Source organism: Catellatospora chokoriensis (assembly GCF_011297315.1).
In the GTDB taxonomy this organism is placed as follows: Bacteria; Actinomycetota; Actinomycetes; order Mycobacteriales; family Micromonosporaceae; genus Catellatospora; species Catellatospora citrea.
On the sequence record NZ_JAAOTI010000022.1, the window covers coordinates 1 to 56,987 of the forward strand.

The following is a 56,987-nucleotide window of genomic DNA, read 5'->3' on the forward strand; positions in this document are numbered from 1 at the left end:
ACCCCACCCCCACCCACCCCACCCCTCAAGATCGCGACGATCTTGCGCGGGCTGTGGGGATGACACGCCCATATCGGGCATATCCCTGACAGTTCACGCAAGATCGTCGAGATCTTGGGGGTTAGTGGCAGGTGTCGGTGCCTTGGTCCTGGAAGGTGGTGCCGGCGGGGGAGACGAATTTCCAGGTGTAGGAGTCTGGGTAGAGGGAGAGTTTCAGGACGCCGAAGGTGTCGGCGTTGCGGGCGCGGGAGTTGGCGGCGATGTTGTCCTTGCTGAAGCCGTTGAGGCCGCCGCCGCCGGTGCCGACGGTGAACTGGCGTACGCCTTTGTCCTTGTCGAGTTCGCCGTCGGGGGTCTGCGGGGCGAAGCGCTCGTAGTGGTGGTTGTGGCCGTTGAGGACGAGTTCGACGCCGTGGTCGTAGAGGAGCTGGAAGAAGGGCTTCACGCGGGGGTCGGCGCCGTGCTTCCAGCCGGAGGTGAACAGCGGGTGGTGCCACATCGCCACGGTGCACTTGGCGTCGGATGACTCCAGCTCCTCGCGCAGCCATTCGGCCTGCTCGGAGTCGTCCTCGCAGTCGACCAGGTCGCAGGTGGAGTTGAGGACCAGGACCTGCCAGCCGTTCAGCTCGTACGAGTACCAGCCCTTGCCCTTCTCGCCCGCGGCCTCGCCGAAGTAGTCGTAGTACGGCCCGCCGTTGTCGGTGCGCATGTCGTGGTTGCCGATGGCCGGGCGGGTGCGGTCCTTGTGGCGGCCCCAGTAGGGCTCGTAGCACTTCTGGAACTGCTCGGCGGTGCCGGCCACGTACGCGTTGTCGCCCAGGGTGAACACGGTGCCGGGAATCCGGTCGAGCAGCTTCGCTGTGGCCTCGTCGCCGTCGCTGAGGCAGCTGCCGATGTCGCCCGCGCCGACCAGCACCGCGGGTTCCTCCGCGGCGGCGGGCGCGGCCAGCGCGGCGGGCTGCTGCGGCGCGAGCGCGGCCAGCAGGCCCAGACCCGCGGCGGCGAGCAGAGGACGACGGGCGCGGGGGGACCGGTGAGCCATGACGCAGATTATGGGTAAATCTGGATAAATCGTCCATCTTGCAAGGTGGTGTGGCGTGTCCGATCACCGATCCGGGTGGTCGCCCCTGGCACCTCTGGGTAATGCTGTGCAGCGTGAGCACCTCTCATGATCTCGACGAACGGTTCCGGAGCGCGCTCGCGGCGTGGCCCGCCAGCACCCCGCCGAACGGCGATCCGCATGCGACGGTGCGCCCCGACAGCGGCCTCACCGGGACCATGGCCAGGGAACTCTTCGACGCGCAGGTCACCAGCCGGCACCTGGACCTGGCCGCGCGGCGGCTGCGTGCCGACGGCGCCGGGTACTACACCATCGGCTCGGCCGGGCACGAGGGCAACGCGGGCGTCGCCGCCGCGCTGCGCCCCACCGACCCGGCGCTGCTGCACTACCGCTCCGGCGCGTTCTACGCCGCGCGCGCCGCCCAGCTGGCCGAGGGCAAGGTCGATGCCATCCGCGACGTGCTGCGCGGCGTCGTGGCCAGCGCCGCCGAGCCCATCGCGGGCGGGCGGCACAAGGTCTTCGGCAGCACCGACCTCAACGTCATCCCGACCACCTCGACCATCGCCTCGCACCTGCCCCGCGCGGTCGGCCTGGCGTTCGCCGTCGAGCGCTCCCGGCAGGGCCTGGACGCCCGCGGCTCCAGCGGCCGGCACGCCGCCGACTCCGGGCAGCCCGTGCTCGTGCCGCCCGCCTGGCCCCGCGACGCCGTCGTGCTCTGCTCGTTCGGCGACGCCTCGGTCAACCACGCCAGCGCCGTCGCCGCCTTCAACACCGCGGGCTGGTCCGACTTCACCGGGCTGCGGCTGCCGCTGCTGTTCGTGTGCGAGGACAACGGGCTGGGCATCAGCGTGCGCTCACCCGCCGGCTGGGTCGGCGAGACCCTGCGCTCGCGCCCCGGCATCCGCTACTTCCACGCCGACGGCTGCGACCTCGCCGACACGTACGCGGTGGCCCGCTCCGCGGTGTCCTGGGTGCGCCGCCACCGCCGCCCCGCCGTGCTGCACCTGCGCACCGTACGGCTGATGGGCCACGCCGGGGCCGACGCCGAGCTCGCCTACCGCACCCCCGCCGAGATCGAGCACGACCTGACCCTGGACCCGCTGCTGCGCACCGCCCGGCTGCTCGTCGACGCCGGGCAGGCCAGCCCGATGGAACTGCTCAGCCGGTACGACGAGATCGGCTGGCGGGTGCAGCAGACCGCCGCCGGAGTCCGTGACGAGCCGAAGCTCGCCTCCGCCGCAGAGGTCGTCGCCCCGCTGGCCCCGCGCCGCCCGCTGCGCGTCGCCAAGACCATCGCGCGGGCCGCGGAACGGGCCGCGGGCGCGGCGCTGGCCGAACGCCACCGCGTCTTCGGCGGCAGGCTGCCCGAGCAGACCGGCCCGCAGACCCTCGCCCAGGCCGTCAACGCCACCCTGACCGACCTCATGATCAGCCATCCGCAGGCGCTGGTCTTCGGCGAGGACGTGGCCCGCAAGGGCGGCGTCTACGGGGTCACCAAGGGCCTGCGCGACCGCTTCGGCCCCGCCCGCGTCTTCGACACCCTGCTCGACGAGACGTCCATCCTCGGCCTGGGGCTCGGCGCCGGGCTCGGCGGGCTGCTGCCCATCCCCGAGATCCAGTACCTGGCCTACCTGCACAACGCCGAGGACCAGCTGCGCGGCGAGGCCGCCAGCATGCGGTTCTTCTCCCAGGGCGCCTACCGCAACCCCATGGTCGTACGCATCGCCGGGCTCGCCTACCAGAAGGGCTTCGGCGGCCACTTCCACAACGACCACTCCGTCGCCGTGCTGCGCGACATCCCCGGCCTCGTCGTCGCCGTGCCCTCGCGCGCCGACGACGCCGCGGCCATGCTGCGCACCTGCGTCGCCGCCGCCGAGGTCGACGGCACGGTCAGCGTCTTCCTGGAGCCCATCGCGCTCTACCACACCCGCGACCTGCACACCGACGGCGACGGCGGCTGGCTGAGCCCGTACGCCGCACCCGACCGCTGGGCCGACACGCACGTGCCCGTCGGCCGCGCCCGCAGCCACTCCTACGGCACCGGGGACCGGCTCACCGTGCTCACCTTCGGCAACGGGGTGCGCATGTCCCTGCGCGTCGCCGCCCGCCTGGCCGAGGAGGGCCACGGCTGCCGCGTCGTCGATCTGCGCTGGCTCGCCCCGCTGCCGCTCGCCGACATCGTGCGCGAGGCCGGCGCCACCGGTCGCGTGCTGGTGGTCGACGAGACCCGTCGCTCCGGCGGGGTCGGCGAGGGAGTGCTCGCCGCGCTGGTCGACGCCGGATACGTCGGCCTGGCCCGGCGCGTCGCGGCCGTGGACACCTTCCTGCCGCTCGGCCCCGCCGCCGACCACGTGCTGGTCGGCGAGGACGCCATCGAACGCGCCGCCCGTGCCCTCCTGGCCGCCTGAACCCCGCCGACCACCCGCACCCCGGCGCGCGTCGCGGGCGCGGGCGGCCAAGATCGCTCGACTTGCCAGGCAGGTGGGCGAAAGGCCGACCAAGATACGCACAGGTGCGCGGCAAGTCGGATGACCTTGAGCGGACGGGGTCCCGCACCGCTCACGGAGGCGCCTGAACCGCGTTTTTGGCGACCCGCCGAGGCCGCCACTTGCGCTGGGCGCTAGAACTGTGTGGACTACCCGCAGTCGGCTGTGACGCCGACGACAATAATCGAGTGATCCCGCAGCGAACTGCGGGTGTCCGGAAAACGAAGAGGAGGCACAAGACAGTGAGCGCGACCGCTGGTCAGGCCGCCGAGGGCGTACGCAGCCTGGCGGACCGGTTCGGCATCGAGCCGGACATGGTGGTCATGGAGATGGGGTACGACGACGACGTCGACTTCGAGCTCCGTGACGCCCTGGCCGACGCATGCGGATCAGATCTGGTGGACGAGGACACCGACGAGGTCGTCGACGCGGTCCTGGTGTGGTACCGCGAGGACGATGGTGACCTGGTCGACCTGCTCGTCGACTCCATCGCCCCGCTCGCCGAGAGCGGCGTGGTGTGGCTGCTGACCCCCAAGTCGGGTCGGCCCGGGCACGTCGAGCCCAGCGAGATCAGCGAGGCGGCACCCACCGCCGGACTTACCCAGACTTCCACCCTCAGCGCCGGCAAGGACTGGAGCGCGGCGCGGCTGGTGGCCCCGAAGGCGGCGCGCGCGCCCAAGCGCTGAGCTCCCGCCGCGGACGACGAGCGGCCTGCCCCGACCGGCAGGCCGCCAGGCACCCCTGCGATCATGGAACCTTCACCGAGCGTGGGGGCGGATCATCATGCCGATCGAGGCCGGCGCACAGGCGCCCGATTTCCTGCTGAAGGACCAGAACAACCAGGAAGTCAGGCTGTCCGACTTCCGCGGTGACAAGAACGTGCTGCTGGTCTTCTATCCGCTCGCCTTCACCCGCACCTGCGAGGGCGAGCTGTGCGAGATCCGCGACAACCTCAACGACTTCGTCAACGAGGACACCCAGGTGCTGTCGATCAGCGTCGACTCGGTGTTCGCGCACAAGGTGTGGGCCACCGAGCAGGGCTACGAGTTCCCGCTGCTGGCCGACTTCTGGCCGCACGGCGGCGTGGCCCAGGCGTACGGCGTCTTCAACGACGACCGGGGGTTCGCCAACCGGGGGACGTTCGTCATCGACAGGGCAGGCGTCGTCCGATACGCCGAGATGAACCTGCCCGGCGAGGCCCGCGACCAGGACGCCTGGCGCAAGGCGCTCGGGGCGCTCTGAGCCCGATTCATGATCGCGTTCCCGGTCCGTCGGGTCGGGACGCGGTCACGGCGGGTGGATAAGTCCCGCGAGGGCGGGGTCGCCGGTCAGGTAGGATGTGCCGGTTCGTGTCGGCGCAGGCCGCGCGGGCGTGTAGCTCAGCGGGAGAGCATCCGCCTTACAAGCGGAGGGTCGCAGGTTCGAACCCTGCCACGCCCACCAGCAGGGAAAACCCGGTCGAGAGGCCGGGTTTTTTCATGCCGCGCCGCTCGTACGGCATCCGCCTGCGCGTTTCAGCCGCGGTGAGCGCCCGCCGCCGTCCGGACGGCGGGCGCCCTGTGCCGAGCCCGGTCAGGGGTGCATGAGGCACTTCGGGGTCGCCATGAGCTGGTCGAGCATCGACGCGACCGAGTGGTAGCCGATCGCGTACGCGCCCAGCGACGGGGACCAGGCCCCGTAGGACCGCACCGCGGCGCGGACCCGGGCGGCGATCGCGGCGTCGGTCGGGTTGTCCCATGACTCGGTGACCTGGGAGAGGCGTGCGTCGGTCCAGTACATGGGCAGGATGTAGTGCCTGCGGTCGGCGAACCGGGTCGGGTTCGCGGTGGCCAGCGCGACTATCGCCTGCCCTGCCGCGAGGTGATCGGGGTGGTTGTCGACGAGCGGCGAGTGGCCCTTGACCCGTACGGTCCCGCCGGGAGCGATCTGGTCTGCCACGGCGACGATCGCGGCCTGCGCCGCCGCCGATGTGACCTGGCCGTCGGGCAGGCCTGCCCGGTGCACGGTCAGGGTGCCCGGCAGGCCTGCGGACAGGCTCCGCAGCGCGGTCTCCGCCTCGATGACCCGCGCGGCCCCGAGCGTCGCCGGGGTGAACGGGGCGTAGCCCTCGGCGGCCGGCACGTGCCGGTTGCCCCACCACGGGCTGACCGTCGTGCCGTTGAGGATTTTGACGGTTCCGGAGCCCTCGCCGTCGGTGAGGAGCAGGACGTGCACCGCCTGGCCCGCGGCGACATGCTCCGCGATCGCGGTCGACATCGCCAGGGTCTCGTCATCGGGGTGAGCGGCCACGAACAGTGCGGGGGCGGTCGCCGCGTCGGCTCGGGCAGCCGGATAGGTGACTGCGGCCACCCCGATGGCGGCGCCGGCAAGGAGTGTGCGACGTCTCACGTCGGCCCTTTCTTCGGTTCTGACGGGAACCGGTCCCGCCTCGGCAGTGGCGAGGCGGGACCGGAAGATCCTTCGGGTATGGACGGGTTGGGTGTGGCAGGTGGTTGCCTCGGGGTCAGCAGAAGTCGGTGCCGCCCTCGTAGCTGGACTTCAGGTAGGCGGCGTCGCCGGCGATCATGGCGAAGACCTTCTTGTTCTGGTCGAGGTCGAACAGGATGCCGCGCCCGGACGTGGTGGTGACCAGGTACGCCGCGCCGCCGTTCAGCTCCTTGCCGAGGTTGCCGTAGATCGAGGAGACGGCGGCGAGGGTCATGCCGAGGCGGGCGCCGGACGGCGTCGGGATCGTCTTGGACCGGTTGACCACCAGGTAGAGCACGCCGTCCGGGCGGAACTGCAGCTGGATGTCCTTCCAGACGTCCGTGCCGCTGGCGGTGGTGTTCGCCGGGCAGGTCTCCGCGCCGGTGGCGATCTTGTCGAGCACCCCGCCGGACTTCAGGGCCTCCAGGTTCGCGCCGATCGTGTACGGGCCGGCGCCGTCGACGGTGAAGTTGATCGCGGGCGACGGCGACGCTGCCGGGCTCACCCCTGCGCTGGGGGAGGCTTCCGCCGACACGCTCGGCTGCGCGCTCGGCACGGGGGTGGCCGGGGTGGGTTCGTCGTCGCCGCAACCGGCGAGGACGGTGACGGCGAGCAGAGCGAGGCAGGCACGACGCAGCATGATCTGTAGTGGAGCGGATCGGCGTTCAGTGCGCTATCAGCAAACCGACTCACGTTGCGCGCCGTGTCGACATCCGTCCGAACGGTCGGCTGAGCCCGCCTCACCGGATGCGGTTCCGTCGATTGCGCGATTTCCCGAAACCGCAGGCAGGGCGGCAGATCAGCGGGCGTACGCGGTGAGGAAGCGGTCGCGGAAGGCGTCCATGCGCCAGACGGGGGCGCCGGGGCCGGGGTTGAGGCCGTCCTGCCAGTTCCAGGACGTGATCCGGTCGAGGACCGCGGGGTCGCGGGCGATCACGGTGATCGGCGAGTCGCGGCTGGCGCGCTGGCCGGAGACCGACGGCGAGGGCTGGTGATCGCCGAGGAACACCAGCACGAGGTCGTCGCCGCCGTACGTCTCCACGTAGGAGACCAGCGTGTTCACCGAGTACGTGATCGCGTTGCGGTAGGCGTGGCGGACCCGGTCGCGGTCGCGCTTCTCGACGATCTCGGCGGGGTCGTCGGAGCCGGCGGCGGTGTCGTACACGGAGCCGTCGCCGACGGCGTCCCAGGGCAGCATCTTCGGCACCGGCTCCCAGGGCGAGTGGCTGGAGATCAGCGGGATGACCGCCATCAGCGGCAGGTGGCCGGGTGCGCGCTCGCGCTGCTGGAAGGTGTGCAGGGTGTACTGGTCGGGCATGGTCGCGAAGCTGTAGCGCGGTCCCTGGTAGTCGAGGTCGGGCGCGGTGTAGAGCTGGTCGTAGCCGTAGACCGCGCCTTCGGGCCACGGGGTGGTGGTGGCGGGCATGACGGCGACGGTGCGCCAGCCGGCCCGGCCGAACGCGGCGGGCAGGGTGAACCGGTCGCTGGACATCATGGTCTGGTAGCGCTGCTGGTTGTCGATCCACAGGCCGGACAGCAGTGTGGACTGGGCCAGCCAGCTGCCGCCGCCGGTGGTCGGCGAGGTGAGCCAGGCGCTGCGCGCGGTGTACCCGGCGGCGCGCAGCCGTGCGTTGCCGGCCTCGAGGGCGGGCCCGACCTGTGCGGACAGTTCGGGGTCGGTGAGCGCGACCTTGCCGTAGCTCTCCACGAAGGCGACGATGACGTCCTTGCCGCGCAGCGCGGTCAGCAGGTCCCCGGTGGGGGTGTCGCGGTACGCGTCGGCGGACAGCAGGGCGCCGAACACCCGCTCGTCCTGGGTGCCCGCGCGTACCTGGATCACCTGGTCGTAGGAGTCGCGCGCGGCCACGGGAACGCCGGGCACCAGCTGGACGCCGGCCAGAGCGCACGCGGTCCAGGCGGCGGCGAGCACGGCGACGGTGCGGGTGGTGCCGGTGCGGTGGCGCAGCGCGAGCCGGGTGGCGTGCCGGTAGGCGGCCACGACCAGCAGCAGCAGGCCGAGGGCGAGCAGCAGCGCGCCCGCGACGGCGGCCCACATGGCGGCGGAGCCGCTGGACTGGCGCAGGTAGTCCGCTCCGGCGACGAGGAACGGCCAGTCGAGCACGGGGTGGAAGGGGCGGTCGAGCACCGCGGAGAAGCCGAGACTGATGATCTTCAGGATGGTCAGCAGGCCGAGCAGGACGCCGGCCACCGGGATCGCGACGCGCCGGAACCGGGTCGGCAGCAGGACCGCCAGCGCGACGGCGACCAGGCCGTCCACCGGGATGCGCAGGAACGCCGCGGGGGCGAGCCGGCCGAGCTCGTTCGGCACGACGAGCAGCACCGCCAGCAGCAGGACCGCCAGCCCGAGCAGCGCCCGGCGCACCCTGCTCGGCGGCGGGGAAGGCGCGACGTGCGCGGACTCCGAGTCCTGCGCCGGGTCAGGGTCCTGCTCCGGGCTTGAGTCCGGTGGGCCGGAGTCCGGCGCCTGGCTCAGTGATCGCAGCCCGTTCCCGGTGGGCGTGGCGGTGGCAGGGTCGGCGGCCTCTCCGGCCGGGCGGCTCGCGTCGAGCATGTCAGCGGGCCGGGCGGAGCTGGAGGGTGTGCGCGGCGTGGCGGGCCTTGGTGGCCAGGTAGCCGGCGTTGGCGGGGGACAGGTGCACCGCCGTGGGCACGCGCTCGGTCACCGCGACGCCGAGCCGGGCCAGCTGCTCGGCCTTGTCGGGGTTGTTGGACAGCAGCGCGACCCGGGACACGTCGAGGGCGCGCAGCATCTGCGCGGCGACCGTGTAGTCGCGCGCGTCCTCGTCGTGGCCGAGGGCGACGTTCGCCTCGTAGGTGTCCAGGCCGGTGTCCTGCAGCGCATACGCCTCCATCTTGGCGTACAGGCCGATGCCGCGCCCCTCCTGGCGCAGGTAGAGCAGGTATCCACCGGCGACGGTGATGCGTTCGGCGGCCTCGCGCAGCTGCGGGCCGCAGTCGCAGCGCTGGCTGCCGAACACGTCGCCGGTCAGGCACTCGCTGTGCGGGCGCACCAGCGGGACGGGCAGGTCGTCGGCGTCGCGGCGCAGGGTCGTGGCGTGGTCGCCGAGCCCGAGCGCCAGGTGCTCGCGGCCGTCGGCCAGCCCGGTGAAGGTGACGACCCGGGCCGTGGTGGTGTAGCCGTCGGGGAACCGCAAGGGCACCTGGACCTGGGTGCGCACCGTCGCCAGGGGCAGCATGCCGGTCACCGTTCCTCCTGGTCGGCGCTGTCGAACCGGGGCGACAGTGCGTAGCGCAGCAGCACCACGTCCCCGATCTGCCGGACGTCGGCCAGTTTCGCGCGCCGTCCAGGGTTCCACGGGAAGTCCCCGTCGTTGACGAAGCGGCTCGCCCGCGAGTCGCCGACGAAGAACGGGGCCACCACCAGATGCAGCTCGTCGGCGAGGTCGGCGGTCAGGAACTGGGTGTGGATGGTGCCGCCGCCCTCGACCATCAGCCGGCCCACGCCCCGGTCGTACAGGTCCTCGGTCACCTGGCGCAGGTCCACCGGCATGCCGCCGTCGACGACGGTGGCCACGCCGCCGAGCTGGGCGCGGGCGTGCTCGACCCGCGGGCTGGCACAGTAGACGATCTTCTCCGCGTCGCCGGCGGTGAAGAACGCGGCGCCGGGGTCCAGCTTGGCCTTCTCGGTGACGGTCACCTTGATCGGGCACTCGGGCACGCCGCGGGCCGTCCGGGCGTCGCGGCGGGACTGCGTGCGCACCATCAGGCGCGGGTTGTCCCGGCGCACCGTGCGCGCGCCGACCAGGATCGCGTCGCACGAGGCGCGGACCGCGTCGACCCGGTCGAAGTCGGCCGCGTTCGACAGCAGCAGCCGCTCGTCGGTCGCACCGTCGAGGTAGCCGTCGATCGACATGCTGCAACTGAGCAGGACGTACGGGCGCTCACGCATGCTGTCCACTCCGAGCTCTGGTGCGTGCCAGCAGGACGGCGGCGCCGGGCAGCGCGGCGACCAGGCCCAGCACGCCGTACGTGACGGCGGCGGCGACGCCCTGCGTGGAGGTCATGCCGGCGGCGGCGAACGCCCAGGCCGCAACGCCTTCGCGGGGGCCCCAGCCGGCGATGTTCAGGGGCAGCGCCATGGCCAGCAGGGCCAGCTGCGTCAGCGGCACCAGCAGGGTCACCGGCGCGTCCGAGCCCGCGGTGCGGGCGGCGATCACGAACATGACGAGCTGTCCGGTCACGACGACCGCCGAGGCCAGCCCGATGCCGATCCACCGCCGCCGGGTGAGCAGCACGTCACGGACATCGGCGTACGCCGAACGCAGCGCCGCCGCCCAGCGGGCGGACCGGCCGCGGGCCACCGCCCGCACGCCCAGCGCGACGGTCAGCCCGGTCGCGGCGACGGCCGCGACGATCACCGGCATGCGGTCCCGGACCGGGGACGGCAGCACGAGCAGCAGCAGCAGCGAGGCGGTGATCTGCACGGTCAGCCCGATGGTGCGTTCCAGCACCACGGCCCGCACGGCGAGCCGGACGTCGCTGATGTCCAGCCCGTGCCGCACGGCGCGGTGCACGTCGCCGACCACTCCGCCGGGCAGCGTCGTGTTGAGGAACAGGGAGCGGTAGTAAGCCTTGACCGCCCGGCCCAGCGGCAGCCGCACGCCGAGGCCCTCGGCGACCAGGCTCCACCGCCAGGCGCAGCACACCGTGCTGAGCGCGCCGAGGCCGAGCGCGGCCAGCAGCGCGGGCCGGTCGACCAGGCGTACGCCGTCGAGGAACGGCCCGGTGCCCACCTGCCACACCAGCAGCGCGAGGATGAGCAGCCCGGCGGCGGCGCGCGCCCAGGCCCCGAGGCGACCCGCGGCGCGGCCCGAAGGCGGCAGGCGGACCCCTGTCACGGCACGGTGCAACGCGACCTCCTGTCCAGACACTTCATCCTTCCTAGAGGCACCGTCCCCGCGTGTCTGTGGATTTATACACACAGCGCCGTCATCGGGCCAGTGGACCGGGCTTTGCCACCCGGGAGAGCACCGCGCCGACCTCGTCCGCGGTGCGGGTCCAGCCGGTGAGGTGAGCGCGCCGCGCGCGGGCCGCGGCCCGGAGCCGGTCGCGCAGGTCCGGTTGGGTGAGCCAGCGGCGCAGCGCGCCGGCGAGCGCCGCGCTGTCGGGCGCGACGAGCAGGCCGGGCAGGCTGCCGTCCGGGGCCGCGCCCAGTGCCTCGGGCAGCCCCTGCACGTCGCAGGCCAGCACCGGGATGCCCCGGGCCAGCGCTTCGGTGACGACCATGCCATAGCTCTCCCCGCGTGAGGGCAGCACGAGCAGGTCCGCGACGCCGTACGCGGCGGCCAACCCCGCACCCGTGCGCACACCGGCGAAGGTGATCCGGTCGGCGACCGCGTGTTCCCGAAGCCGTGCCGCGTACGCCGGGTCGCGGTCGGGCGAGCCGACGAAGGTGCAGCTCCAGGGTAACCCGGTGAGCGTGTCCAGGGCGTCGAGAAGCAGGTGGTGGCCCTTGTGCGGGGCGAGCGCGGCCACGCAGAGCAGCCGGGTCCCGGCGGGTGATCCCGGGGCGAGGAGCGCGGGGTCGACGCCGGGCGGGGCGGCGTGGACGCGGGCGGGCGGCAGGGCGTACGCCTCTATGGCGCGCTCGCGGCACCACCGGCTGGTGGTGACGACGGCGGCCGCCGCCCGCAGCACCAGGGCCTCGCCGGGCCGCAGGCCCGGGTCGTCGTCGCCGAACAGCATGTGCGCGAGCACGACCGGCCGCAGCCGGGGTGTGCACGCGGCGATGACGTCCGGCGCGCCGACGGTGACGAGTCCGTCGAGCAGCACGACCGTGTCGTCGGGCAGCGCCGCCAGGAGCCCGGCCAGCCGGGCGAGGTCGGCCGGGCCGGGTGCGGGCCACGCGCCGGGCACCGGGTGCTCGTGCACCGTCCACCCGGACGCGGCCAGGCCGTCGCAGACGCGCCGGTCGTAGACGTTGCCGCCGCTGGGCGCGGCCGGGTCGTCGATCCCGCCCGGCAGGACGACGTGGACGGTGCTCACCCGCCGGCCGGGCGCCGGTCGCGCGGTCCGGCGACGTGGGCGGTGCTCACAGGGGCCGCTCGTAGCTGGCCCAGGCGATGTGCGACTCGTGCAGCGTCACCGCGATCCCGGCCAGCCCGCGCGCGTTCTCGCCGAACGCGCCCGCGTGCACCCGGGCGGCCAGCCGGTCCGCGATGACCTGGGCCAGCTTCTCCGTCGTGGTGTTCACGCCCGCGAACGCGGGGTCGTCGTCGAGGTTGCGCAGGTTCAGCGCGCCGACGACGGCGTTGAGCTCCTGCGACGCGGCGGCGATGTCGACCACGATGTCGTCGGGGTCGAGCTCGGCACGCCGGAACGTCGCGTCGACCACGAACGTCGCGCCGTGCAGGCGCTGCGCCGGGCCGAAGACCTCGCCCCGGAAACTGTGGGCGATCATCATGTGGTCGCGGACCGTCACGCTGAACATAGGGGTCACTCTCCGTCGTAGCTGATGGTGTGGCACAGGGCGGGCAGGCTGCCGTCGGCGAGGCCGGCCAGCACCTCGGGCAGCCGGTCGAAGCTCGACTCGCCGGACAGCAGCGCGTCGAAGGCCGGGTCGCGCAGCAGGTCCAGGGCGATCGCGAGCCGGTCGGCGTAGGAGCGGCGCGCGGCGCGGGCCGGGGAGACCGTGCCGACCTGGCTGCCGCGGACGGTCAGCCGTCCGGAGTGGAAGGCCCCGCCCAGGGACAGGTTCACCCCGCGGTCGCCGTACCAGCTCAGCTCGACGACGGTGCCCTCCGGGGCGAGCAGGTCCAGGGCCCGTTGCAGGCCCGGGCCGCTGGCGGAGGCGTGGAAGACCAGGTCGCGGTCACCGTCGGCGGCCTCGGGCGAGGCGAACGGCACGCCGAGCGCCGCCGCGACCGCCGCCCGCTCCGGGTTCGTGTCCACCAGCTGCACCGACACCCCGGGGAAGCGGGCCAGCAGCGCCGCGACGCAGCAGCCGACCATGCCCGCGCCGAGCACCGCGATCCGGTCGCCGACCAGCGGCGGGCCGTCCCACAGCGCGTTGACCGCGGTCTCCACCGTGCCCGCGAGCACGGCGCGCCGCGCGGGCACGCCGTCGGGCACCGGCACTACCGCGCCCGCCGGGACGACGAAGCGGGTCTGGTGCGGGTACAGGCAGAACACGGTGCGTCCGAGCAGCTCCGGCGGGCCCTGCTCGACGACGCCGACGTTGAGGTAGCCGTACTTGACCGGGCCCGGGAAGTCGCCCTCCTGGAAGGGGGCGCGCATCACGGCGTACTGGCCGGGCGGCACCTCACCGCGGAAGACCAGCGTCTCGGTGCCCCGGCTCACGCCGGAGTGGACGGTGCGCACCAGCACCTCACCGGGGCCCGGATCGGGCAGCGCCACGGGGCGGATCTCGCCCGCGCCGGGCGCGGCCGTCCAGAACGCACGCGCGTAGGATGCCATCGGCTTCCTCTCCTCGGATCAAGGTCGAACCTAACGGAGGTACGGTGCCGCCGGTGAGACCGGGCCCGGTGATCGGGCTGTTGCTCCAGTTCGCCATGCTCGCGCTGCTGTCGGCGGCGGTCGGCCTCGGCCGTGCCGGATGGGCCGCGGGGGCCGCGTACGCGCTCGGCTCGGGCGTGCTGCTGACCCGGGCGATGCACACCGCCGGGCTGGTCGCGTTCGGACCCGCCGACCTGGTCACCCAGACCCGGGCCGCGCTCGTCGGCTGCGTCACGGCGCTGACCGCGGCCTCCTTCGCGGGCGACGCGCCGGTGCCGGCGCTGGTCGGGATCACGGTCGTGGCGCTGGTGCTCGACGCGGTCGACGGCAAGGTCGCGCGGCGCACGGCCACCGCGTCGGCGTTCGGCGCGCGGTTCGACATGGAGGTCGACGCGTTCCTCATCCTCGTGCTGAGCTGCTACGTCGCCCCGTCGGCCGGGCTGTGGGTGCTGGCGATCGGCGCGATGCGCTACGTCTACGTCGTCGCGACCTGGGTGCTGCCGTGGCTGCGCGGGCAGCTGTTCCCGCGGTACTGGCGCAAGGTGGTGGCCGCGATCCAGGGCATCGTGCTGGTGACGGCCGCCGCGGACGTGCTGCCCCGGCCGGTGGCCGTCGTCGCGCTGGCGGGTGCGCTCGCCCTGCTCACGGAGTCCTTCGGCCGCGACGTGGTCTTCCTCTGGCGGCACCGCGCCGCCACGATCGGCGCGATCCGAAGGGCCGCCGCCCAGGCCCCGGCCATGGCAGGCGCACCCGGGGCCGGGGGCGTTCGCGGCGAGCGGGCGTAGCGCTCCCGTGCGCGGCTTCGCCGGCGAGGTGGCGCGCTACCGCAGGCGGGCGTAGACGTCGCCCGAGCGGCCCAGCGCGCGGAAGCGCCGCTCCAGCAGTTGCACCAAGCCCGCCGCGTCGAGCCACTGCTCGCTCGCGAAACGCATGGTCTCCACGGGCGCGTAGTTGTACTCGTAGCCGGCCGCGCGCTCACCGAGCTGCTCCACCAGGTCCAGTGTGGTGAGGGCGGCGTCGTGGGCGAACGGCAGGTACTCGAAGGACAGGGCGCGCAGCGGCCGGGACAGCCCGCGCAGCACGTCCGCCTCGAAGCCCTCGACGTCGATCTTGCAGAAGGCCGGTTCGCCGTGCGTCGCGATGAGATCGTCCAGGGTGACCACCTCGACCTCGACCGAGCGGTCCCAGCGGACCTCGGCGAAGCGCTCGTCGGCCGCGGTCACCGACTCGATCCACTCGTGCGACAGCGAGGAGACCGTCGGCGTGGCCGAGGACAGCGCGAGCGAGGCCGTGCCCGGCCGCGCGCCGACGGCGGTGGGCAGGATGGTCACGTCCGGGTCGCGTCCGAAGAACAGGCGCAGCACGCGCAGGCAGTCGGGCTGCGGCTCGATCGCCAGCACCCGCGCCCCGAGCCGCCGCCACGGGCGCACCCGGCTGCCGACGTGTGCGCCGACGTCGAAGGCCAGGTCGCCCGGACCGAGGAACTGCCCGTAGAAGCGGCGCATCCGCCGGTGGCGGCCGGGAATGCCGTGATACATCACGAGGGATCTGGCCATTCCCCAGGCGCGCGCGAGCATGGCTGAGCCTAACCGCCGCCGACGCTCTGCACCGCTGATCACGGCCAGGTGATCTCAAGGGAGTCCATGACGATGTCGCAGCCGGTGGCGACGATCTCCGGGTCGCCCCCGCACCTGACCATGGCCATGCTCCCGGCCTCGTCCAGCTGCACCGTCAGCAGGTCCGCGGCGACGGTCCCGCCACGCTCGATGCGGGTGGCCTGCCGGCCGTCCACCGTGAGCGACTCGATCCCCGGCGCGTCGACGTGTCGCGTCTCGGTGGAGACGGGCAGGCCGGCAGCGTCCTTGGCCACGACGACCACGAAGACGCCGGTGTGGACCGGGGTTCCGGGCGGGGCCACGCGCACGCAGCCGGGCTGCGGCGTGGCGCAGCCTTCGGCGACCCAGTCCGCCGGCATGTCGAACGCGACGTGGCCGTCATAGGTGCCCGCGGAGACGGTGGCCGGTCCCTGCAGCAGGACACCGGCCACGACGGAGGCGGCGACGGCGGTGGCGAAGAAGCCGAGGACGAGGGTTCTGACACGGGCGACCGGGCCGAGCGAGATCATGGCGGGACGGTAGCCAGCGAAGGCCACGTGCCGCGTACCGCACGATGCTTTCGTAACGGATCCGATACCGGCCGGGATGCGCGGCCCACGGCGGAGCCCCTCGCCACTCGGGTGCCGCGCCGGTGGCCGCAGCGGGCAGGCGCACCGGGCAGCGCAGGGAAATCCGCTGGTGGAGCCGATTGGCGGATGGGATCGTGGGGCCGTGACCGAGTTTCCCGACCGGATGCGGCGCACCGCGCTGAGCAAGGGCGCGGCGGGCCGCGACTGGCTGGCGGAGCTGCCGGAGCGGCTGGCGCAGGTGTGCGCCGGCTGGTCGCTGACGCCCGGTGCGGCGCTGGACGGCGGGTCGGCGGCGCTGGTGCTGCGAGTGGCCAGGGCCGACGGCACGGAAGCGGTGCTGCGGCTCGCGCCGCCCGGGGACGGGTTCGCGGGGCAGGTGCGCACTATCGCCGCCGCGGACGGGCACGGCTACGTCCGGCTGTACGCCCACGATCCGGAACGTGACGCCGCGCTGCTGGAACCCCTCGGCCCGGCACTGGCGAGCACCGCGCCGTCGCCCGAGCACGTGCTGGACGTGCTCGCCGCGACACTGCGGCAGGCCTGGCTCGTGCCCCGGCCGGCGGACGCGGCGGTGCCGCCCGGCACGGACAAGGCCAGCACGCTCGCCGAGCTGATCGTCGAGCTGTGGCCGGAGACCGGGGAGCCCTGCCCGGCCGAGGTCGTCGAGCGGGCCGTCGGCTACGCCCGCCGCCGCGCGGCCGCGTTCGACCTGGACCGCAGCGTGGTCTGCCACGGCGACCCGCACCCGAACAACGCGCTCGCCGTGCTGTCGCCCCGGCCCGGCGCGGAGTCGGGCCACGTCTTCGTCGACCCGGACGGCTTCCTCTGCGACCCGGCCTACGACCTGGGCGTGGCGGTGCGCGGCTGGACGGACGAGGTGCTGGCGGCGGCGGACCCGGTCGGTCTCGTGCGCGGCTACTGCGCGCGCCTGGCCGCGGCGACCGGCGTGGACGAGCAGGCGATCTGGGAGTGGGGCTTCACCGAGCGCGTGTCATCGGGCCTGTACATGATCCGGCATGGCGCCCCCGACGAGGGCCGCGAGTATCTGGCTTCCGCCGCCCGCCTGCTCGGCTGAGGCATCGCTCCTGGTTGGAAGATCTTGCGTGGCCGGTCTCGTGCCGATCCTCCTCGGATTCGTTGACTTCGTTGAAACTTCTTGTGAATATTGCCGCAAGGTTTCAATGCGGTTTCATCCGCCTGCTCCACGCACCGCTGCGCGACGATCCGTCCCCTCGTACGTCCGGAGTGTCCTCATGCAACGACGCAGACTTCTCCCCCTGGCGCTGGCGGCGGTTCTCGCCGCCACGCTGCCGATCCCGGCCGCCGCCCCCGCGGCCGCAGCCCCCTCGGGCAGCAAGGACGTCATCGTCCAGCTCTTCGAGTGGAACTGGCCCTCGGTCGCGGCCGAGTGCACCAACTTCCTCGGCCCGCGCGGCTACGGCTACGTGCAGGTGTCCCCGCCCCAGGAGCACGTGCGCGGCCAGCAGTGGTGGGTCGCGTACCAGCCGGTCAGCTACCGGGTCGAGTCCCGCAAGGGCACCCGCGCCCAGTTCCAGTCGATGGTCACCACCTGCCACAACGCGGGCGTGAAGGTCATCGTCGACGCGGTGGTCAACCACATGACCGGCGTCGGCTCGGGCACCGGCTGGGCCGGCTCGACCTACACCTCGTACACCTATCCGGGCATCTACCAGACGCAGGACTTCCACCACTGCGGCCGCAACGGCAACGACGACATCGTCAACTACGGCGACCGGTACGAGGTGCAGAACTGCGAGCTGGTCAACCTCGCCGACCTCAAGACCGAGAGCGACTACGTCCGCACGAAGCTCGCCGGATACCTCAACGACCTGCTGACCCTGGGCGTGGACGGGTTCCGGCTGGACGCGAGCAAGCACATGCCCGCCGCGGACATCGCCGCGATCAAGGGCAAGCTGTCGCGCTCGGTGTATCTCGTGCAGGAGGTCATCTACGGCGCGGGCGAGCCGATCCTGCCCACGGAGTACACCGGCAACGGCGACGTGCACGAGTTCCGCTACGGCAAGGACCTGGGGCGGGTGTTCCGGCACGAGAAGCTGGCCTACCTGAAGAACTTCGGCGAGCCGTGGGGGCACATCGCCACCGGCAAGGCCGTGGTGTTCACCGACAACCACGACACCCAGCGCGACGGCGGCGACATCCTGACCTACAAGGACAACGGCATCTACGCGCTCGCCAACGCGTTCATGCTGGCCTGGCCGTACGGGACGCCCGCGGTGATGAGCAGCTACGAGTTCAGCAACAAGGACCAGGGCCCGCCGTCGGACGCCAACGGCAAGACGAACAACGCGACGTGCTTCTCGGGCGGCTGGCGGTGCGAGCACCGCTGGCAGGTCATCGCGAACATGGTCGGCTTCCACAACGCGGTCAAGGGGACCACCGTCGTCAACTGGTACGACAACGGCAGCAACCACATCGCGTTCGGGCGCAGCGGCAAGGGGTACCTCACGATCAACGACGAGGACGGGGCGGTCAACGGACGGTCGTACCAGACCAACCTGCCCGCGGGCCGGTACTGCGACGTGATCCACGGGGAGAAGAGCGGCACCGCCTGCACCGGTCCCGTGATCACGGTGGACGCCGCGGGCTGGTTCGCGGCCAACGTCGCGGCCCACGACGCCATCGCCATCCACGTCGACGCGAAGATCAGCTAGCCCCCGGGGCACGGCTCGCGCCTCGGGCCCGCCCTTGGCCCGCCCTTGATCGCTCGACTTGCCCGGTACAGGTGCGTATCTTGAAGCGCCTTTCGCCCAGGTGCCGGGCAAGTCGAGCGATCTTCCGAGGGAAGGGCGGCCGGGTCGGGTCGGCCGACTCGGGCATACCGGATGATCAGGGTTGAATTGCGCTCGGGTCGCGACGGGTGGTCGCGACGGCGTTCCGGGGCGTCGGCGGGCATGGCACGCTGGAACGCATGGACGATGCCAGCGACCTCGGACTGTTCGGGCCAGGGTCGGCGACCTGGCGGGTGCACGCCGAGCCGGTGCTCTGGGTCGCCGGGGTGCGCTCGCTGTTCCTGCAGGCGCTGCACCCCCGGGCGATCGCCGGGGTGGTGCAGAACTCCAGCTACAAGGTCGAGCCGTGGGGCCGCCTGATGCGCACCGCGGACTACGTCGGCACCGTCATGTTCGGCACCACCGCGCAGGCCCGCGCCGCGGGGCGGCGTATCCGGGGCGTGCACGCCCGCATGCGCGCGGTGGACCGGCACACCGGCCAGACGTACCGCATCGACGAACCCGAGCTGCTGCGCTGGGTCCACGTCACCGAGGTGGAGTCGTTCGTGAGCACGGCCCGCCGGGCGGGTCTGGAGCTGAGCGACGCCGACGTCGACGGGTACTACACCGAGCAGCGCCGGGCCGCCGAGCTGGTCGGGCTGGACCCGGCGTCGGTGCCGGGCACGGCGGCCGAGGTCGCCGCCTACTACCGGCGGATGCGCCCGGAGCTGTCGCTGACCCGCGAGGCCCTGGACACGCTGTTCTTCCTGATGGCGCCGCCGCTGCCGTGGCACCTCGGGCTGACCCCGGCCCGGCTGGTCTACACCGGGCTGGCCGCGACCGCGTTCTCGCTGCAACCGGGCTGGGCCCGCCGCATCTACGGCATGCTGGGCCTGCCCACCACCGACCTGTCCGCGTCGGTCTCGGTCCGCGCGCTGCGCCTGACCATGCGCGCCCTGCCGGACCGCTTCCTGCACGGCCCGATCTACCGCGACGCCATGGCCCGCGCCGCCGCCGCGACGGTCTGACGCCCTACGTCCAGGCGGGGGAGGGGGGTCGGGTTTGCTGGGCGGTGGGGCAGACGCGGGGGTCGCCGGAGTGGAAGGCGTCCCACCAGCGGCGGCCGTCGGCGGCGAAGGAGGTCAGGGGCACCGGGGAGCCGTCGGCGCGCTCGACCTCCAGGCGCTCGAAGTGGATGTCGCCCTCGATGCAGTAGGCCGAGTCGCCGCCAGGCTCCTGGCGGCCGCACTCGCTGAACCAGTACATGGAGTGCGTGGCCGGGCCGGTCTCGGCCAGGACCAGGCTCACCGTGGCGGGCCAGTCCCGGGTGAGTTCGGGGTCGTCGAGGAAACTCCACCCGTACATCGGGTTCGACCAGCCGACCGAGGCGAGGAAAGCGTCCGCGGCGTCGGCGTCGGCCAGCTCGATCGCGTGGCCGTAGTCGCGGCTCAGGGAGCGGTCCGCGCGCAGCAGCACCCGCATCAGGCAGACGCCGGTGAACACCAGGGCCCGGCGGGTGTCCGGGTCGGCCGGCCCGTGTTCGGGCAGCGCCAGCACGTGCAGCAGCAGGCGCACCGTGCGGCCGGGCCAGTTCACCCGCAGACCCACCACGTCGGACTCGTTGAGTGCCGTGTTGCACCCCGCGAGCAGGGAACGATCCTGGAGCATGGCGCCATCATCGCGCGCGATCGGTCCGTGCGCACCGACCCGGCTGCCCGGATCGCCTGTCCGGCCAGCCGAACGGAGCGGGTCGGACGGCACGCGCAGAGGTCGCCGTGAACCACGGATGGCCCTAAGGTGGCGGGCATGCGAGTGAGGGGATACGCGCCCGCCACCCCGTGCTGGGCGGAGTACGTGACCGCGGACCCGGCCGGTGCGGCGGCGTTCTACAGCGGGCTGTTCGGATGGACGCCGGGCGAGGTGTTCGCGCTCGACGGCCGCGCGGTCGCGGGCCTGCTCCCGGCCGAGCCGGGCCGGCCGTCGACCTGGTTGTGCTACGTGTCCGCGGTGGCCGCCGAGGACGGCGTGGCGGCGGTGCTCGACGCCGGTGGAAAGGTGGTCGTCCCGGCGCACGACCGCGGCCCGCGCGGCCGGGCCGCCCTGGTCGCCGACTCCGCCGGGGCGGTCTTCGGGCTGTGGCAGCGCGGCACGTCCGGCGGCGCCGAGGTGGCGGCCGAGCCCGCCTCGATGTGCTGGACCGAGGTGGTGACCTGGGACGAGGCCACCGCGGTGGCGTTCTACGGCAAGGCCTTCAACTGGTCCGAGCGCAAGAGCGAGATCGCCGAGGGCGTCGACCACATCGAGTGGTTCGTCGACAGCCGCACGGTCGGCGGGCTGTCCGTGATGGACGAGCGCTACCCGGCCGGCACCCCCGCGCACTGGCGGGTCACCTTCGAGATCGAGGACTGCGCCGCCACGATCGCGCGCTGCCTGGAACTCGGCGGCACGGTGCTGAGCGGGCCGCTGGACCTGCCGGTGGGGCACTACGCGCTGCTGGCCGACCCGCTGGGCGGCACGTTCGGGGTGATCGCGCTGTCCGACGCGATCCTGGACACCCGGCTGTGACCGGACGGCGGTCCGGCATCAGGCGGTGACCCGGGTGCGCCCCACGGCGGGGGCGCACCCGGGTCGTCAGGTCACCAGTTCGTGGAGCCCGCGACCACCGGCCACGGCTTCCACCACGGCTTGATCAGGTAGGCGATGCCGCCCGAGCCCGAGGCCACCGTGCCGTTCGCGCGGTAGCGCTTGGTACGCAGCCAGATCTGCTCGAACTGCGCACGCGGGTAGACGTTGCGCACCGCGTCGTTGCTCGACGACGCCGGGTCGTTGATGATCACGTCGCCCTCGGCGGTGAAGCCGACGATGACGAACAGGTGCCCGGACGTGCCGTAGCCCGCGCCGTCCAGCTCCGTGGAGAGGAAGGACTGGCTGGTGATCACCGGGATGCCGGCCTTGATGAACCGCTCCGCCTCGTCGAGCGAGTGCAGCCGGGTCACCTTGGCGTCCAGGCCCGGGAACGACGCGGCGTACGCGGTGTTGAACGGCCAGTTGCCCGCGCCCTCGTAGGCGTAGTCGTACGTCATCCGGGCCGCGTGGTCGACCTGCGGGTCGGCGTAGGACGGGTCGACCCACGCGGTGTCCTGCGCCGACGGGCCGCGGCCGTAGTACTGCACGACCATCGCGGTGGACGTGGGCGAGCACCAGGCCTCGCCGCCGCCGTCGTACTCCGGGTACTCCCCCGTGTGGATGTTCTGGGAGAACCGCGGCACGGCCAGCTCGGTGCCCCAGGCGATGCCGCCCGCGCTCGGCGTGACGGTGAACCGGTCGGGCACGAAGGAGCTCATCGCGCCGAGCATCCAGACCCGCGGCGAGCGCCACTGGCCCGGCGCCCGGTACAGGGTCAGGCGCAGCTGGTAGGCGTGCAGCAGCACGCCGTTGGCGGCGTCGTCGATGGAGAAGGTGTCGGTCCAGATCGTGGACCACGGGTCGCCCTGTCGGTTGACCGTGGTGCGCTTGATGTCGGTGTCGCCGGAGGCCCAGCGGCCCATCGTGTACCAGGGGGTCTGCCCCCCGGTGTTGTAGGTGCCCTGCATCTCGATCTGGATCCAGGTGCCCGCCGGGGTCTCGGCGTTCCAGGAGGCGACCAGCTCCGTGGCGTCGAAGCCGACCTCGGTCACCGGCGAGGTCCAGGTGGAGTAGTCGTAGCTCTTGGTGACGCCGGTGTACGGGTCGGCGTAGTCCGTCTTGCCGGCCGGCAGCAGCATGGTGATCCCGGTGCGCACGCCGGGGATGGCCAGGGTGCCCTGGTGGGTGCCCTGCCGCCAGTCGGGGTAACGGGACCACTCCTGGAACGTGACCTGCTCGTCGTGCGTGGGCGGCGCGGCCGCGGCGGGCGCGCCGGCGGCGGCGGACAGCGCCGCGAGGCTGAGCGCGGTGAGGCCGGCGACGACGGCCGCCCGCAGGCGTGATCTGGCCATGGGTACTCCGCGGAAGTGGGGGATGGACATTCACCCGCCACTATCGCCGTTGAAGTTAACTTTCGCCAGACCCTAGTTGTCCGAAGATTTCTTCATCCGCGCGCCGGATCGGGCGGCGGGCCGTCAGGCGGCCACATTGGCCACCGAGGGCTCCGGTGCCTCCTCCTGCTGCGCGCCGCCCTGCTTCTTCCTGCGGCGGCGCAGCAGCCAGCTCACCACGCCGACGATGCTGGTGACCACGGCCGACCAGGTGCCCCAGTGGGTGACGACCTGCCACACGGTGTACGCCATCGTGCGGCGGACCTGCACCGACAGCGCGACCTCGTGCGTGATGACGTGCCCGTTGCTCAGCGGCACCTCCAGGTAGGCGGTGAGCAGCAGGTCGTCGGTCGGATGCTTGGGGTGCACCAGCCAGGTCCACAGCATCTGCACGTCGCTGCCAGTGGTGGCGTTGACCGACTCCGACGGCGTGATCTCCACGTCCTCGGTGTTGCCGCGCAGCGTCGCCTTGACCGTGGGCCCGACCTCCAACCGCCCGAGGGCCGTGGGCTTGGTGCCCGCCAACATCGCGTTGATCTTCTGGGTGAGCTTCTCGCCCTCGCCGACCGCCAGCCCGATCCGCTGCGTCCGCTCGACGTCGAGCACGGCGGGCGCCTGCCAGTACGCCTGGCGGGTGACCAGCTCCCGGGCCGCCGTGTCGATGTCCTTGAAGGTCCCTGTGCCGGGCGCCACCTGGCCGGGGTTCGGCTGCTGCATGGAGTCGCCGCCGGTGTCGCCTCCGCAGCCGGCCAGGGTGGCCACGGCGACGGCGGTGGCCACGGCCAGCAACGCTCGCGTTCCGATGTGCATAATGGACGGCTCCTCCCCGATGAAATTCCGTCACATCATGGCACTCGTCGATAACGCAGCGGTCACCTCATGGCCGCTACTCGCGCAACCTCGACCGCAGTGCGTCGATGGTTTCGTCGTCCAGGCCTGCTCCCGTCAGGTAGGCGCGCACCGAGCCGTGCCGATCGCGCAGCTGGGCCAGGAAGGTACGCATCACCTCGGCCGGCGTGCTCGCCAGGTAGGGCTGCAGCGGGCCCTTGTCCGGGCGGTGCTGTCGCTGCCAGTCCAGGTAACGCGCCATGCCCCGCTCGGTCAGCTCGTAGTCGGCGGCGATGTCGGCATCGGACACCCCGGCGAGTTCCAGCACCAGCGCGATCACCACGCCGGTGCGGTCGCGCCCGCCCCAGCAGTGCACCACGGTCGGCCCCTCGGCGGTAGCGATCAGCTCGACCGCCCGGGCGATGTCGGCCGCCGCGTGCTCGGCGGTCTCGTGGTAGCGGGCCAGCAGGAACGCCACCACGCCCGCCTCGGGCGAGTAGTCCTCGGCCCGCCACACCGGGTTGTTCAGCGGCACGTTGTGCCAGTCCTCGCAGCACCAGGCCGGGGCGCGGCCGTGGCGCTCCAGCTCCACCGGGTGCCGCAGGTCGATCACGGTGTGTACGCCGAGCTGCGCGAACCGCTCGCGGTCGGCCTCGCCCAGCGCGGTCAGCGTGTCGGAGCGGAACAGCACGCCCCGGCGCACCTCGCCCCCGTCCGTGGTGGCCAGGCCGCCCACGTCCCGGAAGTTGAACAGCGGACTCGCGAAGTCGACCAGCCGGGACGAGTCCACCCGCCCGCCACGCTCGGCGGCGGGGGGCGCCGACGACGGCTCGCTCCGGCCGCTCACGCTTCCAGCAGCCGTTCGCGCAGCCGGGCCACCCGGTCGCGGTGCAGGCCCGCGCCGACCAGGTATTCGGTCACCGAGCCGTGCCGGTGACGCAGCCCGTGCAGGGTCATCAGCATGGCCTCGGCCGGGGTGTGCGTGTAGAACGGCGGCGGGGTCAGCTGGTTCTCGTCCGGGAATGCGGTGCGCACCCACTGGGTGAACAGCGGCGCGCTGCGCTCGGTCAGCGCGTAGTCGGCCGCGATCTGGTCGTCGGGCACGCCCAGCAGGTCCAGGGTCAGCGCCACGATCAGGCCGGTGCGGTCCTTGCCGGCCACGCAGTGCACCACGGTCGGGCCGTGGTCGTCGTCGGTGAGCATGCCGACCACCCGGGCGATGTCGGCCTTGCCGTGGTGGGCCAGCTCCAGGTAGCGCTCGGCCAGCCAGCGCGGGACGCCGATCTCCGCGGTGTAGGTGGAGTGGTCCCAGTTCGGGTGATCGAGGTGGTTGTGCCGCCACACCACCTGCGTCCACTCCGGCACCCGGCCCATCGAGGCGACCTCGGCGGGCCGGCGCAGGTCGATCACGGTGCGGATGCCGAGCGCCGTGAACGCGTCGCGGTCCTCGGCGCCGAGCCGGCTGAGCGTGTCGGACCGGTACACCGTGCGCCGGCGTACGGCGCGGCCGTCGGTGGTGGTCAGGCCACCGAGGTCGCGGAAGTTGAAGACGGCGGCGAAGGCGATGCTGCGCTCGATCGGCGTGGTGGTCACCCCGATACCGTAATCAAGGTCACGTCACTCGGTGTAGAGCGACCGCGTCACATCAGCAAGTAGGTCAGCCGAGTTGGACGGAACGTTTGGCCAGGCCCATCCAGAAGCCGTCGATGACGGTGCGCTGCGAGGCCAGGTCGTCCTCGCCCGCGCCCAGGGTGACGAACAGCGGCGCGAAGTGCTCGGTGCGCGGGTGCGCCATCGCGCCCGACGGGGCCTTGCGCAGGAAGTCGAGCAGCCCGTCGACGTCGCCGGCGTCCAGCGCCTGCCGGCCCCAGTCGTCGAACTCCGCCGACCAGCCCTGCACCGGCGCATCGAAGCCCAGGTGCATGTACGGCATCGCGGCGCGCAGGTTGTGGGTGAAGAAACCCGAGCCGACGATGAGCACGCCCTCGTCGCGCAGCGGCGCGAGCCGGCGGCCGAGCTCCAGCAGGCGCTGCGGGTCGAGCGTGGGCATGGAGATCTGCAGCACCGGCACGTCGGCCTCGGGGAACATCTCCACCAGCGGCACGTAAGCGCCGTGGTCCAGGCCGCGGTCGGGCACGTCGGTCACGGGCGTCTCGGGGCTGCGCAGCAGCGCGCGCACCTTCGCGGCCAGCTCGGGCGCGCCGGGGGCCGGGTACGTCACCTCGTAGTAGTGCTGGGCGAAGCCGCCGAAGTCGTAGTAGAGCGGCACCGTCGTGGTCGCGCCGATCGCCAGCGGGGCGTTCTCCCAGTGCGCGGAGACGACCAGGATCGCGGTGGGCCGGGGCAGGGCGCTCGACCAGTCCGCCAGCTGCCGGGTCCACAGCGGGTCGTCGGCCAGCGGCGGAGCGCCGTGGCTGAGGTAGAGCGCGGGCATACGGGTGCTCATGACACCGAGAATACTTGACCATTCAACTAACGTCGAGTGGCGGTCCTCACCCTGACATACGGAAAGCCCGGCGGGACGTCTCCCGCCGGGCTCCTTCCGGGGTAATGCCTTCTTGTCGCAACTCGTGAAGAGTCGCGGTCTCGGTGCCGCCCGGATGGCGCGACTCTTCAAGAGTTGCGCCAGGTGGGGTGGGTCGGGCCGGCAGGGTGTCAGGCCGTCAGGGCGGACTCGGCGTCGAGGGTGACGGCGGCCGCGTGGACGACGGCGGCGATGCGCAGGGCCTCGTGGACGGCCTCGCGGCCGATGCCGGTGCCGATCAGGGTCTTCTCGTGCGACTCCAGGCAGACCCCGCAGCCGGTGATGGCCGAGACGGCCAGGCACCACAGCTCGAAGTCGGCCTTGTCGACGCCCGGGTTGCCGATGATCTGCATGCGCAGCCGGGCCGGCAGCGACTGGTAGGCGTCGTCGCCGATCAGGTGCTTGGACCGGTAGTAGACGGTGTTCATCGCCATGATCGACGCCGCGCCCTTGGCCGCCTCGATCGCCTCCGGCTTGAGGTGGTCGCCCGCCTCGGCCGCGATCTCCCGCAGCACGAACGCGTTGCGGGCGGCGAACGCGCAGGCCAGGGCGGTGCCCCAGAGCTGCTGCGCGGTCAGCGGCGAGGTGCCGAGCACGGTGCCGAGGTTGAGCTTGGTGTCGCGGGCGTACGCCGGCAGCGCCGCCTTGATCGCGTCGAGGCCCATCAGGCGGCGGCCAGCAGCTTGCCGGCGTCGAGGGTCTCGCCGCCCTTGTTCCAGTTGCACGGGCACAGCTCGTCGGTCTGCAGGGCGTCGAGCACGCGCAGCACCTCGGCGACGTTGCGGCCGACCGAACCGGCGGTGACCATCACGAACTGGATCTCGTTGTTCGGGTCGACGATGAACGTCGCGCGCTGCGGCACGCCGTCCTCGCCGAGCACGCCGGCGGCCTCGGTGAGCTCGCGCTTGACGTCGGCCAGCATCGGGAAGGGCAGCTCGCGCAGGTCGGGGTGGTTCTTGCGCCACGCGTGGTGCACGAACTCGTTGTCGACCGACCAGCCCAGCACCTGCGCGTCACGGTCGGCGAACTCGCCGTTCAGCCGGCCGAACTCGGCGATCTCGGTGGGACATACGAAGGTGAAGTCCTTGGGCCAGGAGAAGAGCACCCGCCACTTGCCCTCATAGGTCTTGTTGGTGATCGTCTCGAACGCCTTGTCGGCGTCCAGCGAGACGCACGCGGTGAGTTCGTAGGCGGGGAAGTGGTCGCCGACGGTGAGCAAAGCAGGTACCTCCTGAGCGGTCTTTCTTGAGCCGTTCAAGATTAGGCAGGGCGTAACGACGCGGCGATTACCGGATCATGACATTGTGGCGACCGCCACGGGGTCGTCGTCGTGCCCCGTCGCGCAGGTCATCGACATGATCCGTTGCCGGTGTCGCGACACGCCTTCCCGACATGCGGGAGCCTGCTGGTCTGAGGGCCACAGAAGTGGGACGCTACTGAGCGTGATCCGCCTCGTACTGATTATTGGCACCTAGCGCGCCGGCCGCACCTGGGCAACCAGGCCCCTCGCCGACGCGCAGACCTCCCGCGACCGCGGGGGGTCTTTTGTTTTGCACCGCTTCCCGGTTCTCACGTCGGCGCCCCACAGGCGGGCGCCCGCACAGGAGGTCACACGACATGCAGATCTTCGACACCACGCTGCGCGACGGCGCCCAGCGCGAGGGCATCACCTACTCGGTAGCCGACAAACTCGCGGTGGCGCGCCTGCTCGATCAGTTCGGGGTCGGGTTCATCGAGGGCGGGTGGCCGGGCGCGGTGCCCAAGGACACCGAGTTCTTCGAACGGGCCAGAACCGAACTGGAGCTGCAGAACGCGCTGCTGGTGGCGTTCGGCTCGACCCGCAAGGCGGGGGTCGCGGCGGCCGACGACGCGCAGCTCGCGGGCCTGCTGGCCGCGCAGACGCCGGTGGTCTGCCTGGTCGCCAAGTCCGACGTGCGCCACGTCGAGCGCGCGCTGCGCACCACCCGCGAGGAGAACCTCGCCATGGTCGCCGACAGCGTGAACCACCTGCGGGCGCACGGCCGCCGGGTCTTCGTCGACTGCGAGCACTTCTTCGACGGCTTCCGCTTCGACCCCGAGTACACCGCGTCGGTGGTGCGCACCGCGCTGGACGCGGGCGCCGAGCGGGTGGTGCTCTGCGACACCAACGGCGGCATGCTGCCCTCGCAGGTCAGCAAGGCCATCGCCGAACTCGTCGAGCGGCTGGGCGTCTCGCCGGAGTCGTTCGGCATGCACGCGCAGAACGACACCGCGTGCGCCGTCGCCAACACCATCGCCGCGGTGGAGGCGGGCGTACGCCACGTGCAGGGCACCGCGAACGGCTACGGGGAGCGCCCCGGCAACGCCGACATCTTCGCCGTCGTGGCAAACCTGCAGCTCAAGCTGGGCATGACCGTCCTACCGGACGGGTGCCTGGAACAGATGGCGCACGTCTCGCACGCCATCGCCGAGATCGCCAACATCGCACCCGACTCCCACCAGGCCTACGTCGGGTCCGCAGCGTTCGCCCACAAGGCGGGTCTGCACGCGAGCGCGATCAAAGTCGACCCGGCCCTCTACAACCACGTGGACCCGGCCGTGGTCGGCAACGACATGACGATCCTCGTCACCGAGATGGCCGGCCGGGCCAGCATCGAGCTCAAGAGCCGCGAGCTCGGTCTGGACCTGGCCGGCCAACCGGACACGCTGTCCAAGGTGACGCACCGGGTGAAGGAGCTGGAGGCGGCGGGCTGGTCCTTCGAGGCCGCCGACGCGTCCTTCGAGCTGCTGGTGCGCCAGTCCCTGGGCGAGCAGACGACCCCGTTCACGCTGGAGTCGTACCGGGTGATCGTCGAGCACCGCGAGGACGGCGCGGTGGTCAGCGAGGCGACCGTCAAGCTGCGGGTGCGCGGCGAACGCGTCATCGCCACCGCGGAGGGCAACGGCCCGGTCAACGCGCTGGACCAGGCCCTGCGCCAGGCGCTGGAGCGGCACTTCCCGCAGCTGACCGGGCTGGAGCTGGCCGACTACAAGGTGCGCATCCTGGCCGGCTCGCACGGCACCGACGCGGTGACGCGGGTGCTGGTGGAGACGGTGGACACCGACGGTCGTGACTGGACCACGGTCGGCGTGCACGAGAACGTGGTGGAGGCGAGCTGGCGGGCGCTGGTCGACGCGCTGGCGTACGGCGTCGCCGCCGCGGGCGGGGACCGCAAGGTGCGCTCGCGGCGCTGATCGCGCACCGGCACGGCGGCTGCTCCGGCAGCCGCCGTGTCATCCCCCGTGACTGACTGATCGAACAGTCTGAGTATTGACCGCCACTGCTGGCTACCGCACCATGTGGCCCATGTCACTGAGCCCCCAGTCAGTTTCAGCGGCGGCTACCCCGCCCCGGTCCACCATCAGGCTCCTGGCCGCGCTGCTGTTCGCGGCGGCGGCGCTCACCGTGCCCGCCGCAGGCGCGCAGGCCGCGCCGCGGCCGTCCGTGCAGGTCGGCTCGCTCACCCTGCCGCCCTGCCAGACCTCCACCCTGGCCTGGTGCCTGAAGACGCCGTTGCCCTTCGACCACGCCGACCCGGCCGCGGGCACGCACGGCGTCTACTTCGAGTGGTACCCGGCCACCGGCGGGTCCGCGGTGGGCACGGTGCTCACCGTGCAGGGCGGGCCCGGCTACGGTTCCACCGACTACCGCGACGACTACCTGAAGATGCTCGGCCCGCTGACGCAGACCCGCAACGTGCTGATCGTCGACCTGCGCGGCACCGGCAAGTCCGATCCGGTCACCTGTGCCCCGGTGCAGGGCTGGAAGATCGCCGATGGGAATCAGGCGTACATCGACGCCGTCGGCGCCTGCGGCACCCAGCTCAACACGACCCGCCGCCGCGCGGACGGCAGCTACGTGCGCGGAGCCGAGCTCTACACCACCGCCAACGCCGCGCGTGACGTCGCGCTGCTGCTCGACCGGCTCGGCACCGGGAAGGTCGACCTCTACGGCGACTCCTACGGCACCTACTTCGGCCAGGTCTTCACCGCCCGGTACGCGGCGAAGCTGCGCTCGGTGACCCTCGACGCGGCGTACCCGGTGCTGGGCGCGGATTCGTTCTACCCGGACGTGATCGCGACCGCGCGCACCGCCTTCGACAAGGTCTGCGCCCGCGCCGCGGCCTGCGCCGCCGCGGCTCCCGGCTCGTCCTGGGCCAGGATCACCAGCATGGTGAACGCGGTCCGCGCGGCACCGTTCACCGGCGTGGTCAAGGATGTGAGCGGCAAGAACGTCACCATCACCATCGACGTGGCCGCGATGGTCATGCTCGTCCAGGCCGCGGGCTGGGACAACGGCGTCTACCGGGAGCTGGACCCGGCGATCCGCGCCTACCTCGACCGCGGCGACCGGCTGCCGATCCAGCGGCTGGCCGCCCGTTCCCTCTGGTACGGCGACGGTGGCGCGGTGTCCGAGTTCTCCAGCGGGCTGTACGCCGCGAACTCCTGCAACGACTACCCGCAGGCCTTCTCCTACAGCGGCACGAACGCGCAGCGGCTGGCGCAGTATGCCGCCGCGGTCGCCGCGTTGCCGAGCGGCATGTTCGCCCCGTTCACCGTGGACGAGTGGGTGACCAGCCCGGCGGAGGAGTTCGACGCCTGCCTGAAGTGGCCGGCCCCGGTGGTCGACGACGCGCCGATCACCACGGGCCCGCCGCTGGCTCCGGCGACGCTGCCGGTGCTGGTGCTCTCCGGCGAGCTGGACTCGCTGACCTCGCCCGCCGAGGGCCAGCGGGTGGCGCAGCAGGTGGGCGGTTCGGCCCGGTGGATCCAGATCGGGAACATGTACCACGTCTCCGCGATGCTCGACTTCGTCGGCTGCGCCGAAGGCCTGGTGCGCACCTTCATCGGCAACCCGGCCGGGCTGATGGCGATGAACGCCTCGTGCGCGGCGAACATGCCGGAGGTGCATACGCCGGGTGCCTTCCCGATGGCGCTGGCACAGGTCACGCCGGCCGCGGCCGGGGCGGGCAACGCGGCGGGCGCGGACGCCCGGCGGCTGGCCGCCGTCGGCGCATCGGTGGTCGGCGACGCGATCTGGAACTGGTGGTACGTCCCGCTCAACAAGGTCTCCGAGCTGCGCGGCGGAGTGGTGCAGTTCAGCGGCGGGCCGGACGTCTACACCGGCAACGTCAACAGCGTCTACTGGACCACCGACGTGCGGGTCGACGGATCGCTGACCTGGAACCGGACCACCGGCCACGTCAGTGCCGCCTTGCAGGTGTACGGCCCCGGCACGCTGCAGGCCACGGTGAACGTGTCCTACGACGACTACACGCCCGGCGGCGTCGCGACGCTCACCGGCAGCTCGGGCGGGGCGAACCTGGTCGCCACGGTGCCCATCCCGTGACGGCCTCGCGTCCGAACTTGCGAAAGGATACTTCGTAGTAACTGCAAGATATGTAAACTCTTGACATCGATGTACGTGGTTGGCACAGTGCCTGGCATGTCTCGACGTTTCCCCCGCAACGCCCTCACCCGGGCGTTCACCGTGCTGGTGATGGCGGCCATCGGATCAGTGGCCGCCATCGCCGTCGGCGCGTCCCCGGCGTACGCCGACGGCTGCTACACCTGGGGCCGCTCGCTGTCCTCGGGCATGTCCGGTGAGGACGTCCGGCAGCTGCAGATCCGCGTCGCGGGCTGGCCGGGCTACAACAACACCATCGGCATCGACGGCGTCTTCGGCGCGGAGACCCGCGACGCGGTGATCCGCTTCCAGCAGGCGTACGGTCTCGGCGCCGACGGCATCGCCGGCCCGCAGACCTTCAGCAAGATCTACTCCCTGCAGGACGACGACTGCACGCCGATCCACTTCAGCTACGCCGAGCTGAACAAGTGCAACACCACCTGGGCCGGCGGCGCGGTCTCGGCCGCCACCGCCAAGTCCAACGCGCTGCGCGCGATGTGGCGCCTGGAGGCCCTGCGCCACGCGCTCGGCGACCAGGCCCTCCGCGTGACCTCCGGCTTCCGCAGCACCGCCTGCAACAACGCCGCCGGCGGCGTCTCCGGCAGCCGCCACCTCTACGGCGACGGCGTGGACCTCGGCTCCGGCCCGCACTCCCTGTGCACCATCGGCAAGCAGGCCCGCTACCACGGCTTCACCGGCATCCTCGGCCCCGGCTACCCGGACCACTCCGACCACATCCACACCGACGCCCGCAGCGGCACCCTCTGGTCCGCCTCCCAGTGCTTCTAACAAAGGAAGGGCACCTTCTTATCGTTTTCTGTATAGGAAGGTGCCCTTCTTAACGCTCGCCAGGGGTGTGGAGGGTGGCGGGTCGGGGGAGAGCCGCGGTCGCGGGGCGGCGGTAGGCTGCGCGGCACGCACCTCTGCCGGGCCCGGCCCGTTCGACCTGGAGGCACCCCCGTGAGCGACAACCCCTACCGGGCACCGACCCCGCCTGCCCCGCCCGCGGCATCCGCCCCGGCCGCGCCCGCCGTCGCCGCCTGGTCCGACCCCTCGCTGGACGCGCCGCCGCCGCCCCGGCGGCAGGTCGAGGCCGGGCTGGTGTGGCGGGGCATCTTCACGATGCTCGGCGCGCACGCCTTGACCATGCTCGCGGGCCTGCTCGCCGGGCTGCTCTTCGGGCAGCAGACCGGATCCGGCCCGATGTCCGACGGCGGCCATGCCTACGTGTTCGTCGTGGTCGGCGTCTTCGCGCAGTTCATCCTGGGGATCGTCGCCCTGGTCACCGGTATCGGCGGCATCATCGGCAAGGACGGCGGCAAGGGCTCGGGCATCCTCATCGGCTGGGTCGCGGGCATCCCGGCCAGCTTGATCGTCGGCATCGTCATCACCGCCACGCTGGCCAACGCATAGCGAGCACCTGCCCACCCCACACGGTTGATCATGAAGTTGTGGCACCGACACGCCGACGAACCGTGCCATAAGTTCATGATCAACCTGGTGGGGTGGCCGGTGGGCGGCGGTGGGGGCGTCAGGTGGTGGCGGGGGCGACGGTGAGGGTGCCGGTGTCGGCGTCGAGGACCGCGCGGGTGCCGAGGGGGACGGCGGTGTGCTGGGCGCCGTGGCCGATGGGGAGGCCGCCCAGGACCGGCAGGCCCAGGTCGAGCAGGCGATCGGTGAGCACGTCGGCGATGGTGACCGGCCAGGCGTCCGCGCAGTCGGTGAACTGGCCGACGGCGATGCCCGCGACCTGGTCGAGCGCGCCGCTGCGGCGCAGGTGGGTGAGCATCCGGTCGACGCGGTACGGGTACTCGCCGACGTCCTCGACGAGCAGGATCGCGCCCGTCAGGTCCGGCAGGTGCGGTGTGCCCAGGGTGCTGACCAGCAGCGACAGGTTGCCGCCGAGCAGGGTGCCCTCGGCGTGGCCGGTGGTGCGCACCCGGTGGGTGTCCTCGGCCGGGTCGGCGGCGACGACCACCGGCTCCCCGCTCATCAGCGCGTGGCGCGCGCCGAGCGCGGTCGGCGAGTCCGCGCCCTTGTCGAACTGCGCCGCGACCGGCCCGTGCACGGTGGCCAGCCGCGCGCCGCGCCACAGCGCCAGGTGCAGCGCGGTGATGTCGGAGAAGCCCATGACCAGCTTCGGGTCACGGCGTACGGCGTCGAGGTCGACGCGGTCGGTGATGCGCTGCGCGCCGTAGCCGCCCCGGGTGCAGAGCACGGCCCGGACCTGCGGGTCGCCGAGCGCGTCGTTGAGGTCGCCGAGGCGCTGGTCGTCGGTGCCGCCGAAGTAGCCGTGCCGGGCCAGCACGTGCGGGTAGACGCGGGGCGCCAGGCCCCAGCCGGTGAGCACGGACACCGCCGCCTCCACGCGCTCGGCGGGCACCGGCCCCGAGGGCGAGACCAGCGCGACCGTGTCGCCGGGCCGGAGGGTCGCGGGGTGCAGCGTGGCGGTCATGGCCGCAGAGCCTAACGCCGTCCACGGAACCTTCACAAAGCAAACACCTAGTTGACCATGAAAACGTATAGCATCCCGTGCATGAAACGGTTCCTTCTGTCCGCGCTGCCGTGGGTTCTGGCGCTGCCGGCGGCGGTGTGGGCCGTGTTCCGGATCGCCGGCTGGGACGACAGCTACCCGATGGCGCAGCTGATGGCGTTCACCCCGTACGTCGCCGCCGGCTGCCTGGTGCCGCTGGCGGTGCTGCTGGTGTGGCGGCGCTGGGCGGCTGCCGCGCTGGCCGCGGTCACCGCGGTGGCGCTGGCCGCGGTGGTGCTGCCGCGCTGGTTCGCCGACGGCGACCCGACGGCCGGGGCGGCTGGCGCGACGCTGCGGGTGATGAGCGCGAACGTGCTGGTGGGTTCGGCGGGACCGGCCGAGCTGGTCGACCTCGTGCGGACGCGCCGGGTGGACGTGCTGGCGCTGCAGGAGGTGACCCCGGACTTCCTGGCCGCGGCGGACGCGGCGGGCATGCGCGACGAGCTGCCGTACCGGGCGGACTACGCGGTGCCCGGCGTGGAGGGCTCGGCGCTGCTGTCACGGCATCCGCTGCGCGGCGCCGGGGTGCGGGTCAACCCCGGGGGCTTCCAGCAGGCCCATGCGGAGGTCTCGGTGCCGGGCGGGGGCAGCGTGCTGGTGGAGTCGGCGCATCCGCTGGCGCCCTGGGCGGACTTCGTGACGCCGCTGTGGAAACGCGGCTTCGAGGGCCAGCCGCGGGCCACGCCGCAGGGGCCGGTGCGGGTGCTGCTCGGCGACTTCAACGCCACTCTCGACCACCACCTGCTGCGCGACCTGATCGACTCCGGTTACCGGGACGCGGCCGACGTGCTGGGGCGGGGCCTGTCCGGCACCTGGGGGCCGTACGACGGGGACACGATCCCGCCGGTGACGCTGGACCGGGTGCTGGCCGACAGGCGGGTGGGCGTCAAGGACTTCCAGGTGCTGGAGCTGCCGCGCAGCGATCACCGGCCGGTGTACGCCGAGCTGGTCCTGCCCTAGGTCCCACCACTGTTTGAGCGGACGCTCAAGCCTGCTAGGCTGACGATTGACCGACCGCTCAAATTTGTGGCGCGGGCCGTGTTCCCTGAGGACCGTCCTGACCCGACACCGCCGACCGCAGCGGCAGCAGTTTTGTCAGACCGGTGCGAGAAAGTCTGCCCGTCCCGCCAGTCGGGGACGCGACAGTACGGGCGGTGCCGGCCACATTGGCAACGGGGGGTGGCCGGCACCGCCCGCATACGTGCGTCTGACATACGCGCAGGGCCCGGGTATCGAGGGAGCGGCATGTCCGACACGAAGCAGCGGTTGCTCGACGGGGCCATGGAGACCCTGCGCAAGCAGGGGATCTCGGGCGTCTCCGCCCGCAACATCGCCGGCCAGGCAGGGGTCAACCAGGCGCTCATCTTCTACCACTTCGGCAGCGTGGACGACCTGCTGGTGGCGGCGTGCACGGCGGCGACCGGCGAGCGCGTCGCGGCCTACCGGGAGCGGTTCGCGACCGTGGACTCGCTGCGCGAGCTGCTCGAGGTCGGCCGCGCGCTGCACGAGGAGGAGCGCGACCTGGGCAACGTCGCGGTGCTGGCGCAGATGCTGGCCGGCGCGCAGCACGACGAGAAGCTGGCCCGGGTGACCGCCGAGACGCTGGGCATGTGGACCGCGGAGATCGAGTCCGTGCTGCGCCGGGTGCTGGCCGGCTCACCGTTCGCCGAGATGGCCGACGTGCCCGGGCTGGCGGCGGCGATCTCGGCCTCGTTCGTCGGGCTGGAGCTCTACGAGGGCGTCGACCGGCCGGGTGCGGAACGCGCGATGGCGGCGCTGGAGCAGCTCGGCGCGCTGCTGGAGGTCGTCGAGGAGCTGGGGCCGGTGGCCCGCCGCGCGTTGCGGAGCAAGATCAATAAAGCGGCCGCCCGCCGGAGCTGACGCGGTGGCGGCACCGCTGAGTCCCGACCTGCTCGTCCTGCCGGGCCGGGTCGGGCCGGTGCACAGCGCGGCGACGCCGGACACCGATCTCCACGTCGAGACGTCGTCGGACTGATGCGTCGCGGCACGGCCCGCCGCCTGCGGAGCTGCCGCCCACCCCGTTCGGCCAAGCGCCGGGGCCGGGCTAACCTCGTCAGCGTGGCGACCGCACTGGTGATCGAGAACGACCCGACCGACGACCTGCGCCGACTCGGCGACTGGCTGACCGAGGCGGGGCTGGAGCTGTCCGTGCTGCGCCCGCACGCGGGCGACGCGCTGCCCGACGATCTTGATGGCTACGCCGCGTTCGTGGTCATGGGCGGGGAGCAGGACGCCTTCCCGAAGGACGGGGTGCCGGGCGCGCCCTGGTTCCCGAAGCTGGAGTCGCTGCTGCGCAAGGCGGTCAAGAACCGGGTGCCGACGCTGGCGATCTGCCTCGGCGGGCAGCTGCTGGCCCAGGCGCACGGCGGCACGGTCGAGCGCTCCACCAGCGGCCCCGAGATCGGCGCGCGCCTGGTCGCGCGGCGCGACAAGGCGGAGTCCGACCCACTGTGGTGGGCGGTGCCGTTCGCGCCCGACGTGATCCAGTACCACTTCGACGAGATCACCGAGCTGCCGCTCGGGGCGACCCTGCTGGCCGCCTCGCCGCGCTATCCCCACCAGGCGTTCCGGGTCGGTGACCGGGCCTGGGGCACCCAGTTCCACATCGAGTGCGACGTCGACATGTTCACGAACTGGGTGGAGAACAACCGGGACTGGATGACCGAGCAGGGTTGGCAGCCCGACGGGCTGATCGCCGGGGTCGAGGCGACCCAGGACGACGTGGCCGAGGTGTGGCAGCCGTTCGCCCGCCGCTTCGCCGAACTCGCCCTGGGCACGCTGCCCGACGCCGGCCGCCGGGAGCTTCCGCTGCTGAGCTGAGCCGTGCCGTGGCTTCTGCGGCCGCGTGCCCGCCGATAACCTGAGCGGATGGCGGGAATCGGGCGGTTGGCACGGTACGGCTTCACGCTGTCGGCGACCGGCCCCGACCCGGCGGTGCTGCTCGGCGCGACGGGGCTGAGCCTGTGGGACGCGGCCGCGCAGCGGCCGGTCGACGAGGAGAGCGCGCTCATCCTGGAGCAGCTCGGCCGCGCCGCCGACCCCGACCTGGCGCTGCGCCAGCTGCACCGCATCGCCGAGCGGGACAGGGGCGCCGACAAAGCCGACAAAGGGGTGCTGGAGCGGCTCGGGGCCGACGAGGATCTGCGCATCCGGCTGCTCACCGTGCTGGGGGCGTCCTCGGCACTCGGCGATCAGATCGCCGCGCAGGCGGGCCAGTGGCAGGTGCTCACGCACACCGTGCCGCCGCGCTACGAGGTGCACAGCGGGCTGGCCGACGTGCCGTCGCTGCGGGACGGTTACCAGCGCGGGCTGCTGCGCATCGCGGCCGCCGACCTGGCCGACGGGGTCGACGTCGAGACGACGATGGCCGAGGTGACCGCGCTGGCCGACGCGACGCTGCGGGCGGCGTACCGGATCGCGCTGGGGCGCGTCGGCGACCAGCGGCCCCGGCTGGCCGTCATCGCGATGGGCAAGTGCGGCGGCGATGAGCTGAACTACGTCTCGGACGTGGACGTGATCTTCGTCGCCGCCGAGGACGAGGACCTCGCCGCGGGCACCACCGTGGCCGCGGCGCTGATGGAGATCTGCGGCCACGTGGCCTGGCCGGTGGACGCCGCGCTGCGGCCCGAGGGCGGGCGCGGGCCGCTGGTGCGCACCCTGGCCAGCCACCTCGTCTACTACCAGCGCTGGGCCCGCACCTGGGAGTTCCAGGCACTGCTCAAGGCACGTCCGGTGGCCGGGGACGCGGGGGTCGGCAAGGCGTGGCTGGCCGCGCTGCAGCCGCTCATCTGGCACGCCGCGGAGCGGCCGGAGGCGGTCGAGGACGTGCGCGCGATGCGCCGGCGCATCATCGACCAGATCCCGCGCGCCGAGATCGAGCGGGAGATCAAACGCGGGCCGGGCGGGCTGCGCGACATCGAGTTCGCGGTGCAGTTGCTGCAGCTCGTGCACGGCCGCGGCGACGAGACGCTGCGCTCGGGCAACACCCTCAACGCGCTGCGTTCCCTGGTCACGGGTGGTTACGTGGGTCGCGGGGACGGGGAGGCGCTCAGCGCGGCATACCGGTTCCTGCGCAACGTGGAGCACCGGCTGCAACTGCAGCGGCTGCGGCGTACGCACACCGTGCCCGCCGACGACGGCCAGGCGGGCACCCTGGCGCTGCGCTGGCTGGCGCGGGCCATGAACTACAAGCGCGAGGAGCCGTCGCTGGGCACCGGCCGGGGCCGGGAGGGCGGCGGACTGGACCCGATCGCGGCGTTCCGCGCCGACTGGGTCACCCACGCCGCCGAGGTGCGCCGGCTGCACGCCAAGCTGCTCTACCGGCCCCTGCTGGCGGCCGTGGCCAAGGTGCCCGCCGACGGCCTGTCGCTGCGCGCCGACGCCGCCCGCAAGCGCCTGGAGCTGCTCGGGTACGCCGACCCGGCGGGCGCGCTGCGGCACATCGAGGCGCTGACCTCGGGGGTGTCGCGCACCGCGGCGATCCAGCGCACCCTGCTGCCGGTGCTGCTGGCCGAGTTCGCCGACGCGCCCAACCCCGACGCCGGGCTGCTGGCCTACCGGCAGGTGTCCGACACGCTAGGCACCACCCCCTGGTATCTGCGCCTGCTGCGCGACGAGGGTCCGGTGGCGCTGCGGCTGGCCCGGGTGCTGGACAGCTCGCGTTACCTGACCGACCTGCTGTCCCGCGATCCGGAGGCGCTGCGGCTGCTGGCCGACGACACCGAACTCGCCCTGCGCGGCCGGCAGTCGCTGCTGGACGGCACGGCCGCCGCCGCCGGACGGCACGCCGATCCGCGCGCGGCGGTGGCCGCGGTGCGGGCGATGCGCCGCCGCGAGCTGTTCCGCATCGGCAGCGCCGACCTGCTCTCCGGCGCGGGTGAGCTGGCCCCGGCGAAACCCGTCGGCATCACCGAGGTGGGGCAGGGGCTGGCCGATCTCACCGACGCGACCGTCGCGGCGGCGCTGGCGGTGGCCCGGCAGGCCGCGGGGGCGCCGGACGAGCTGCGCTTCTCCGTGATCGGCATGGGCCGGCTGGGCGGGGCCGAGACGAGCTACCCCAGCGACGCCGACGTGCTGTTCGTGTACCAGCCCGCCCCCGGCATGAAGGACGACGCCGCCAACGGTGTCGCGCTGGCGATCGCCGAGCAGCTGCGCACGCTGCTGTCCGCGCCCGCGCCCGATCCGCCGCTGGGCATCGACGCCGACCTGCGCCCCGAGGGCCGTCAGGGCCCGCTGGTGCGCAGCCTCGCCGCCTACCAGCGCTACTACGCGACCTGGTCGCAGGTGTGGGAGGCGCAGGCGCTGCTGCGGGCCCGGCCCGTCGCCGGGGACGCCGCGCTGGCCGCCGAGTTCATCGCGCTGGTCGACCCGGTGCGCTACCCGGTCGACGGGCTGCGCCGCGAGCAGATCGTCGAGATCCGCCGGATCAAGGCACGGGTGGAGAACGAGCGGCTGCCCCGCGGCGCGGACCCGCTCACCCATACCAAGCTGGGCCGCGGCGGCATCGCCGACGTCGAGTGGACGGTGCAGCTGTGGCAGTTGCGGCACGGGCACGACGTGGCGGGGCTGCGCTCCACGCGCACCCTGGACGCGCTCGCGGCGGCCCACGCGGCCGACCTCGTGTCGGTCGAGGACGCCGAAGTGCTGGCCACGGCGTGGACACTGTGCTCGCGGGTGCGCAACGCGCTGACACTGATCCGCGGCCGGGCCGTGGACCAGCTGCCCCGGCACGGCGTCGAGCTGGCCGGGGTGGCGCGCCTGCTGGGCGGCGGCGACCCGGGGGAGTTCCTGGACGAGTACCTCAAAGTCACCCGCCGGGCGCGCGCGGCCGTGGAACGGCTGTTCCTGGCGTGACCGGCGGTGGGCGGCAGGCCGGCGGTCAGCCCTGCGTGGGTATGCCGCGCCGGGGTGTCGGCGTGCCCAGGGAGCTTTCATGGTCATGTCGTAGGGTGATCGCGTGACGCTCTACGTGGTCGGTGACGTGCACGGCCATCTCGTGCCGCTGACCCAGGCGCTGCGGGTGACCGGCCTGCTCGACGCGCAGGGCGCCTGGACCGGCGGCGACGCGCGGCTGTGGTTCCTCGGCGACCTGACCGACCGCGGCCCCGACGGCATCGGCGTGATCGACCTGATCCGGCGGCTGCAGGGCGAGGCGGCCGCGGCCGGCGGCGAGGTCGGCTGTGTCATCGGCAACCACGACATGCTGCTGTACGGCAGCCGCTTCGTCCCCGAGTCGCCGGTGACCGAGGTGCGCACCATCGTGCAGGTGTGGGCGCTCAACGGCGGCCAGGAGCACGACCTCGAGGCGCTGGACGAGCAGCGGGCGGCCTGGCTGGCCGACCTGCCCGCGGTGGCGCTGGTCGACGACCACCTGCTGCTGCACGCCGACACCCTGGCCTACCTGGAGTTCGGGCCGACCATCGACGCGGTCAACGCCGCGGTGCGCACCATCATGCACGAGCACGACGAGCGGACCTTCGGGCGTAACACCCGGCTGCTGTTCCGCCGCTTCGAGTTCCTGGAGCACAACGACGGCGTCGCCAACGCCCGCCTGCTGCTGGACACTCTCGGCGGGCGGCAGATCGTGCACGGCCACTCCACCATCCCGGAGACCTTCGGCGTCGCCCCGTCCGCCGTGCGCGGCCCGGTCACCTATGCCGACGGCCTGGCCATGGCCGTGGACACCGGCATCTCGCTGGGCGCGCCCTGCATCATCGTCTCGCTCACCCCGGCCGCCGCCTGACCCCCCGCCGTCCACCCCGGACGGCCACGGGCGTACGCGTCGGGCCGCGGTGGCCTAGGCTTGCTCACCGTGACGTGGGGGATGGCGCGGCCCGCCGACCTGTCCCGCCGGGCCTGGTCGGTGGACATCGGGCTGACCGTGCTCGTGCTGGCCGCGCAGTCCGCGCCCTACTTCTTCACCCGCCGGTTCGGCGAGGATCCCCCGTGGACGTTCGCCGACTACTGGCCGGTGCTGCTGACCTCGCTGCCGGTGCTGCTGCGCCGCTGGCAGCCGACGTACGCGCTGCTGCTCACCGCCGTCGGCATCGCCGCGTACGCGATCGCGGGCACCGGTCCCGCCCAGCCCATCTGGTACGGCCCGCTGGTCTGCTTCTACGCGGTGGCCTACCAGTCCCCGCGGCAGCAGCGGCTGGTGGTGCTGATCGTCACCGCCGCGGGCATGCTGTCGATCATCGAGTCGGTCAACACCGCGGTCCGCGAGATGGCGACCTGGTCGGCGGCGTACATGCTGGGCACCCTGGCCCGCACCCGGCGCGAGGCCGCCGCCCGGGAGCACGCCCAGGCCGCGCAGCTGGCCGCCGAGCGCGAGCGCACCCGGATCGCCCGTGACCTGCACGACATCCTCGGCCACGCGTTCAGCCTGATGGTGGTGCAGGCCGAGGCGGGCGGCGCGATCGCCCGGCGCGACCCGGCCAAGGCCGAGGCGGCGTTCGACGCGATCTCCGATGCGGGACGCAGCGCCATGGCGCAACTGCGCGCGGCGGTCGGCGGGCTGCGCGATTCCTCGCTGGCCCCGCAGCCGGGCATGGCCGACCTGCCCGAGCTGGTCCGCGGCACCCGGCACGACGGCCTCGACGTCACCTTCGCCGAGCACGGCGCACCACGCCCGCTCCCGCCCGACGTGCAGCTCGCTGTTTACCGCGTGGTCCAGGAGGCACTGACGAACGTGGTCCGCCATGCCGCCGCGACCTCCGCTCGCGTGTCGGTGACCTGGGGCGACAGTGGCACCCGGGTGAGCGTCGCCGACGACGGCCGCGGCACGGCCCCGGTCACCCCGGGCAACGGCCTGGTCGGCCTCGGTGAACGGGTCGCCGCAGTGGGAGGCGTCGTCGAGTTCGGCCCCGACCCTGCCGGCGGCTTCCGGGTCACGGCGGTGTTCGCGTGACGGGGACGGCGGGCTTCCCCAGCCGGCGGGCAGGCGGAGAGCGGAGCAGGGTGCGGGAGGAGCGGTCGTGACCATCACCGTGGTGGTCGCCGACGACCAGGAGCTGGTGCGGTCGGGGTTCGCGATGATCCTGTCCGCGCAGCCGGACATCGAGGTGGTCGCCGAGGCCGCCGACGGCGCGGAGGCGGTCCGGGCGGTGGCGCAGCACGCTCCCGCCGTGGCGCTGCTGGACATCCGGATGCCGGTCATGGACGGCATCGAGGCGGCCCGGCGCATCTGCGCGGCCGGGCCGACGAAGGTGGTCATGCTGACCACGTTCGGCTCCGACGAGCACGTGTTCGCCGCGCTGCGCGCCGGGGCCAGCGGATTCCTGCTCAAGGACGTACGCCGGGACGACCTGGTGCACGCGGTGCGGGTGGTCACGGCCGGGCAGGCGCTGCTCGCGCCCGCGGTGACCCGCCGCCTGATCGACGACGTGGTGCGCATGGGCGGGCGGGCCGCACCGGCCCCGTCCGCGGAACTGGCCCGGCTGACCGAGCGGGAGCACGAGGTGCTGGTGCTGCTCGGTCGGGGGCTGTCCAACCCGGAGCTGGCGGCGGCCCTGTTCGTCAGCGAGCACACGGTGAAGACGCACGTCAGCAGCGTGCTGAGCAAGCTCGGGCTGCGCGACCGGGCGCAGGCCGTGATCGCCGCGTACGAGTCGGGGCTCATCCGCCCCGGCGAGTGACTCCCTCGCGCGAGGGAGGGCCCGGACCGCTCTCGTCGGCGATGTCCACGGCGTCGGATTTCCCGAGGATCGTGGACATGAGGAAATCACTGCTCACCGCCTTCGGCGCGGTCCTGCTGGCGCTGGCCGGCTCGTCGCCCGCCGCCGCCGATGCCGCGGCCACCCCGTACTCCCCGCCCGCCGGGCTGACCGCGACCGACCTGACCTTCCGCAACGGCGGCACCGAGCTGCACGGCTCGGTGGTGCGCCGGGCCGACCTCGACCCGGCGGTGCGCCACCCGGCGATCGTGCTGGTGCACGGCTCCGGCGCGGGTCCCCGCGAGGAGCTGGGCCAGGAGGCCGAGGTGTTCGCGCGGGCCGGGCTGGTCACGCTGATCTACGACAAGCGGGCCGACTACACGAAGACCCACCGCGACTACTCGGCGCTGGCCGACGACGCCGTGGCCGGGGTGCGGGCGGTGGCCGCGCTGCCCGACGTCGACCCGGCGCGCACCGGGCTGTGGGGGCTCAGTGAGGGCGGCTGGATCGCGCCGCTGGCCGCGTCCCGCTCGGCGGAGGCGAAGTTCCTGGTCACCATCGGTGCGCCGGGGCTGCCGCCGGCGCGTACCCAGGCCTGGAACCTGATCAACCGGATCACCCGGGCCGGGGTGACGCCGTCGACCGTGGACGCGATCGTCGGCACCGGCATGGGCCTGGCCGTCGCGACGGACGGGTTCCCGCAGGCGGCGTACGACCCGGTGCCCGCGCTGCGCACGATCCGGCAGCCGGTGCTGGCGCTGTGGGGTGAGCTGGACACGCAGGTGCCGCCGCGGGAGAGCGCGGAGGTCTTCCGCCGCGAGCTGACCGCCAGCCCCAGCGTCACGATCCGGATCCTGCCGCACGGCGCGCACGCGGGCCGGATCACCACCGACGGCTACGACCGTGTCGGCGGCCCGACGATCAACGGCTTCGCCATGGGTGAGCTGCTGCCCGGCTACGGCACGCTGATGACCGACTGGATCGCCCAGGTGACCGGCGGACGGCTGCCCGCCTCGGCGGCCGACGCGCTGCCCGCGCAGGGCAGCGACAGCATCCCGGTGTCCGGGGTGGGCCCGCTGTGGTGGGCCGCGTTCGCGACGATCGCGATGGCGCTGCTCAGCTGGCCGGTCGGGGCGCTGGTGCGGCGGCTGCGCGGCGGTCGCGGTCGGCCCGCGGGAGCCCGCCCGGCGCGCTGGCTGGTGCTGACCGGGCTGATCGCCCTGGTCGGCGGGGTGGCATACCCGATCATGACGGTGGCCACCTCCGGCAAGCAGACCGAGGCGTTCCTGTTCGGCCAGCCCCTGGCCTGGCTGGTGCTGCGGGCGGTGACCGTGCTCGCCCTGCTGTGCACCGCCTGGGCCGTGGTCGCGCTGCGCTCGGCGCAGGGCCGCGACCGGCTGCGGCTGGCGGTCACCACGGCCGGCGGCCTGCTGCTCGTGCCGTTCGCCCTCTCCCTGGGTCTGCTGCTGCCCTGATCCGGCGGACCATCCGAGATCGTTCGACCTGCCTGGCAAGTGTGCGTATCTTGACGGCGCATTCGCACAGGTGCCAGGCAAGTCCGATGATCGAGGGACGGCCGGGGTCGGCGGAGCGGCGACACGAGAAGGGGCGTCTGCCCACCGGAGTCCCGGTGGGCAGACGCCCCTTCCGCTGATCTGCCCTACGGCTTGAGGGTCTGCGTGTTCGTCGACTCTTTCTCGATGGTCGCCTTGGCGAAGCGGAACGGCAGGGTCTGGCCGGTACGCCACAGCTCGAACTGGTCGGCGTAGTTGTCGTGGAACGCGTGGCCGGAGTTGCCGGTCAGCTGGATCCAGCGCGAGTCGTCCAGGTCCGCCATGTTCACGATCATGCGCATGGACGGCACCGCGTCGACCTCGTATCCCTGCCCGGCGCTCCAGCCGGTGGCGTTGACGATCGCGTCGCCGCCGGAGACGCCGACGGTGTCCCGGTTGAACAGCCACTCGATCGGGCCGATGCCGGACTCGCCGAACGTCGCGTGGGTCGGGGTGAGGGTGTGCATGGCACCCCAGCGCCACTGCTTCGGGTCCTCGCCCTGTGCCTCGGACAGCTCCTTCACGGCCGCCGACATGGCCTGGGCGAGCATGTCGTCCCGCTTCTCCACGGCAGGAGTGCCCTTGTTGTCCCACCACTTGTCGTCCGGCTTGTTCAGCAGCCCGCGGACGACCTCGAACCAGCGGTCCCCGCCGTCGGCGGCGTAGTCGGAGCCCAGCTCGTCGAAGGTGAGGCCGAGCAGGTTCTTCCAGATCGCGTTGTAGTAGGCCGCGGCCGCGGAGTCCTCGCCCTGCTGGAAGTCCCAGTCGACGAGCAGCGCGTCGGCGTTCTTCTCGACCTGCGACGGAGCCTGCCGCGGCGCCTTCTGCAGGGCCGGGATCAGCGCCGGGGCGAAGCCGTTGCGGTTGTCGAACTGCTGCTTCTGCACGTCGTCGAGCGTGATCTTCCCGCCCGCCGCGCCGATCATGTCGTAGATGCGCTGGCTGCGGTAGCCGTAGCTCCAGTCGTCGGTCAGGTGCTGCTGGTACTGGTCGCCGATGACGGCCTGGTTGGCGGTGACCACGTAGCCGCGCTCGGGGTTGAGCACGTTGGGCAGCTCGTTGAACGGGATGAAGCCCGTCCAGTCGTACGCCGGGTCCCAGCCCGGCGCGAACCACTTGCCGTCGCCCTTGCCGCGCACCGGGATGCGGCCCGGCGACTGGTAGCCGATGTTGCCCGTCACGTCGGCGTAGACGATGTTCTGCGCGGGCACCTCGAACAGCGCGGCGGCGGCGCGGAACTCGTCCCAGTTGGCGGCCTTGTTGATGGCGAACACCGCGTCGCCGGTGCGGCCGGGGTCGAGCGCGGTCCAGCGCATCGCGATCGCGTACTGCCCGCCGAGCTTCTTCAGGCTCTCGCTGGCGTCCGACAGCAGCGGTCCGTGCTTGCTGGTGCGCACCGTGATGGTGACGTCGTCGCCCCCGGCGACCTTGAGCACCTCCTGGCGCGAGGCCAGCGGCTCCCAGCCCTCGCCGACCTTCACCTTGTCGCCCTCGACCTGCTCCAGGTACATGTCGATGACGTCGGGGTCGAGGTTGGTGAAGCCCCAGGCGATGTTCGCGTTGTGGCCGATGACCACGCCGGGCACGCCGGAGAAGGTGAAGCCGGCGACGTCCTGACCGCACTCGCAGTGCAGGCCCATCTGATACCAGATGCCGGGCTGGCTCGGGCTCAGGTGCGGGTCGTTGGCGAGGATCGGCTTGCCGCTCGCGGTCAGCTTGCCGCTGATCACCCACGAGTTGGAGCCGATGCCGTCGCCGTCGGCGTTGCCCATCAGGCCCGGCAGCGCGGCCAGCGCGTCGGCCATGTCGTTGAGGCCGTCCGCGGCCAGCGCCGTGGTCGGCGTCGTCGGCGGGGTCACCGGCGCGACCGGGGCGGTCGCCTTGGCGTCGAACGCGCCGTTCACGATCGCGCCGCCGGTGACGATCGGCAGGTTGCGGTCGATCGGGTACGCCGGGTAGAGCTGGTCCACCTGCTCCTTGGTCAGGCCCTCGGCCTGCAGGGCGGCGCGGCGGATCTCGGCCTCCATGTTGCCGCGCAGGTCCCAGGCCATCGCCTTGAGCCAGGCCAGGCTGTCCACGGGAGTCCAGCGCTCGATGACGTAGTCGGAGTTCTGCAGGCCGAGGATGCCGTACTCCAGGCTCAGCGCCCCCGATGCGGCGAACCCGTCGCCTTCGACGTCGGTGTTGGCGGCCAGCCACGCGTTGACGCCCTCGGCGTACGCCTCCAGCCCCTTGCGGGACTCCGGGCTCAGCAGCGCCACCTCCTGCTCGGCGACCCGGCGCCAGCCCATGGTGCGCAGGTACTTGTCCGTCTCCAGCTGGGACTGCCCGAACAGCTCGGAGACCCGCCCGGCCGTGACGTGGCGGCGGAAGTCCATCTCCCAGAACCGGTCCTGGGCGTGCACGAAGCCCTGGGCGCGATACATGTCGTCGCTGGTCTTCGCGTAGATCTGGGGGATGCCGTGCGCGTCGCGGCGCACGGTCACCGGCGCGCCGAGCCCGGTCAGGGTGAGCTCACCGTCGAGGGTCGGCAGGGCGCGGCGCACCGACCAGACGGTCAGCCCGGCGACGACGACGGCCAGCACCGTCACGACGCCGAGCAGCCAGAGCGCGGTGGTACGCAGGCGGCGGAGCCAAAGGCGTGGGGGTTTCACGTTGGCGGAGTCTACGCATGCATTGTGATCCCCGTTACCACCAGGTAACCCAGACTTTGCTGGTCAGGTGCGCAGTCTTAGCTGGGCCGTTCCGGTCGCCCGGTCGTTCGGGTCCACGATGAGCTGATATGCCCCGGTCGACGGCAGCACGGTGCCCTCCTCGCGCAGCCCGCCCTTGCCATTGATCACGCAGCCGGACTCGATCACGGCGCCGTCCGGCCCGCGCAGCTCCAGCCCGCCGCACTGGCTCGGCAGGTCCGTGCTCGGCACCTCGACGAACACCCGCTGCCCGGCCCGGCCGCTGAAGGTCAGCACGCTGACCGCGCCCGGCTGCGCGATGCGCGCGGTGACCGCGCTGCCGTCCACGGGCAGTTCGAGGCGCTGGTCCACGGCCACGCTCACCTTCACCTTCGCCTCGCCGACGCTCTTGTCCCGCGGGTCCACGACCACCGTGTAGGAGCCGCTGTCCGGCAGCGCGAAGCCGTCGATGTAGCCGCTGCCGTTGATGACGCAGCCGGTGGTCACCTGCTTGCCGTCCGGGCCGAGCAGGTCCAGGCCGCCGCACTGGCTCGGCAGGTTCGTGGCCGGCACGTCCACGAACACCTTCTGCCCGGCCGTCGCGGTGAACGTGAACCGGGCCACCGTGCCCGGCTTGGGCAGGCGTGCGGTCAGCTCGGGGCCGTCCAGGGTGATCGGCTCCTGCTGGTCGGAGATGGTCAGCAGGCGCAGCCGCGCCTCGCCGGTGGCGTCGCCGCTCGGGTCCACGGCGATGCTGTACGTGCCGGTCTCCGGCAGCACCGTGCCGTCGACGTACCCGGCGCCGTTGATGACGCAGCCGGTGGTCACCTGCTTGCCGTCCGGGCCGAGCAGGTCCAGGCCGCCGCACTGGTTCGGCAGTGTCGTGGCGGGCACGTCGACGAACACCTTCTGCCCCTTCGTGCCCGCGAACTCGACCTTCGCGACCGCGCCGGCAGTGTCCACGCGCACCGTCCAGGTCTGCCCGCCCAGGTCCGCGCCGCCGGCGAAGACCTGGCCGGCCTTGGCCGCGACGGCGAAGTCGGGCTGGCCGGTCAGCGCCACGTCCAGCACGCAGCCCGCCAGCACGGCCGGGTCGGAGACGCCGAGCCCGCGGCAGATCGCCTCCGCCGAGGCCCGGTTCGGCAGCTCGGCCGTGGCCGCGTCCTGCTCCGGGAAGGCCCGGTCGACGTAGCTGTCGGTGTTCCTGCCCTCGGGGTAGGTGAACAGCGACGAGGCGGCGTCGATGCGCCAGCTGTCGGCGTATCCGGGATACAGCGCGCCGAACGTCGGCTGCGCGCCGAGCGGCTGCCCGCCGCGGGGGCGCACGTCGTCGTCGGACTTGCCGTTGAAGTCGCCGAGCAGGCCTTCGAGCTTTCCGGCGTACGCCTGCGCGGGCTCGACCGACAGCGCCAGCCCCCAGATGCCGATCGGGTCGATCACCAGGCGGGAGCCGTCCTTCCAGCGCACCTCCACGTCGCCGCTTACGGCAGTGCGGACCTCGCCGCCGCCGGGAAGCTGCCGCGGGGCCGCCAGCTCCGCCGGGGCCGGGCCGGTCGCCACGCCCGCCACCAGCAACTCCACCCCGGCGGTGGTCATCCGGGCCTCGACCCGGTCGCCGTCGACCTTCGCGGCGACCGTGGAGTTCACCGCGACGATGCGCGAGCCGGGCACGGGCTCCTGGCGGACCTGGATCTCGTACGCCCCGGCGGTGTCGCGCACCGCGACGAACTCGCCCGCGGCCTGGAAGTCGTAGCGCAGCCCGTCGATGGTGCGCAGGTGCGGGTCGCCGGTGCTGTGCCCGCAGCCCGCGCCGGTGCAGGCCGGGGGCGGCGGGGGAGCGGTGCAGTCGCCGCTCGGCAGCGCACGGTCGCCGTAGTGGCTGCGCGCCGGGCGGCCCAGCGCCTCCCGGAGCTGGTTCTGCGCCCGCGTCGCCATCACCTCGGTCGTCGGGATGCCGCTGCCCGCGCAGTCCTCCCGGCTGTAGGTGCCCTGGTGGTGCTGGTGGGCGTGGTGGAACTCGTGGTAGAGCGCGTCGCACGGGTCGGCGTTGCCGCCGGTGCCGTAGTAGGCGTGGCGGTCCTCGGTGTCCCAGAAGACCAGGATGTTGTTGCGGTCCAGCGCACCCTCGTGCGTGTCGCCGGGCTGGGCCCGGATGATGCTGACGGTCACCCCGGGCGCCTCCAGGGCGGGCAGGATGCCCGCCGGGTCGCCACCGGGCCCGTGCAGGACCGCGCTGCAGGCGGCCCAGGCGGCGGCCAGCTCCGGGTCGGTCACGATGATCTCCGCGTGCGCCGGACGGCCCGGCACAGCCACCGCGCCGAGCGCCACCACCAGCGCCAGCGCGACCGCCCCACCGATCCCGGCGGCTCCACCCGACCCCGTGCTGCCGGACTCCCCGCCCGGCGCAGCAGCTGCGCGGCGGCGCCGGCGAAGGTTCGGCAGTAGTAGGAGGAACACGGCCACCAGGGTCAGGAGCACGCCCACCCCGGCCAGCGCCGCCCAGTGCCACCACGGGCGGCCCTCATCGTCCGCTCCGGCCGCGACACCTGCCCCGGCCAACGGGGCGCACGCGGCCGGGCCGCTCTCCGGCACGATCGGCACCGCGTAGGTGAACTCCAGCCGCAGCGGCACTCCCGCCTTCACCGGGTACAGCGACCCGAACGCGCCCGCCCCCGCCGACCACGTGACGATCTCGATGGCGTGCCCGGTCGGCCCGATCGGGATGGCGCGCAGCGGCACCTGCACGTCCGCCCCCGGTTCCAGCGTGTGCAGGCGCTTGGCCAGCACCGTCTCCAGCGACTCCTCGAACGAGGTCTCCATCGGCAGCGGCGTGACGGCGACGCCGTCCTGCTCCAGCCGGGTCACCGCGAGCGCGCCGTAGGTCGAGGTCACCACCTGGCACGGTGCGTCACCCCGGTTGGCCAGCACCAGCACCGTCGCGAGTGGATCAACGCCGCGTACGGTCACCGCCAGGTCGCCGGCCGCGCGGGCGGGCGTCGCGGGCAGGAGTGCACAAACGAACGCGGCCGCGGTGAGCAGCGCGCGGCGGAGGGGGTGCGCCATGCGGCACACGATAGGCCCTCTCGCCCATGTGGTCGGTCGGGAAGCGGATAGGTGACAAGGGCGGATGCCATCTAGGCTCGTGAGCGCCTTCCGGGCGTGCCCCCTCATTCCAGGAGAACTCCGATGTACCTGTTGAACAAGATGTTCTGGATCGCCAGTGCCGAGCGTGCCATCAAGACCTTCGTGCAGGCCCTGATCGCCGCGTTCGGCGTCGGGCAGGTCAGCGGCGCGGTGGGCGTCGACGTCGCCGCCATCGACTGGCGCGGCGCGCTGTCGCTGGCCTTCAGCGCCGCGCTGCTGTCGGTGCTGATGTCGGTCGGTTCCGGACCGATCGGCGCGGCCAACAGCCCGAGCCTGCTCACCGCCGCACCGGCCGCCGCCGCCACGGCCCTCGTCGCCGCGGCCGCCGCCAGCCCGGTGCTCGCCCCGGCCGTCGCCGCCGCCACCGCGGCCACCGAACCCGCCCCCGCCGCCGCAGCCGCCCCGGCCGCCCCGGCCACGGAGCCCGCCCCGGCTGCCGCTCCCGCCGCCGCGGCCGCTCCGGCGGCACCCGCCCCGGCGGAGCCTGCTCCGGCCCCCGCCGCCGCCTGACCCACCGGCGCGCGCGCCGACCGGCGCGGCGCGTCGGGTCTCAGTGGAGATCACTGTCTCGTGCCAAGATCTGCGGTCTGACCACAGGTTCTGACCCGAAACGGCGATCTTTACCCCGCACCCGGGTACGGAAAAGGCCCCGCCGGAGGCGGGGCCTTTTCCGTACCGCTGAGCGGATCAGCAGTCGAAGTACATCTGGAACTCGTGCGGGGTCGGGCGCAGGCGGACCGGGTCGATCTCGTTGGACCGCTTGTAGTCGACCCAGGTCTCGATCAGGTCGCTGGTGAAGACGCCACCGGCCTGCAGGTAGTCGTTGTCCTTCTCCAGCGCCGTGAGCACGTCGGAGAGGGAGCCCGGCACCTGGGTGACGTTGGCGACCTCCTCCGGCGGCAGGTCGTAGAGGTCCTTGTCGATCGGAGCCGGGGGCTCGATCTTGTTGCGGATACCGTCGAGACCGGCCATCAGCATCGCCGAGAACGCCAGGTACGGGTTCGACGACGGGTCGGGGCAGCGGAACTCGATGCGCTTGGCCTTCGCGTTCGTGCCGGTGACCGGGATACGGGTGCAGGCCGAGCGGTTGCGCTGCGAGTACACCAGGTTGACCGGCGCCTCGAAGCCGGGCACCAGGCGCCGGTACGAGTTGATCGACGGGTTGGTGAAGGCCAGCAGCGACGGCGCGTGGTGCAGCAGACCGCCGATGTACCAGCGGGCCGTGTCCGACAGGCCGGCGTAGCCGGTCTCGTCGTAGAACAGCGGCTCGCCGCCCAGCCAGAGGCTCTGGTGGGTGTGCATGCCGGAGCCGTTGTCGCCGAACAGCGGCTTCGGCATGAACGTCGCGGTCTTGCCCGCGTGCCAGGCGGTGTTCTTGATGACGTACTTGAACAGCTGCATCTGGTCGCCGGAGGCCAGCAGCGTCGAGAACTTGTAGTTGATCTCGGCCTGGCCGGCGGTGCCCACCTCGTGGTGACCGCGCTCGACGGTGAAGCCGAGGTCCACCAGGTTCGTCACCATGGTGTCGCGCAGGTCGGCGTAGTGGTCGGTCGGCGCGACCGGGAAGTAGCCGCCCTTGTAGCCGGGCTTGTAGCCGCGGTTGGCGCTGCCGTCGCTGTTGGTCGCGGCGCCGGTGTTCCACGCGCCCTCGACCGAGTCGATGTGGTAGAACGCCTGGTTCGGCTGGGTCGCGTAGCGGATCGAGTCGAAGATGTAGAACTCCGCCTCGGCGCCGAAGTACGCGGTGTCCGCGATGCCGCTGGCGGCCAGGTACGCCTCGGCCTTCTTGGCCACGTTCCGCGGGTCACGGGAGTAGGCCTCACGCGTGAACGGGTCGTGGATGAAGAAGTTCAGCGCCAGGGTCTTCTGGATGCGGAACGGGTCGACGAACGCGGTGGTGACGTCCGGCAGCAGCAGCATGTCCGACTCGTGGATCTGCTGGAAGCCGCGGATGGACGAGCCGTCGAAGGCGAGCCCGTCGGTGAAGACGCTCGCATCGAACGACTGCACCGGCACGGTGAAGAACTGCATCACGCCGGGCAGGTCACAGAAGCGGACGTCGACGAACTTGACGTCTTCGTCCTTGAGGTACCGAAGCAGTTCCTCGGAATTGGCGAACAACACGTCCTCCTGGCACGGATGGTCTGCGGGAGCTCCCGGCCCCCACTTCAGCACATCTCCTGGGCTGACCTCGGGAGACGCGGCCGACGGCGCTGCGCTGCGTCGGGTGGCCATTGGCTGCTGGCGACGCTAGAACTGCGGCGTTGCCCGGCCGTGTCAGCTTTGTTTCCGCCGTGTTACGTCACCGGTAAACCAGGCTCAAGGGCTGCCCGGACAGCTCACCCGGCCGGTACGGCGGAGCGGACGGTACGCTCGGCGGGTGACCGACGCATCCCTGCCTGCCGTACCCTCCCTGGCCCGAAGGTTCGGGGCGCTGCTGCTCGACTGGATGCTGTGCGTCCTGGCGGCCGGTGTCTTCGCGGACCCGATGCGGGACGGCTGGGCGGCTCCGGTGGTGCTGATCGCCGTCTACGCCGTCTTCGTCGGGTTCTTCGGGCAGACGCCCGGCATGCGCGTGACGAAGATTACCTGCCTCGGCGTCGACTCGGGTCAGCCGGTCGGCCCCCTCAAAGGAGCCCTCCGGGGCACCCTGCTCGCCCTGGTCATCCCCGCCCTGATCATGGACGGCGAGCGCCGCGGCCTGCACGACCGCGTCGCCGGCACCATGATCCGCCCCGCCGCCTGACCGCCCGCCCCGCCCGGCCCTGGTCGATGATCGTCCGACTTGCCAGGCAGGTGGGCGAATGCGGGCTCAAGATACGCACAGGTGCCAGGCAAGTCGAACGATCATGACGGCGGGGTGGCGGCTCGGCTCACCGCGTGGGTTCCGGTGACGAGGGCTTGGCCAGGCGGGCGTCGCGAAGGACGGGGATCGCCACGCACATCGCGGCGGCGACAAGGATCAGGGCGGCGCTGGCGGCGAACGCGGGGGCCGTGCCCAGGCGGGCCGCGGCGACGCCCATGACGGCCATCGCCAGGGGCGTCACGCCCAGGCTCGCCAGATTGTTGATCGAGGCCACACGGCCCCGGTGCGAGTCGGCGGTGTGCGTGTACGTCAGGCCGGTCAGCAGCACCGCCTGCGGTCCGCCGGCCAGCCCGCCGACCGCGGTGGCGACGAAGGCCCAGGCCGGGAGCGGGGCGACGGCGATCGCGAACAGCGCGCCGCACTGCACGACCGCGCAGCAGGCCACGATCACGCCGAGCCGTCCCGCCGGACGCCAGCGCAGCATCAGCAGGTTCCCGGCGACCGAACCCGCGCCGAACCCGGCGAGCATCACACCGATCCCGCCCGCACCCCAGCCGCGCTCGTTCGCCACCAGCGCCAGGCCCACGTTGAGCGGGCCGACCGCACCGAGGTTGACCAGCAGGCCGACCAGCGTCACCGCCCGCAGCAGCGGGTGCCCGGCGAGGTAGCGCAGACCCTCGCGCACCGCCGCGCCGATCGGCGTGCGGGCCGTCGTCGCGGGAACCGCGTCGGCGGGTCCGGCGGCGTCTCGCGCAAGTTCGGCCGCCGTGGGGGCTGCCCCGCCTGCCAGGTCGGCGGGTCCGGCCGTGGCACGCCGCGCAGGCTCACCGGCTGGCGCGGCGGGGCGCACCGACCACAGGGCGAGCACCGACACCGCGAACGTCGCCGCGTTGACCAGGCAGGCCAGCGAGAGCCCGCCGACCGGCAGCAGCAGTCCGCCCAGCGGCGCGCCGAAGGTCAGCGCGAGCCGGGCGGTCAGCCCGGACAGTGCGAGTCCGCCGGTGAGCTGGGCGGGGGACAGCAGTCGTGGCAGCATCGCGCCGGCCGCGGGCAGGAACAGGGCGTCGGCCAGTCCGAACGCCAGCGCCACCACGATCAGCAGGGCGACGCTCGGCTGCGCCAGCGCCACCGCCGCGGTGACCAGCGCGATCGCGCCGCGGGCCAGGTCGCTGCCGATCATGAGGCGGCGCGGGCCGTACCGGTCGACGATCGCGCCGCCGAACAGCAGCAGCACCAGCCGCGGCAGGGCGGATACGGCCAGGACGACGCCGGCCGTGCCGGGCGAGGCGAGCTGGACGGCGCTGAAGGACAGCGCTACGTACCAGACCTGGTCGCCGAGGACCGAGACCGCCTGCCCGCCGAGGTAGCGCAGGAAGGCGGGCTGCCGGTGGGCGGGAACGACGGGCGGGGTGCGCCGCGGGGGAGCCAGGGTGGCGGTGGTCATCAGGGGCGCTCCGGGAAGGCGTGGAAGAACAGGAAGACGTGTTCGCGGTCGGTGTCGTCCGACCGGGCGGCGCGCTCGTTGCTCCGCTGCTTCCAGCGGACGAGCACCTCGTGCAGCTCGCCGGTCAGCTCGGTGAGCTCGGACGGCGTCAGCCGCAGGAAGGAGTCGCTGCTCGTGGCGGCGACCTGCCACTGGTCGCTCCAGGTGTCGCGCGACTGCTCGTAACCGCGCACTCGTTCGAACTCGTCGATGACGACCTGGGCCTTGGCGGCGGAGGCGATCGCCTGGCCTTCGGGGGTGGGGAAGTCGAGCGAGGACCAGCCGGTGGAACCGGGTACGGCGCGCCACCAGCGTTCGCGGCGGTCCCGAGCCAGCTCGGGGGCGTCCTCGACGAACCCGGCCTTGGCCAGCTCGCGCAGGTGGTAGCTGGTCTGGCCGGGGTCGGTGCCCCAGGCGCTTGGACAGGGTCGCGCCGGTCGCGGGGCCGAACTGGGCGAGCAGGCGGTAGAGCTTCTGCCGGATCGGCTGGGCGAGGCCTTTGAGGACCTCGGGATCGGTGATGCGCCTCATCTCCATGCGCATCACGCTAGATCCAGTAGAACTCTACCGCAATATGCCTACTGGATCTTATAAGCATCGATAAATGAACGCGTTAAGAAGGGCACCTTCCGTAACGCATGGCGTTAAGAAGGTGCCCTTCCTTGTACTCAGCGCTGGCGGCCGCCACCGCGCGGCATGCGCGGCGGGCGGAACTCCTTGGGGAGCTGGCCGCGGGGCATCTGGGGGCGGGCGTTGAGAGCGGTCAGGGCCCGGTCCAGGGCGTTGACCTCCTTGCCCGACAGGTTGCGGGGCAGGCGCATCAGCGTCATCCGCAGCTTTCGGATGGAGAGCTGGCCCTCGTCGGTGCCGATGATGTAGTCGTACAGCGGGGCGTCGCCGATGACCTTGCTCAGGCGGCGCTTCTGCTCGCCGAGCAGCGGCTTGAGCCGCGCCGGGTTGCCCTCGGCGAGCAGGATGACGCCAGGCTTGCCGATCACCAGGTGCACCACGTCGAACTGGGTGGTCGCCGAAACGGCCTGCTTGACCCGCCAGTCACCGCGCATCTGCTCGACGAGCTGGCCGGCCGCGCCGGGCTGGCCCTCCATCATGTTCATCATCGCGGTGTTCGACCGCAGGTTGAGCACGATGAGCACCGCCAGCAGCGCGGTCAGGATGCCCAGTGGGATCCAGATCCAGCCCCAGCCCAGCAGCACCGCCACGACGGTGAGGGCCAGCGGCAGCACGACAGCGGCCGCCACCAGGGGCGTGAACCACTTGTCCTGCTTGGCGGTGAACTTGAACACCATGCCGATCTGCTTCAACCGCTGGAAGAAGGAGACCTTTTCTTCGGCCTTTGCCATAGACGGATTCCTTTAGATGGACAGAGTCTAGATTGGGTGACGGTGGGGCTTTCAGGCGGCGGCGGTGCGCGCGTCGAGGGCTTGACGATACAAGCGCCCTGCCCGGTACGACGAACGCACCAGGGGACCGCTCATCACGCCGGCGAAGCCGATCTCCTCGGCCTCCTCGCGCAGCTCGACGAACTCCTCGGGCTTCACCCAGCGCTCGACGGGGTGGTGGCGCGGCGTGGGGCGCAGGTACTGCGTGATGGTGATCAGCTCGCAGCCGGCCTCGTGCAGGTCGCGCAGCGCCTGCGAGATCTCCGCGCGCTCCTCGCCCATGCCCAGGATCAGGTTCGACTTGGTGACCAGCCCGGCCTTGCGGGCCTGGGTGATCACGCCGAGGGAGCGGTCGTAGCGGAAGCCGGGGCGGATGCGCTTGAAGATGCGCGGCACGGTCTCGACGTTGTGCGCCAGCACCTCGGGCGCGGCCGAGAAGACCTCGGCGAGCTGCTCCGGGACGGCGTTGAAGTCGGGGATCAGCAGCTCGACACCGCAGCCGGGGACCAGGGAATGGATCTGGCGGACCGTCTCGGCGTACAGCCAGGCGCCGCCGTCGGGCAGGTCGTCACGGGCGACGCCGGTCACGGTGGCGTACTTCAGGCCCATGGTGGCGACGGACTCGCCGACCCGGCGGGGCTCGTCGGCGTCGAACTCGGCCGGCTTGCCGGTGTCGATCTGGCAGAAGTCGCAGCGCCGGGTGCACTGGTCGCCGCCGATGAGGAAGGTCGCCTCGCGGTCCTCCCAGCACTCGTAGATGTTGGGGCAGCCGGCCTCCTGGCACACGGTGTGCAGGCCTTCCCGCTTCACCAGTGAGCTGAGCTGGGTGAACTCCGGACCCATCTTCGCCTTGACCTTGATCCACTCAGGCTTGCGCTCGATGGGGGTCTCGGCGTTGCGGGCCTCGACGCGCAGCAGGCGCCGGCCCTCGGGAGCGACGATGGTCATGCCCGCCAGCGTACGCGTCGAAAAGGCCTTGATCTTCTGCTGGGTAATGGACGTCTCAGCCCCGACGCGCCCGGAAAAACGGGCTGCGCGGCTCCCGATCATGGTCTACAGTCTCCGCACAACAGCAAGTGACGGAGCGAATCACCGGAGTGACGCCCGGGTCGGGTCGGCATGCAGCCGCCCGTGTGGCTCCGCTCACCGGCTGGTAGAGGCCCGGATCATCCGGGTGAAGGTGTGGTGGCACCGCGGGTTCCCAAACCGCCCACACCCCTTTGGGGATGGCGTTGCGGAAGAACCCGGAGGTAACCCACCATGCAACGCATCCTTTCCGTCGAGCTGCCCCGCCATGTGGGCGCACGGATCACCATCGCCGGCTGGATCCATCGCCGCCGGCTGCTCAAAGCGGTCTCCTTCCTCATCGTGCGGGACGCGTCCGGGCTCAGCCAGGTCGTGGTCACCGAGCCGGAGCTGCGGGCCCACCTGGAGACGCTGCCCGAGGAGACCGTGGTCGCCGTCGAGGGCCTGGTCACCGCGAACCC

General features: G+C 72.5%; 51 protein-coding genes, 1 tRNA gene and 1 pseudogene (1 of these 53 running past the window's edge). 24 read left to right on the forward strand and 29 right to left on the reverse strand.

The window, feature by feature from the left end; genetic code table 11:
• Positions 1–121: 121 nt before the first annotated feature.
• Complete coding sequence (locus HAV39_RS28400; RefSeq protein WP_191842258.1) at positions 122–1,042, reverse strand: metallophosphoesterase family protein; 921 nt, start codon at positions 1,040–1,042, stop codon at positions 122–124.
• A 101-nt stretch (positions 1,043–1,143) separates the two neighbouring features.
• Here HAV39_RS28400 and HAV39_RS28405 point away from each other — a divergent pair, with 101 nt between their 5' ends.
• The 4 genes from HAV39_RS28405 to HAV39_RS28420 all read left to right on the forward strand — a co-directional run bounded on the left by HAV39_RS28405 (position 1,144) and on the right by HAV39_RS28420 (position 4,989).
• Positions 1,144–3,468 (forward strand): thiamine pyrophosphate-dependent enzyme, encoded by a 2,325-nt coding sequence (locus HAV39_RS28405; protein WP_191842259.1) that lies wholly within the window; start codon positions 1,144–1,146, stop codon positions 3,466–3,468.
• Positions 3,469–3,788: 320 nt separating this feature from the next.
• Complete coding sequence (locus tag HAV39_RS28410; protein WP_120316282.1) at positions 3,789–4,232, forward strand: DUF3052 domain-containing protein; 444 nt, start codon at positions 3,789–3,791, stop codon at positions 4,230–4,232.
• Positions 4,233–4,329: 97 nt separating this feature from the next.
• A complete protein-coding gene (locus tag HAV39_RS28415; RefSeq protein WP_191842260.1) occupies positions 4,330–4,788 on the forward strand; it encodes a peroxiredoxin in 459 nt (152 codons plus the stop codon).
• A 126-nt stretch (positions 4,789–4,914) separates the two neighbouring features.
• Positions 4,915–4,989 (forward strand) — tRNA-Val (locus HAV39_RS28420).
• A 129-nt stretch (positions 4,990–5,118) separates the two neighbouring features.
• Here HAV39_RS28420 and HAV39_RS28425 read toward each other — a convergent pair.
• The 9 genes from HAV39_RS28425 to HAV39_RS28465 form a co-directional block, all read right to left on the reverse strand.
• On the reverse strand, positions 5,119–5,934 hold the full coding sequence (locus HAV39_RS28425; RefSeq protein WP_191842261.1) for a PIG-L deacetylase family protein: 816 nt from the start codon (positions 5,932–5,934) through the stop codon (positions 5,119–5,121).
• A 115-nt stretch (positions 5,935–6,049) separates the two neighbouring features.
• Positions 6,050–6,652: a hypothetical protein gene (locus HAV39_RS28430; protein WP_191842262.1), complete on the reverse strand. Its 603-nt coding sequence runs from the start codon at positions 6,650–6,652 to the stop codon at positions 6,050–6,052.
• Positions 6,653–6,811: 159 nt separating this feature from the next.
• Entirely contained in the window at positions 6,812–8,584 is a 1,773-nt protein-coding gene (locus tag HAV39_RS28435) for a sulfatase-like hydrolase/transferase (protein ID WP_191842263.1), read from the reverse strand.
• Between the two features lies 1 nt (position 8,585).
• On the reverse strand, positions 8,586–9,230 hold the full coding sequence (locus HAV39_RS28440) for a GTP cyclohydrolase II (protein ID WP_373311593.1): 645 nt from the start codon (positions 9,228–9,230) through the stop codon (positions 8,586–8,588).
• A gap of 5 nt (positions 9,231–9,235) precedes the next feature.
• Positions 9,236–9,943 carry a RibD family protein gene (locus HAV39_RS28445; protein WP_191842265.1) on the reverse strand — a complete coding sequence of 236 codons (708 nt, stop codon included), beginning with the start codon at positions 9,941–9,943 and terminating at the stop codon, positions 9,236–9,238.
• Entirely contained in the window at positions 9,936–10,904 is a 969-nt protein-coding gene (locus HAV39_RS28450; RefSeq protein ID WP_373311592.1) for a lysylphosphatidylglycerol synthase transmembrane domain-containing protein, read from the reverse strand. The genes HAV39_RS28445 and HAV39_RS28450 overlap by 8 nt, the downstream gene beginning before the upstream one ends.
• Positions 10,905–10,983: 79 nt before the next feature.
• Positions 10,984–12,039, reverse strand: a complete 1,056-nt coding sequence (locus HAV39_RS28455; protein ID WP_191842266.1) for a glycosyltransferase family 4 protein — start codon at positions 12,037–12,039, stop codon at positions 10,984–10,986.
• A gap of 46 nt (positions 12,040–12,085) precedes the next feature.
• Positions 12,086–12,484, reverse strand: a complete 399-nt coding sequence (locus HAV39_RS28460; protein WP_191842267.1) for a 6-pyruvoyl trahydropterin synthase family protein — start codon at positions 12,482–12,484, stop codon at positions 12,086–12,088.
• 5 nt (positions 12,485–12,489) lie between these two features.
• Entirely contained in the window at positions 12,490–13,470 is a 981-nt protein-coding gene (locus HAV39_RS28465; protein WP_191842268.1) for a zinc-dependent alcohol dehydrogenase, read from the reverse strand.
• Between the two features lie 53 nt (positions 13,471–13,523).
• Here HAV39_RS28465 and HAV39_RS28470 point away from each other — a divergent pair, with 53 nt between their 5' ends.
• A complete protein-coding gene (locus HAV39_RS28470; protein WP_239120166.1) occupies positions 13,524–14,294 on the forward strand; it encodes a CDP-alcohol phosphatidyltransferase family protein in 771 nt (256 codons plus the stop codon).
• 36 nt (positions 14,295–14,330) lie between these two features.
• On the opposite strand, the gene HAV39_RS28475 is transcribed toward HAV39_RS28470, so the two are convergent.
• Both HAV39_RS28475 and HAV39_RS28480 read right to left on the reverse strand, forming a co-directional pair.
• Positions 14,331–15,047 carry an FkbM family methyltransferase gene (locus tag HAV39_RS28475; protein WP_239120165.1) on the reverse strand — a complete coding sequence of 239 codons (717 nt, stop codon included), beginning with the start codon at positions 15,045–15,047 and terminating at the stop codon, positions 14,331–14,333.
• A 77-nt stretch (positions 15,048–15,124) separates the two neighbouring features.
• Positions 15,125–15,634, reverse strand: coding sequence for a hypothetical protein (locus tag HAV39_RS28480; RefSeq protein WP_191842271.1), 510 nt, complete (start codon positions 15,632–15,634; stop codon positions 15,125–15,127).
• Positions 15,635–15,836: 202 nt separating this feature from the next.
• Between HAV39_RS28480 and HAV39_RS28485 the strand changes: the two genes are divergently transcribed.
• The 3 genes from HAV39_RS28485 to HAV39_RS28495 all read left to right on the forward strand — a co-directional run bounded on the left by HAV39_RS28485 (position 15,837) and on the right by HAV39_RS28495 (position 19,472).
• Positions 15,837–16,769 carry an aminoglycoside phosphotransferase family protein gene (locus HAV39_RS28485; RefSeq protein ID WP_191842272.1) on the forward strand — a complete coding sequence of 311 codons (933 nt, stop codon included), beginning with the start codon at positions 15,837–15,839 and terminating at the stop codon, positions 16,767–16,769.
• 178 nt (positions 16,770–16,947) lie between these two features.
• On the forward strand, positions 16,948–18,387 hold the full coding sequence (locus HAV39_RS28490) for an alpha-amylase (protein ID WP_191842273.1): 1,440 nt from the start codon (positions 16,948–16,950) through the stop codon (positions 18,385–18,387).
• A gap of 257 nt (positions 18,388–18,644) precedes the next feature.
• A complete protein-coding gene (locus HAV39_RS28495) occupies positions 18,645–19,472 on the forward strand; it encodes an oxygenase MpaB family protein (RefSeq protein ID WP_191842274.1) in 828 nt (275 codons plus the stop codon).
• 4 nt (positions 19,473–19,476) lie between these two features.
• Here HAV39_RS28495 and HAV39_RS28500 read toward each other — a convergent pair whose 3' ends face one another.
• Positions 19,477–20,112, reverse strand: a complete 636-nt coding sequence (locus HAV39_RS28500) for a hypothetical protein (RefSeq protein ID WP_191842275.1) — start codon at positions 20,110–20,112, stop codon at positions 19,477–19,479.
• Between the two features lie 138 nt (positions 20,113–20,250).
• Here HAV39_RS28500 and HAV39_RS28505 point away from each other — a divergent pair, with 138 nt between their 5' ends.
• Entirely contained in the window at positions 20,251–21,009 is a 759-nt protein-coding gene (locus tag HAV39_RS28505; RefSeq protein WP_191842276.1) for a VOC family protein, read from the forward strand.
• Positions 21,010–21,080: 71 nt separating this feature from the next.
• Here HAV39_RS28505 and HAV39_RS28510 read toward each other — a convergent pair whose 3' ends face one another.
• The 7 genes from HAV39_RS28510 to HAV39_RS28540 form a co-directional block, all read right to left on the reverse strand.
• A complete protein-coding gene (locus HAV39_RS28510) occupies positions 21,081–22,421 on the reverse strand; it encodes a peptidase C39 family protein (RefSeq protein WP_191842277.1) in 1,341 nt (446 codons plus the stop codon).
• Positions 22,422–22,544: 123 nt separating this feature from the next.
• Positions 22,545–23,270 carry a hypothetical protein gene (locus tag HAV39_RS28515; protein WP_191842278.1) on the reverse strand — a complete coding sequence of 242 codons (726 nt, stop codon included), beginning with the start codon at positions 23,268–23,270 and terminating at the stop codon, positions 22,545–22,547.
• Between the two features lie 76 nt (positions 23,271–23,346).
• On the reverse strand, positions 23,347–24,135 hold the full coding sequence (locus tag HAV39_RS28520) for a tyrosine-protein phosphatase (RefSeq protein ID WP_191842279.1): 789 nt from the start codon (positions 24,133–24,135) through the stop codon (positions 23,347–23,349).
• Entirely contained in the window at positions 24,132–24,881 is a 750-nt protein-coding gene (locus HAV39_RS28525) for a tyrosine-protein phosphatase (RefSeq protein WP_191842280.1), read from the reverse strand. Before HAV39_RS28525 ends, HAV39_RS28520 begins: the two co-directional genes overlap by 4 nt.
• Positions 24,882–24,945: 64 nt before the next feature.
• Positions 24,946–25,734 carry a dioxygenase family protein gene (locus HAV39_RS28530; protein WP_191842281.1) on the reverse strand — a complete coding sequence of 263 codons (789 nt, stop codon included), beginning with the start codon at positions 25,732–25,734 and terminating at the stop codon, positions 24,946–24,948.
• A gap of 209 nt (positions 25,735–25,943) precedes the next feature.
• Positions 25,944–26,477, reverse strand: a complete 534-nt coding sequence (gene ahpD / locus HAV39_RS28535; protein ID WP_191842282.1) for an alkylhydroperoxidase, AhpD family — start codon at positions 26,475–26,477, stop codon at positions 25,944–25,946.
• Positions 26,477–27,031: a peroxiredoxin gene (locus HAV39_RS28540; protein ID WP_191842283.1), complete on the reverse strand. Its 555-nt coding sequence runs from the start codon at positions 27,029–27,031 to the stop codon at positions 26,477–26,479. Before HAV39_RS28540 ends, ahpD begins: the two co-directional genes overlap by 1 nt.
• A 398-nt stretch (positions 27,032–27,429) precedes the next feature.
• Here HAV39_RS28540 and cimA point away from each other — a divergent pair, with 398 nt between their 5' ends.
• The 4 genes from cimA to HAV39_RS28560 all read left to right on the forward strand — a co-directional run bounded on the left by cimA (position 27,430) and on the right by HAV39_RS28560 (position 32,650).
• On the forward strand, positions 27,430–29,025 hold the full coding sequence (gene cimA, locus HAV39_RS28545; protein WP_191842284.1) for a citramalate synthase: 1,596 nt from the start codon (positions 27,430–27,432) through the stop codon (positions 29,023–29,025).
• 112 nt (positions 29,026–29,137) lie between these two features.
• Positions 29,138–31,180: an alpha/beta hydrolase gene (locus tag HAV39_RS28550; RefSeq protein ID WP_191842285.1), complete on the forward strand. Its 2,043-nt coding sequence runs from the start codon at positions 29,138–29,140 to the stop codon at positions 31,178–31,180.
• 96 nt (positions 31,181–31,276) lie between these two features.
• Positions 31,277–32,026 (forward strand): D-Ala-D-Ala carboxypeptidase family metallohydrolase, encoded by a 750-nt coding sequence (locus HAV39_RS28555; RefSeq protein ID WP_191842286.1) that lies wholly within the window; start codon positions 31,277–31,279, stop codon positions 32,024–32,026.
• Between the two features lie 171 nt (positions 32,027–32,197).
• Positions 32,198–32,650: a hypothetical protein gene (locus HAV39_RS28560; protein WP_191842287.1), complete on the forward strand. Its 453-nt coding sequence runs from the start codon at positions 32,198–32,200 to the stop codon at positions 32,648–32,650.
• A 118-nt stretch (positions 32,651–32,768) separates the two neighbouring features.
• On the opposite strand, the gene HAV39_RS43655 is transcribed toward HAV39_RS28560, so the two are convergent.
• Together HAV39_RS43655 and HAV39_RS43660 are read right to left on the reverse strand one after the other, a co-directional pair.
• On the reverse strand, positions 32,769–33,230 hold the full coding sequence (locus tag HAV39_RS43655; RefSeq protein ID WP_425321551.1) for a S66 peptidase family protein: 462 nt from the start codon (positions 33,228–33,230) through the stop codon (positions 32,769–32,771).
• 78 nt (positions 33,231–33,308) lie between these two features.
• Positions 33,309–34,184, reverse strand: a pseudogene (locus tag HAV39_RS43660) (S66 peptidase family protein); the annotation flags it as partial.
• Here HAV39_RS43660 and HAV39_RS28570 point away from each other — a divergent pair.
• The 8 genes from HAV39_RS28570 (at position 34,071) to HAV39_RS28605 (ending at position 43,917) form a co-directional block, all read left to right on the forward strand.
• Positions 34,071–34,730, forward strand: coding sequence for an endonuclease/exonuclease/phosphatase family protein (locus HAV39_RS28570; RefSeq protein WP_373311591.1), 660 nt, complete (start codon positions 34,071–34,073; stop codon positions 34,728–34,730). The pseudogene HAV39_RS43660 and the gene HAV39_RS28570 overlap by 114 nt on opposite strands.
• 285 nt (positions 34,731–35,015) lie before the next feature.
• On the forward strand, positions 35,016–35,651 hold the full coding sequence (locus tag HAV39_RS28575) for a TetR/AcrR family transcriptional regulator (protein ID WP_191842290.1): 636 nt from the start codon (positions 35,016–35,018) through the stop codon (positions 35,649–35,651).
• Between the two features lie 198 nt (positions 35,652–35,849).
• Positions 35,850–36,611 carry a type 1 glutamine amidotransferase gene (locus HAV39_RS28580; protein WP_239120163.1) on the forward strand — a complete coding sequence of 254 codons (762 nt, stop codon included), beginning with the start codon at positions 35,850–35,852 and terminating at the stop codon, positions 36,609–36,611.
• Between the two features lie 48 nt (positions 36,612–36,659).
• The gene (locus tag HAV39_RS28585) at positions 36,660–39,644 is read left to right on the forward strand and encodes a bifunctional [glutamine synthetase] adenylyltransferase/[glutamine synthetase]-adenylyl-L-tyrosine phosphorylase (protein ID WP_191842292.1); all 2,985 of its coding nucleotides are present in this window, start codon (positions 36,660–36,662) and stop codon (positions 39,642–39,644) included.
• A gap of 103 nt (positions 39,645–39,747) precedes the next feature.
• Complete coding sequence (locus HAV39_RS28590) at positions 39,748–40,533, forward strand: metallophosphoesterase (protein ID WP_191842293.1); 786 nt, start codon at positions 39,748–39,750, stop codon at positions 40,531–40,533.
• 69 nt (positions 40,534–40,602) lie between these two features.
• On the forward strand, positions 40,603–41,697 hold the full coding sequence (locus HAV39_RS28595) for a sensor histidine kinase (RefSeq protein WP_191842294.1): 1,095 nt from the start codon (positions 40,603–40,605) through the stop codon (positions 41,695–41,697).
• A 67-nt stretch (positions 41,698–41,764) separates the two neighbouring features.
• Positions 41,765–42,424, forward strand: coding sequence for a response regulator (locus tag HAV39_RS28600; protein WP_191842295.1), 660 nt, complete (start codon positions 41,765–41,767; stop codon positions 42,422–42,424).
• 77 nt (positions 42,425–42,501) lie between these two features.
• Entirely contained in the window at positions 42,502–43,917 is a 1,416-nt protein-coding gene (locus HAV39_RS28605; RefSeq protein ID WP_191842296.1) for an alpha/beta hydrolase family protein, read from the forward strand.
• 185 nt (positions 43,918–44,102) lie between these two features.
• On the opposite strand, the gene HAV39_RS28610 is transcribed toward HAV39_RS28605, so the two are convergent.
• Together HAV39_RS28610 and HAV39_RS28615 are read right to left on the reverse strand one after the other, a co-directional pair.
• Complete coding sequence (locus tag HAV39_RS28610; protein WP_239120162.1) at positions 44,103–46,649, reverse strand: penicillin acylase family protein; 2,547 nt, start codon at positions 46,647–46,649, stop codon at positions 44,103–44,105.
• Between the two features lie 63 nt (positions 46,650–46,712).
• A complete protein-coding gene (locus HAV39_RS28615; protein WP_191842297.1) occupies positions 46,713–49,730 on the reverse strand; it encodes a VWD domain-containing protein in 3,018 nt (1,005 codons plus the stop codon).
• A 123-nt stretch (positions 49,731–49,853) separates the two neighbouring features.
• Between HAV39_RS28615 and HAV39_RS28620 the strand changes: the two genes are divergently transcribed.
• Entirely contained in the window at positions 49,854–50,321 is a 468-nt protein-coding gene (locus HAV39_RS28620; RefSeq protein ID WP_191842298.1) for a holin, read from the forward strand.
• Positions 50,322–50,498: 177 nt separating this feature from the next.
• On the opposite strand, the gene glnA is transcribed toward HAV39_RS28620, so the two are convergent.
• Positions 50,499–51,932 carry a type I glutamate--ammonia ligase gene (gene glnA, locus HAV39_RS28625; protein ID WP_191842299.1) on the reverse strand — a complete coding sequence of 478 codons (1,434 nt, stop codon included), beginning with the start codon at positions 51,930–51,932 and terminating at the stop codon, positions 50,499–50,501.
• A gap of 259 nt (positions 51,933–52,191) precedes the next feature.
• Between glnA and HAV39_RS28630 the strand changes: the two genes are divergently transcribed.
• The gene (locus HAV39_RS28630; RefSeq protein ID WP_239165188.1) at positions 52,192–52,557 is read left to right on the forward strand and encodes an RDD family protein; all 366 of its coding nucleotides are present in this window, start codon (positions 52,192–52,194) and stop codon (positions 52,555–52,557) included.
• Positions 52,558–52,684: 127 nt separating this feature from the next.
• Here the strand turns inward: HAV39_RS28630 and HAV39_RS28635 are convergent, their stop codons facing one another.
• The 4 genes from HAV39_RS28635 to lipA all read right to left on the reverse strand — a co-directional run bounded on the left by HAV39_RS28635 (position 52,685) and on the right by lipA (position 56,448).
• Positions 52,685–54,061 carry an MFS transporter gene (locus HAV39_RS28635; protein WP_191842300.1) on the reverse strand — a complete coding sequence of 459 codons (1,377 nt, stop codon included), beginning with the start codon at positions 54,059–54,061 and terminating at the stop codon, positions 52,685–52,687.
• A complete protein-coding gene (locus HAV39_RS28640) occupies positions 54,061–54,294 on the reverse strand; it encodes a hypothetical protein (protein ID WP_191842301.1) in 234 nt (77 codons plus the stop codon). The genes HAV39_RS28635 and HAV39_RS28640 overlap by 1 nt, the downstream gene beginning before the upstream one ends.
• A gap of 474 nt (positions 54,295–54,768) precedes the next feature.
• Positions 54,769–55,461, reverse strand: a complete 693-nt coding sequence (locus tag HAV39_RS28645; RefSeq protein ID WP_191842302.1) for a DUF4191 domain-containing protein — start codon at positions 55,459–55,461, stop codon at positions 54,769–54,771.
• A gap of 51 nt (positions 55,462–55,512) precedes the next feature.
• Positions 55,513–56,448, reverse strand: coding sequence for a lipoyl synthase (gene lipA, locus HAV39_RS28650; protein ID WP_191842303.1), 936 nt, complete (start codon positions 56,446–56,448; stop codon positions 55,513–55,515).
• A gap of 312 nt (positions 56,449–56,760) precedes the next feature.
• Between lipA and aspS the strand changes: the two genes are divergently transcribed.
• Positions 56,761–56,987, forward strand: partial view of an aspartate--tRNA(Asn) ligase gene (gene aspS, locus HAV39_RS28655; RefSeq protein ID WP_191842304.1) — the 5' portion only. It continues 1,051 nt past the right edge of the window; only the first 227 of its 1,278 coding nucleotides appear in the window; it begins with the start codon at positions 56,761–56,763; its stop codon lies beyond the right edge, outside the window.

Bases quoted from the DNA above. Each gene is read 5' to 3' on its own strand.
- HAV39_RS28400 (WP_191842258.1), bottom strand. From the start codon at position 1,042: ATGGCTCACCGGTCCCCCCGCGCCCGTCGTCCTCTGCTCGCCGCCGCG.
- HAV39_RS28405 (WP_191842259.1), top strand. From the start codon at position 1,144: ATGCTGTGCAGCGTGAGCACCTCTCATGATCTCGACGAACGGTTCCGG.
- HAV39_RS28415 (WP_191842260.1), top strand. From the start codon at position 4,330: ATGCCGATCGAGGCCGGCGCACAGGCGCCCGATTTCCTGCTGAAGGAC.
- HAV39_RS28430 (WP_191842262.1), bottom strand. From the start codon at position 6,652: ATGCTGCGTCGTGCCTGCCTCGCTCTGCTCGCCGTCACCGTCCTCGCC.
- HAV39_RS28435 (WP_191842263.1), bottom strand. From the start codon at position 8,584: ATGCTCGACGCGAGCCGCCCGGCCGGAGAGGCCGCCGACCCTGCCACC.
- HAV39_RS28440 (WP_373311593.1), bottom strand. From the start codon at position 9,230: ATGCTGCCCCTGGCGACGGTGCGCACCCAGGTCCAGGTGCCCTTGCGG.
- HAV39_RS28445 (WP_191842265.1), bottom strand. From the start codon at position 9,943: ATGCGTGAGCGCCCGTACGTCCTGCTCAGTTGCAGCATGTCGATCGAC.
- HAV39_RS28460 (WP_191842267.1), bottom strand. From the start codon at position 12,484: ATGTTCAGCGTGACGGTCCGCGACCACATGATGATCGCCCACAGTTTC.
- HAV39_RS28465 (WP_191842268.1), bottom strand. From the start codon at position 13,470: ATGGCATCCTACGCGCGTGCGTTCTGGACGGCCGCGCCCGGCGCGGGC.
- HAV39_RS28475 (WP_239120165.1), bottom strand. From the start codon at position 15,047: ATGTATCACGGCATTCCCGGCCGCCACCGGCGGATGCGCCGCTTCTAC.
- HAV39_RS28480 (WP_191842271.1), bottom strand. From the start codon at position 15,634: ATGATCTCGCTCGGCCCGGTCGCCCGTGTCAGAACCCTCGTCCTCGGC.
- HAV39_RS28490 (WP_191842273.1), top strand. From the start codon at position 16,948: ATGCAACGACGCAGACTTCTCCCCCTGGCGCTGGCGGCGGTTCTCGCC.
- HAV39_RS28495 (WP_191842274.1), top strand. From the start codon at position 18,645: ATGGACGATGCCAGCGACCTCGGACTGTTCGGGCCAGGGTCGGCGACC.
- HAV39_RS28500 (WP_191842275.1), bottom strand. From the start codon at position 20,112: ATGCTCCAGGATCGTTCCCTGCTCGCGGGGTGCAACACGGCACTCAAC.
- HAV39_RS28505 (WP_191842276.1), top strand. From the start codon at position 20,251: ATGCGAGTGAGGGGATACGCGCCCGCCACCCCGTGCTGGGCGGAGTAC.
- HAV39_RS28510 (WP_191842277.1), bottom strand. From the start codon at position 22,421: ATGGCCAGATCACGCCTGCGGGCGGCCGTCGTCGCCGGCCTCACCGCG.
- HAV39_RS28515 (WP_191842278.1), bottom strand. From the start codon at position 23,270: ATGCACATCGGAACGCGAGCGTTGCTGGCCGTGGCCACCGCCGTCGCC.
- HAV39_RS28530 (WP_191842281.1), bottom strand. From the start codon at position 25,734: ATGAGCACCCGTATGCCCGCGCTCTACCTCAGCCACGGCGCTCCGCCG.
- ahpD (WP_191842282.1), bottom strand. From the start codon at position 26,477: ATGGGCCTCGACGCGATCAAGGCGGCGCTGCCGGCGTACGCCCGCGAC.
- cimA (WP_191842284.1), top strand. From the start codon at position 27,430: ATGCAGATCTTCGACACCACGCTGCGCGACGGCGCCCAGCGCGAGGGC.
- HAV39_RS28550 (WP_191842285.1), top strand. From the start codon at position 29,138: ATGTCACTGAGCCCCCAGTCAGTTTCAGCGGCGGCTACCCCGCCCCGG.
- HAV39_RS28555 (WP_191842286.1), top strand. From the start codon at position 31,277: ATGTCTCGACGTTTCCCCCGCAACGCCCTCACCCGGGCGTTCACCGTG.
- HAV39_RS43655 (WP_425321551.1), bottom strand. From the start codon at position 33,230: ATGAGCGGGGAGCCGGTGGTCGTCGCCGCCGACCCGGCCGAGGACACC.
- HAV39_RS28570 (WP_373311591.1), top strand. From the start codon at position 34,071: ATGAGCGCGAACGTGCTGGTGGGTTCGGCGGGACCGGCCGAGCTGGTC.
- HAV39_RS28575 (WP_191842290.1), top strand. From the start codon at position 35,016: ATGTCCGACACGAAGCAGCGGTTGCTCGACGGGGCCATGGAGACCCTG.
- HAV39_RS28585 (WP_191842292.1), top strand. From the start codon at position 36,660: ATGGCGGGAATCGGGCGGTTGGCACGGTACGGCTTCACGCTGTCGGCG.
- HAV39_RS28605 (WP_191842296.1), top strand. From the start codon at position 42,502: ATGAGGAAATCACTGCTCACCGCCTTCGGCGCGGTCCTGCTGGCGCTG.
- HAV39_RS28615 (WP_191842297.1), bottom strand. From the start codon at position 49,730: ATGGCGCACCCCCTCCGCCGCGCGCTGCTCACCGCGGCCGCGTTCGTT.
- HAV39_RS28620 (WP_191842298.1), top strand. From the start codon at position 49,854: ATGTACCTGTTGAACAAGATGTTCTGGATCGCCAGTGCCGAGCGTGCC.
- HAV39_RS28635 (WP_191842300.1), bottom strand. From the start codon at position 54,061: ATGACCACCGCCACCCTGGCTCCCCCGCGGCGCACCCCGCCCGTCGTT.
- HAV39_RS28645 (WP_191842302.1), bottom strand. From the start codon at position 55,461: ATGGCAAAGGCCGAAGAAAAGGTCTCCTTCTTCCAGCGGTTGAAGCAG.
- lipA (WP_191842303.1), bottom strand. From the start codon at position 56,448: ATGACCATCGTCGCTCCCGAGGGCCGGCGCCTGCTGCGCGTCGAGGCC.